This window comes from Mesorhizobium sp. B2-1-3A (genome assembly GCF_006442655.1).
Taxonomy (GTDB): domain Bacteria; phylum Pseudomonadota; class Alphaproteobacteria; order Rhizobiales; family Rhizobiaceae; genus Mesorhizobium.
Window position 1 is genome coordinate 1 of the sequence record NZ_VFWK01000012.1, and the last position, 53,514, is coordinate 53,514.

Annotated in this window: 66 protein-coding genes and 1 pseudogene (1 of these 67 only partly in view); 35 read left to right on the forward strand and 32 right to left on the reverse strand. The window is 63.1% G+C overall.

Annotation, left to right across the window (positions count from 1 at the left end; translation table 11 throughout):
- From FJ977_RS34070 to FJ977_RS34080, 3 genes are all read left to right on the forward strand, one after another.
- Window positions 1-470, forward strand: a 470-nt coding sequence (locus FJ977_RS34070; RefSeq protein WP_140776958.1) for a class I fructose-bisphosphate aldolase, incomplete at its 5' end; no start/stop codon positions are given.
- A gap of 249 nt (window positions 471-719) precedes the next feature.
- Complete coding sequence (locus FJ977_RS34075) at window positions 720-1,460, forward strand: thioredoxin family protein (RefSeq protein ID WP_140776960.1); 741 nt, start codon at window positions 720-722, stop codon at window positions 1,458-1,460.
- Between the two features lie 61 nt (window positions 1,461-1,521).
- Complete coding sequence (locus tag FJ977_RS34080; RefSeq protein WP_140776962.1) at window positions 1,522-2,235, forward strand: SGNH/GDSL hydrolase family protein; 714 nt, start codon at window positions 1,522-1,524, stop codon at window positions 2,233-2,235.
- Between the two features lie 32 nt (window positions 2,236-2,267).
- Here FJ977_RS34080 and FJ977_RS34085 read toward each other — a convergent pair whose 3' ends face one another.
- From FJ977_RS34085 to FJ977_RS34095, 3 genes are all read right to left on the reverse strand, one after another.
- A complete protein-coding gene (locus tag FJ977_RS34085; protein ID WP_140776964.1) occupies window positions 2,268-2,429 on the reverse strand; it encodes a hypothetical protein in 162 nt (53 codons plus the stop codon).
- Window positions 2,430-2,512: 83 nt separating this feature from the next.
- Entirely contained in the window at window positions 2,513-4,069 is a 1,557-nt protein-coding gene (locus FJ977_RS34090) for a glycosyltransferase family 39 protein (protein WP_140776966.1), read from the reverse strand.
- A gap of 28 nt (window positions 4,070-4,097) precedes the next feature.
- Complete coding sequence (locus FJ977_RS34095; RefSeq protein WP_140776968.1) at window positions 4,098-5,051, reverse strand: ring-cleaving dioxygenase; 954 nt, start codon at window positions 5,049-5,051, stop codon at window positions 4,098-4,100.
- Between the two features lie 298 nt (window positions 5,052-5,349).
- Here FJ977_RS34095 and FJ977_RS34100 point away from each other — a divergent pair, with 298 nt between their 5' ends.
- The 4 genes from FJ977_RS34100 (at window position 5,350) to FJ977_RS34115 (ending at window position 7,515) form a co-directional block, all read left to right on the forward strand.
- On the forward strand, window positions 5,350-5,517 hold the full coding sequence (locus FJ977_RS34100; protein ID WP_019861634.1) for a hypothetical protein: 168 nt from the start codon (window positions 5,350-5,352) through the stop codon (window positions 5,515-5,517).
- A gap of 141 nt (window positions 5,518-5,658) precedes the next feature.
- Complete coding sequence (locus FJ977_RS34105; RefSeq protein ID WP_140776970.1) at window positions 5,659-6,249, forward strand: DJ-1/PfpI family protein; 591 nt, start codon at window positions 5,659-5,661, stop codon at window positions 6,247-6,249.
- A 66-nt stretch (window positions 6,250-6,315) separates the two neighbouring features.
- A complete protein-coding gene (locus FJ977_RS34110) occupies window positions 6,316-6,723 on the forward strand; it encodes a hypothetical protein (RefSeq protein ID WP_140776972.1) in 408 nt (135 codons plus the stop codon).
- Window positions 6,724-6,795: 72 nt separating this feature from the next.
- Window positions 6,796-7,515 carry a YafY family protein gene (locus FJ977_RS34115; RefSeq protein ID WP_027031515.1) on the forward strand — a complete coding sequence of 240 codons (720 nt, stop codon included), beginning with the start codon at window positions 6,796-6,798 and terminating at the stop codon, window positions 7,513-7,515.
- Between the two features lie 131 nt (window positions 7,516-7,646).
- Here the strand turns inward: FJ977_RS34115 and FJ977_RS34120 are convergent, their stop codons facing one another.
- The 3 genes from FJ977_RS34120 to FJ977_RS34130 form a co-directional block, all read right to left on the reverse strand.
- Window positions 7,647-8,339 (reverse strand): DUF1013 domain-containing protein, encoded by a 693-nt coding sequence (locus FJ977_RS34120; protein WP_044548374.1) that lies wholly within the window; start codon window positions 8,337-8,339, stop codon window positions 7,647-7,649.
- A 138-nt stretch (window positions 8,340-8,477) separates the two neighbouring features.
- Window positions 8,478-9,023, reverse strand: coding sequence for a hypothetical protein (locus FJ977_RS34125; protein WP_246683415.1), 546 nt, complete (start codon window positions 9,021-9,023; stop codon window positions 8,478-8,480).
- A 119-nt stretch (window positions 9,024-9,142) separates the two neighbouring features.
- Window positions 9,143-10,360 (reverse strand): YadA-like family protein, encoded by a 1,218-nt coding sequence (locus FJ977_RS34130; protein WP_246683412.1) that lies wholly within the window; start codon window positions 10,358-10,360, stop codon window positions 9,143-9,145.
- Window positions 10,361-10,738: 378 nt separating this feature from the next.
- On the opposite strand from FJ977_RS34130, the gene FJ977_RS34135 reads away from it, so the two are divergent.
- Window positions 10,739-11,872, forward strand: coding sequence for a helix-turn-helix transcriptional regulator (locus tag FJ977_RS34135; RefSeq protein WP_140776976.1), 1,134 nt, complete (start codon window positions 10,739-10,741; stop codon window positions 11,870-11,872).
- A 17-nt stretch (window positions 11,873-11,889) separates the two neighbouring features.
- Here the strand turns inward: FJ977_RS34135 and FJ977_RS34140 are convergent, their stop codons facing one another.
- The 4 genes from FJ977_RS34140 to FJ977_RS34155 all read right to left on the reverse strand — a co-directional run bounded on the left by FJ977_RS34140 (window position 11,890) and on the right by FJ977_RS34155 (window position 15,810).
- The gene (locus FJ977_RS34140; protein ID WP_140776978.1) at window positions 11,890-12,984 is read right to left on the reverse strand and encodes a helix-turn-helix transcriptional regulator; all 1,095 of its coding nucleotides are present in this window, start codon (window positions 12,982-12,984) and stop codon (window positions 11,890-11,892) included.
- A complete protein-coding gene (locus FJ977_RS34145; protein WP_140776980.1) occupies window positions 12,981-14,084 on the reverse strand; it encodes a helix-turn-helix transcriptional regulator in 1,104 nt (367 codons plus the stop codon). The genes FJ977_RS34140 and FJ977_RS34145 overlap by 4 nt, the downstream gene beginning before the upstream one ends.
- A 274-nt stretch (window positions 14,085-14,358) precedes the next feature.
- Window positions 14,359-14,499: a DUF1127 domain-containing protein gene (locus FJ977_RS34150; protein ID WP_064987068.1), complete on the reverse strand. Its 141-nt coding sequence runs from the start codon at window positions 14,497-14,499 to the stop codon at window positions 14,359-14,361.
- Window positions 14,500-14,799: 300 nt separating this feature from the next.
- Window positions 14,800-15,810 (reverse strand): NAD(P)H-quinone oxidoreductase, encoded by a 1,011-nt coding sequence (locus FJ977_RS34155; RefSeq protein WP_140776982.1) that lies wholly within the window; start codon window positions 15,808-15,810, stop codon window positions 14,800-14,802.
- A 122-nt stretch (window positions 15,811-15,932) separates the two neighbouring features.
- On the opposite strand from FJ977_RS34155, the gene FJ977_RS34160 reads away from it, so the two are divergent.
- The 3 genes and pseudogenes from FJ977_RS34160 (at window position 15,933) to FJ977_RS34170 (ending at window position 17,759) form a co-directional block, all read left to right on the forward strand.
- A complete protein-coding gene (locus tag FJ977_RS34160) occupies window positions 15,933-16,127 on the forward strand; it encodes a DUF1192 domain-containing protein (protein ID WP_027047479.1) in 195 nt (64 codons plus the stop codon).
- Between the two features lie 65 nt (window positions 16,128-16,192).
- Window positions 16,193-17,464 (forward strand): annotated as a pseudogene (locus FJ977_RS34165) (MFS transporter); the annotation flags it as partial.
- Between the two features lie 31 nt (window positions 17,465-17,495).
- Complete coding sequence (locus FJ977_RS34170; RefSeq protein ID WP_027031521.1) at window positions 17,496-17,759, forward strand: metalloregulator ArsR/SmtB family transcription factor; 264 nt, start codon at window positions 17,496-17,498, stop codon at window positions 17,757-17,759.
- Window positions 17,760-17,795: 36 nt separating this feature from the next.
- Here FJ977_RS34170 and FJ977_RS34175 read toward each other — a convergent pair whose 3' ends face one another.
- From FJ977_RS34175 to FJ977_RS34190, 4 genes are all read right to left on the reverse strand, one after another.
- Window positions 17,796-18,260, reverse strand: coding sequence for an SRPBCC family protein (locus FJ977_RS34175; RefSeq protein ID WP_140776986.1), 465 nt, complete (start codon window positions 18,258-18,260; stop codon window positions 17,796-17,798).
- Between the two features lie 11 nt (window positions 18,261-18,271).
- Entirely contained in the window at window positions 18,272-18,607 is a 336-nt protein-coding gene (locus tag FJ977_RS34180) for a metalloregulator ArsR/SmtB family transcription factor (protein ID WP_140776988.1), read from the reverse strand.
- Between the two features lie 5 nt (window positions 18,608-18,612).
- Entirely contained in the window at window positions 18,613-19,269 is a 657-nt protein-coding gene (locus tag FJ977_RS34185) for a glutathione S-transferase family protein (RefSeq protein WP_140776990.1), read from the reverse strand.
- A gap of 115 nt (window positions 19,270-19,384) precedes the next feature.
- The gene (locus tag FJ977_RS34190) at window positions 19,385-20,230 is read right to left on the reverse strand and encodes an alpha/beta hydrolase (RefSeq protein WP_140776992.1); all 846 of its coding nucleotides are present in this window, start codon (window positions 20,228-20,230) and stop codon (window positions 19,385-19,387) included.
- Between the two features lie 92 nt (window positions 20,231-20,322).
- Here FJ977_RS34190 and FJ977_RS34195 point away from each other — a divergent pair, with 92 nt between their 5' ends.
- From FJ977_RS34195 to FJ977_RS34205, 3 genes are all read left to right on the forward strand, one after another.
- On the forward strand, window positions 20,323-20,844 hold the full coding sequence (locus FJ977_RS34195; protein WP_140776994.1) for a helix-turn-helix domain-containing protein: 522 nt from the start codon (window positions 20,323-20,325) through the stop codon (window positions 20,842-20,844).
- A gap of 76 nt (window positions 20,845-20,920) precedes the next feature.
- Window positions 20,921-21,154 (forward strand): hypothetical protein, encoded by a 234-nt coding sequence (locus tag FJ977_RS34200; RefSeq protein WP_056576497.1) that lies wholly within the window; start codon window positions 20,921-20,923, stop codon window positions 21,152-21,154.
- A 170-nt stretch (window positions 21,155-21,324) separates the two neighbouring features.
- Window positions 21,325-21,756 (forward strand): heme-binding protein, encoded by a 432-nt coding sequence (locus FJ977_RS34205; protein ID WP_140776996.1) that lies wholly within the window; start codon window positions 21,325-21,327, stop codon window positions 21,754-21,756.
- Window positions 21,757-21,829: 73 nt separating this feature from the next.
- Here FJ977_RS34205 and FJ977_RS34210 read toward each other — a convergent pair whose 3' ends face one another.
- The 8 genes from FJ977_RS34210 to FJ977_RS34245 form a co-directional block, all read right to left on the reverse strand.
- Complete coding sequence (locus FJ977_RS34210) at window positions 21,830-22,231, reverse strand: hypothetical protein (RefSeq protein WP_140776998.1); 402 nt, start codon at window positions 22,229-22,231, stop codon at window positions 21,830-21,832.
- Between the two features lie 154 nt (window positions 22,232-22,385).
- The gene (locus FJ977_RS34215) at window positions 22,386-23,336 is read right to left on the reverse strand and encodes an agmatinase (protein ID WP_140777000.1); all 951 of its coding nucleotides are present in this window, start codon (window positions 23,334-23,336) and stop codon (window positions 22,386-22,388) included.
- 32 nt (window positions 23,337-23,368) lie between these two features.
- Window positions 23,369-24,043 (reverse strand): amino acid ABC transporter permease, encoded by a 675-nt coding sequence (locus FJ977_RS34220; protein WP_140777002.1) that lies wholly within the window; start codon window positions 24,041-24,043, stop codon window positions 23,369-23,371.
- Window positions 24,040-24,699: an amino acid ABC transporter permease gene (locus FJ977_RS34225; RefSeq protein WP_140777004.1), complete on the reverse strand. Its 660-nt coding sequence runs from the start codon at window positions 24,697-24,699 to the stop codon at window positions 24,040-24,042. Before FJ977_RS34225 ends, FJ977_RS34220 begins: the two co-directional genes overlap by 4 nt.
- A gap of 100 nt (window positions 24,700-24,799) precedes the next feature.
- Window positions 24,800-25,657, reverse strand: coding sequence for a transporter substrate-binding domain-containing protein (locus FJ977_RS34230; RefSeq protein ID WP_140777006.1), 858 nt, complete (start codon window positions 25,655-25,657; stop codon window positions 24,800-24,802).
- 2 nt (window positions 25,658-25,659) lie between these two features.
- Window positions 25,660-26,364 (reverse strand): Lrp/AsnC family transcriptional regulator, encoded by a 705-nt coding sequence (locus FJ977_RS34235; protein ID WP_140777008.1) that lies wholly within the window; start codon window positions 26,362-26,364, stop codon window positions 25,660-25,662.
- Between the two features lie 158 nt (window positions 26,365-26,522).
- Complete coding sequence (rpmF, locus tag FJ977_RS34240; RefSeq protein ID WP_008834724.1) at window positions 26,523-26,705, reverse strand: 50S ribosomal protein L32; 183 nt, start codon at window positions 26,703-26,705, stop codon at window positions 26,523-26,525.
- 289 nt (window positions 26,706-26,994) lie between these two features.
- Window positions 26,995-27,756, reverse strand: a complete 762-nt coding sequence (locus tag FJ977_RS34245) for a transglycosylase domain-containing protein (RefSeq protein ID WP_140777010.1) — start codon at window positions 27,754-27,756, stop codon at window positions 26,995-26,997.
- Window positions 27,757-27,995: 239 nt separating this feature from the next.
- Here FJ977_RS34245 and FJ977_RS34250 point away from each other — a divergent pair, with 239 nt between their 5' ends.
- The 3 genes from FJ977_RS34250 (at window position 27,996) to FJ977_RS34260 (ending at window position 32,156) form a co-directional block, all read left to right on the forward strand.
- On the forward strand, window positions 27,996-28,895 hold the full coding sequence (locus FJ977_RS34250; RefSeq protein WP_246683416.1) for a polyprenyl synthetase family protein: 900 nt from the start codon (window positions 27,996-27,998) through the stop codon (window positions 28,893-28,895).
- Window positions 28,896-28,950: 55 nt separating this feature from the next.
- Window positions 28,951-29,706, forward strand: a complete 756-nt coding sequence (locus FJ977_RS34255) for an SDR family oxidoreductase (RefSeq protein ID WP_140777014.1) — start codon at window positions 28,951-28,953, stop codon at window positions 29,704-29,706.
- Between the two features lie 113 nt (window positions 29,707-29,819).
- Complete coding sequence (locus tag FJ977_RS34260) at window positions 29,820-32,156, forward strand: response regulator (protein ID WP_140777016.1); 2,337 nt, start codon at window positions 29,820-29,822, stop codon at window positions 32,154-32,156.
- A gap of 6 nt (window positions 32,157-32,162) precedes the next feature.
- On the opposite strand, the gene FJ977_RS34265 is transcribed toward FJ977_RS34260, so the two are convergent.
- The 5 genes from FJ977_RS34265 to FJ977_RS34285 form a co-directional block, all read right to left on the reverse strand.
- Complete coding sequence (locus FJ977_RS34265) at window positions 32,163-32,924, reverse strand: Stf0 family sulfotransferase (protein WP_140777018.1); 762 nt, start codon at window positions 32,922-32,924, stop codon at window positions 32,163-32,165.
- 56 nt (window positions 32,925-32,980) lie between these two features.
- Complete coding sequence (locus tag FJ977_RS34270; RefSeq protein ID WP_246683413.1) at window positions 32,981-33,553, reverse strand: chloramphenicol phosphotransferase; 573 nt, start codon at window positions 33,551-33,553, stop codon at window positions 32,981-32,983.
- Between the two features lie 18 nt (window positions 33,554-33,571).
- Complete coding sequence (locus FJ977_RS34275; RefSeq protein ID WP_140777019.1) at window positions 33,572-34,426, reverse strand: lytic transglycosylase domain-containing protein; 855 nt, start codon at window positions 34,424-34,426, stop codon at window positions 33,572-33,574.
- Window positions 34,427-34,431: 5 nt separating this feature from the next.
- Window positions 34,432-35,685 carry a flavodoxin-dependent (E)-4-hydroxy-3-methylbut-2-enyl-diphosphate synthase gene (gene ispG, locus FJ977_RS34280; RefSeq protein ID WP_140777021.1) on the reverse strand — a complete coding sequence of 418 codons (1,254 nt, stop codon included), beginning with the start codon at window positions 35,683-35,685 and terminating at the stop codon, window positions 34,432-34,434.
- A gap of 575 nt (window positions 35,686-36,260) precedes the next feature.
- The gene (locus FJ977_RS34285; RefSeq protein ID WP_010911953.1) at window positions 36,261-36,440 is read right to left on the reverse strand and encodes a YdcH family protein; all 180 of its coding nucleotides are present in this window, start codon (window positions 36,438-36,440) and stop codon (window positions 36,261-36,263) included.
- A 238-nt stretch (window positions 36,441-36,678) separates the two neighbouring features.
- Between FJ977_RS34285 and FJ977_RS34290 the strand changes: the two genes are divergently transcribed.
- A complete protein-coding gene (locus tag FJ977_RS34290) occupies window positions 36,679-36,882 on the forward strand; it encodes a YdcH family protein (RefSeq protein ID WP_010911954.1) in 204 nt (67 codons plus the stop codon).
- A gap of 33 nt (window positions 36,883-36,915) precedes the next feature.
- On the opposite strand, the gene FJ977_RS34295 is transcribed toward FJ977_RS34290, so the two are convergent.
- Complete coding sequence (locus tag FJ977_RS34295; protein ID WP_140777023.1) at window positions 36,916-37,704, reverse strand: IclR family transcriptional regulator; 789 nt, start codon at window positions 37,702-37,704, stop codon at window positions 36,916-36,918.
- A 171-nt stretch (window positions 37,705-37,875) separates the two neighbouring features.
- Here FJ977_RS34295 and FJ977_RS34300 point away from each other — a divergent pair, with 171 nt between their 5' ends.
- The 11 genes from FJ977_RS34300 to FJ977_RS34350 all read left to right on the forward strand — a co-directional run bounded on the left by FJ977_RS34300 (window position 37,876) and on the right by FJ977_RS34350 (window position 46,164).
- Window positions 37,876-38,706: a transporter substrate-binding domain-containing protein gene (locus FJ977_RS34300; protein WP_171883346.1), complete on the forward strand. Its 831-nt coding sequence runs from the start codon at window positions 37,876-37,878 to the stop codon at window positions 38,704-38,706.
- Window positions 38,707-38,779: 73 nt separating this feature from the next.
- Window positions 38,780-39,445, forward strand: coding sequence for an amino acid ABC transporter permease (locus FJ977_RS34305; RefSeq protein WP_056575612.1), 666 nt, complete (start codon window positions 38,780-38,782; stop codon window positions 39,443-39,445).
- Window position 39,446: 1 nt separating this feature from the next.
- Window positions 39,447-40,097, forward strand: coding sequence for an amino acid ABC transporter permease (locus FJ977_RS34310; protein WP_140777025.1), 651 nt, complete (start codon window positions 39,447-39,449; stop codon window positions 40,095-40,097).
- A 4-nt stretch (window positions 40,098-40,101) separates the two neighbouring features.
- Window positions 40,102-40,896, forward strand: a complete 795-nt coding sequence (locus FJ977_RS34315) for an amino acid ABC transporter ATP-binding protein (RefSeq protein ID WP_140777027.1) — start codon at window positions 40,102-40,104, stop codon at window positions 40,894-40,896.
- Window positions 40,897-40,966: 70 nt separating this feature from the next.
- A complete protein-coding gene (locus FJ977_RS34320; protein ID WP_010911960.1) occupies window positions 40,967-41,428 on the forward strand; it encodes a RidA family protein in 462 nt (153 codons plus the stop codon).
- A gap of 25 nt (window positions 41,429-41,453) precedes the next feature.
- Window positions 41,454-42,659 carry an aminotransferase class V-fold PLP-dependent enzyme gene (locus FJ977_RS34325; protein ID WP_140777029.1) on the forward strand — a complete coding sequence of 402 codons (1,206 nt, stop codon included), beginning with the start codon at window positions 41,454-41,456 and terminating at the stop codon, window positions 42,657-42,659.
- A gap of 140 nt (window positions 42,660-42,799) precedes the next feature.
- Window positions 42,800-43,003: a hypothetical protein gene (locus tag FJ977_RS34330; RefSeq protein WP_140777031.1), complete on the forward strand. Its 204-nt coding sequence runs from the start codon at window positions 42,800-42,802 to the stop codon at window positions 43,001-43,003.
- Window positions 43,004-43,049: 46 nt separating this feature from the next.
- Window positions 43,050-43,589 carry a sigma-70 family RNA polymerase sigma factor gene (locus FJ977_RS34335; protein WP_140777033.1) on the forward strand — a complete coding sequence of 180 codons (540 nt, stop codon included), beginning with the start codon at window positions 43,050-43,052 and terminating at the stop codon, window positions 43,587-43,589.
- Window positions 43,586-44,494, forward strand: a complete 909-nt coding sequence (locus tag FJ977_RS34340) for an anti-sigma factor (RefSeq protein ID WP_140777035.1) — start codon at window positions 43,586-43,588, stop codon at window positions 44,492-44,494. Before FJ977_RS34335 ends, FJ977_RS34340 begins: the two co-directional genes overlap by 4 nt.
- A 99-nt stretch (window positions 44,495-44,593) precedes the next feature.
- Window positions 44,594-45,091, forward strand: coding sequence for a 5-(carboxyamino)imidazole ribonucleotide mutase (gene purE / locus FJ977_RS34345; protein ID WP_027141852.1), 498 nt, complete (start codon window positions 44,594-44,596; stop codon window positions 45,089-45,091).
- The gene (locus FJ977_RS34350; RefSeq protein ID WP_140777037.1) at window positions 45,088-46,164 is read left to right on the forward strand and encodes a 5-(carboxyamino)imidazole ribonucleotide synthase; all 1,077 of its coding nucleotides are present in this window, start codon (window positions 45,088-45,090) and stop codon (window positions 46,162-46,164) included. The genes purE and FJ977_RS34350 overlap by 4 nt, the downstream gene beginning before the upstream one ends.
- 69 nt (window positions 46,165-46,233) lie before the next feature.
- Here FJ977_RS34350 and FJ977_RS34355 read toward each other — a convergent pair whose 3' ends face one another.
- A complete protein-coding gene (locus FJ977_RS34355) occupies window positions 46,234-46,656 on the reverse strand; it encodes a lysozyme inhibitor LprI family protein (protein WP_140777039.1) in 423 nt (140 codons plus the stop codon).
- Between the two features lie 231 nt (window positions 46,657-46,887).
- Between FJ977_RS34355 and ykgO the strand changes: the two genes are divergently transcribed.
- The 3 genes from ykgO (at window position 46,888) to FJ977_RS34370 (ending at window position 48,919) form a co-directional block, all read left to right on the forward strand.
- Complete coding sequence (gene ykgO, locus FJ977_RS34360; RefSeq protein ID WP_006327841.1) at window positions 46,888-47,013, forward strand: type B 50S ribosomal protein L36; 126 nt, start codon at window positions 46,888-46,890, stop codon at window positions 47,011-47,013.
- Between the two features lie 108 nt (window positions 47,014-47,121).
- Window positions 47,122-47,730 carry a hypothetical protein gene (locus FJ977_RS34365; RefSeq protein WP_140777041.1) on the forward strand — a complete coding sequence of 203 codons (609 nt, stop codon included), beginning with the start codon at window positions 47,122-47,124 and terminating at the stop codon, window positions 47,728-47,730.
- Between the two features lie 121 nt (window positions 47,731-47,851).
- Entirely contained in the window at window positions 47,852-48,919 is a 1,068-nt protein-coding gene (locus FJ977_RS34370; RefSeq protein ID WP_140777043.1) for an alpha/beta hydrolase, read from the forward strand.
- Window positions 48,920-48,954: 35 nt separating this feature from the next.
- On the opposite strand, the gene FJ977_RS34375 is transcribed toward FJ977_RS34370, so the two are convergent.
- The 3 genes from FJ977_RS34375 to FJ977_RS34385 all read right to left on the reverse strand — a co-directional run bounded on the left by FJ977_RS34375 (window position 48,955) and on the right by FJ977_RS34385 (window position 51,769).
- A complete protein-coding gene (locus tag FJ977_RS34375) occupies window positions 48,955-49,689 on the reverse strand; it encodes a L,D-transpeptidase (RefSeq protein WP_140777045.1) in 735 nt (244 codons plus the stop codon).
- A 200-nt stretch (window positions 49,690-49,889) separates the two neighbouring features.
- On the reverse strand, window positions 49,890-51,326 hold the full coding sequence (gene pyk / locus FJ977_RS34380) for a pyruvate kinase (RefSeq protein ID WP_056575575.1): 1,437 nt from the start codon (window positions 51,324-51,326) through the stop codon (window positions 49,890-49,892).
- Complete coding sequence (locus FJ977_RS34385) at window positions 51,323-51,769, reverse strand: DUF1036 domain-containing protein (RefSeq protein WP_244735517.1); 447 nt, start codon at window positions 51,767-51,769, stop codon at window positions 51,323-51,325. Before FJ977_RS34385 ends, pyk begins: the two co-directional genes overlap by 4 nt.
- A gap of 288 nt (window positions 51,770-52,057) precedes the next feature.
- Between FJ977_RS34385 and FJ977_RS34390 the strand changes: the two genes are divergently transcribed.
- The 3 genes from FJ977_RS34390 to FJ977_RS34400 form a co-directional block, all read left to right on the forward strand.
- Window positions 52,058-52,855, forward strand: a complete 798-nt coding sequence (locus FJ977_RS34390; RefSeq protein ID WP_140777049.1) for an N-formylglutamate amidohydrolase — start codon at window positions 52,058-52,060, stop codon at window positions 52,853-52,855.
- Window positions 52,856-52,866: 11 nt separating this feature from the next.
- Entirely contained in the window at window positions 52,867-53,175 is a 309-nt protein-coding gene (locus tag FJ977_RS34395) for a DUF1244 domain-containing protein (RefSeq protein ID WP_140777051.1), read from the forward strand.
- A 291-nt stretch (window positions 53,176-53,466) separates the two neighbouring features.
- Window positions 53,467-53,514: the beginning of an MFS transporter gene (locus FJ977_RS34400; protein WP_140777053.1), read on the forward strand. Its footprint extends 1,134 nt past the window's final position; the window shows 48 of its 1,182 coding nt (coding positions 1-48); its start codon is at window positions 53,467-53,469; the stop codon falls past the right edge of the window.

The following is a 53,514-nucleotide window of genomic DNA, read 5'->3' on the forward strand; positions in this document are numbered from 1 at the left end:
GCTCCCATTCGATCGACACGTGCTACGAGATCAGCAAGATGACTTTGCTCAAGCTCTATAACGAGCTCTATGCGGCACGCGTCGTGCTCGAAGGCACGATCCTGAAGCCCAACATGGTGCTGTCGGGCAAGAAGTCGGGCACGGTGGACAGCCCCGAAAAGGTCGCCGAGATGACCATAAAACTGTTCCGCGAGACGGTGCCGGCTGCGGTCCCGGGCATCGCCTTCCTTTCCGGCGGCCAGGAGGACGAGGAGGCGACCGCCAACCTCAACGCCATCAACGCCATCGGCCCGCATCCGTGGAAGCTGACCTTCTCCTACGGCCGCGCGCTACAGGCCGCCCCGCAGAAGGCCTGGAGCGGCAAGGCATCGAATGTCGCCGCCGGTCAGGCCGCCTTCACCCATCGCGCTCATATGAACTATCTGGCCGCGCTCGGAAAATGGAAGGCGAGCCTCGAACAGGCCGCCTGAACACAGTTCTCTCGTCTTCTTCGAACCCGGGCCAAGGCGCCCGGGTTTTTGTTTGCGGCAGGCCCGGGCTTGGGATGGAGCCTGTCCATCCTTATCTCCCTCTCGGCGCTGGAGCATGATCCGAAAAGTGGAAGCCGGTCCTTCCCGGACAAATGGGAGCCGGCTTGTCCAGAGATCATGCTCAACCAACGAGCGATGTCGGTTTGCGCTCATCCCGAACGTCCTTGGGGTGCAGACAGGGAGAGATTCATGCATCGCAACAAGATCGTTTCACGCGAAGACTGGTTCCAGGCGCACAAGGCACATCTGGCCCGCGAGAAGGAACTGACCCGGCTTCGCGAGCGCATCGCGGCCGAGCGGCGTGAATTACCCTGGCTGAAGATCAGGAAGGATTATGTCTTCGAGACTGAACAGGGGCCGAAGAAACTGGCCGACCTGTTTGGCGCCAACAGCCAGCTGATCGTCTACCACTTCATGTTCGGGCCGGGTTGCAGGCATCATTGCGAGGGCTGCTCCTTCCTTGCCGATCATATAGACGGCGCCAACCAGCATCTGAGGCATCACGATGTATCCCTGGTGGTGATCTCGCGCGCGTCGCTGGCCGAGCTTCTGCCCTACAAGCGGCGCATGGGCTGGAAATTCGACTGGGTGTCGTCCTATGCCTCGGACTTCAACTTCGACATGCAGGTTTCCTTCACCGACAAGCAGATTGCGGCCGGCGACACCACCTACAATTTCGAGACCCGTCCGCGGACATCGAAGGAGCTTCCCGGCACCAGTGTTTTCTACCGGGACGAGAACGGCGACATCTTCCTCACCTTCCTGTCGCGTGCGCGCGGCGGCGAGGCGCAGATCGGCGCCTATGATTATCTCGATATGACGCCGAAAGGCCGCAATGAAAATGGCCCTTATCACGGCCTGATGGACTGGGTGCGGCTGCACGACGAATATCAGGACAAGCAGGCGGGCCAGCCGAACTGCTGCGACTGAAGGCGTTCACCTCCGCCGAAACATGCGCTAAGCCTGCCGCAAATCATTCCACGGTATCGCCATGCGTTTTCCCGCCCTTCTCACCTGGCTCGCCTTCCCCATCTATGTCTGGCAGGGATTGGGTGTGCGCCGCCGCACCTCGCGGATGCTGCCGGCGCAGGGACCGGTCATGCATGAGATATCAGGCAAGCCACCGGCGATCTCGCTGCTGGTGCTGGGCGATTCCTCCGCCGCCTCGGTCGGCATAGGCAATTCCGAGGACGGGCTTGCCGCGCAGCTCGCCGTTCTGGTCTCGCAGCGTACCGGCCAGGCCGTGCGCTGGCGCGCCGCCGGCTTCAATTCGGCGACGTCGGGCCAGATCCGCGACCACGTCCTGCCCAATCTGTCCGCCGATCCGTGGACGCATATCGTGCTTGCCATCGGCACCAACGACACCAAGAATTTTCATTCTGTGCCGCGCTTCAAGAAGGAGTTCGGCGGCCTGCTCTACGCGCTGCGCGCCAAATGGCCGGAGGCGCGCGTGGTGTGGTCGCCGGTGCTGGAGTTCACCCGCGCTCCCGCCATGCCGACGCTGCTGGGCAAAATCCTCGAAATCCGCGCCACCGCGATGAACAGGATGGGCGAGCGGCTTTGCCTGGAGCGCGGCGCATTGCCCGCACCCCGCCTGCCGATCACCAATCCCGAGGCCGGTTTTGCCTCGGACGGCTTTCATGCATCGGAGGCGGGTTACCGGGCCTGGGCGGAACATCTCGTCGGCATGGTTCTCGCCAGCTGACAGCCAAGAAGCCTATCTTGTCTTGGGAAGGCCTATGTCAAATGCCCGAGCACGGCCGCCAGCGAGATCGCGGCCATCGCCAGAAGCGCCAGCTTCCAGAAATCGGCGCGGCGCTTGAGCCCGGGCCAGCCGATTGGCTTGATCAGCTGGATGACCATGAAGCCGACGATGACAAGGGCGAGAAGTTTCGTCATGCCGCCTTTGACCAGCAACGCGACCGGCTGTCAAAACCTGCTTATACATCATCGGCCGAAGCCAGATGTTTCAGCGCATGCCATCAGCGGACCATGCTGGCGGGGATGCAGGATCGCGCGTTGCGCAGATCGTAGATCCTTACCGTCGGCGCGACATAGCCATAGTCCCCATATGGCTTCGAAAATTGCGCCACGACATGGCCGTCGAGGCAATGGAACATGCCGGCAAGCTCATAAATCAGCGGATCCTGCGCTCTCAATCCTCCGCCGCGCAGATATCGCTGAAACTTCAACGACACGAGGTAGTCGACCGACGAGAGATTGCGGTAGTCCTTGGTTTCCGGTGCCGGCTCTCCCATTGGAAAATCCACCACGAAACGCGTGACGCCTTGCTTTTCAAGGAAGCGCATCGCCGCAAAGCGTGTATCCGTTTCCCGGTCCAGGTTCGCGACATAGGTCATGCCGGCGTGCGCGCTGGCAACCATCGCGACAAGTCCAAGTCCGATCGCCACCGGCCTGCCTCGCGACCCGATCGACCTGGAACAGGCAATACCCGCGGCCAACAGCAGATAGACAACCACCGGCAGGATGTAACGCATGGAGCCGACGATTTTGAGCGGCGAGAGTTCGAGCAGGAAAAGCCAGATGAAGGCCCCGCCCGCGTAGGCGGCAACATATTTGTTGCGGTCGGCGATGATGGCAAAAGCGATCGCCCCAAGCGCGATCGCCACGGTCGGGCCGGTGAGGCTGGGGATCAGATGGTAACGGAAATGCGTGAGCCCGTAGCCCTCCCAGAACCATTCCCTGAGGTCGTGGCCTATTTCAGCGTGTATCAGTTCCGAGCCAAGGCCTTTGATCACCGTTGAAAGGCCACTTCCGGCCTCGGTCAGCAGCGACACGCCAAAGATCGCCAATATGGTAAGCGCGTCAGCGGCGACGATAATGGCGATCTGCCTGAGACCGAGCCGGCAGTAGACGATCGCCACGATGAAAAGAACGAGGCTGTTGCCGGCGCCCACATATTTCGCCGAGACGGCGAGGCCGAGCGCAAATCCGAAATAAACGAGATTGACTGAGTTAACCTGCTCCTTCAGCCGAACGAGCGCATGCAGCCCGACACACAGGGCGAAGACCAGGACAGCGTCTTCCTTGAAGTAATGCGCGTGAACCGCGATGGCTGGCGAGACCGCGAAAACGCAGGCCCAGAGGAAGGCATTGATATCATCCGCGTACCGCCGCAACACGATATAGAAGAGGATGCTTGCCGCAACACAGGCCAACGCGCTGACACTTCGGCCAGCCAGCAAATAGTCATGTTCGTTCGACGCGCCGGAAAACCATCCCGCGAAGCGGGCCAATACGATCAACAATGGAGGGTGTGCGTAATTGTGGTGCTGCCCCGCGGCAAACGCCACCTTGATCGACTCGTCCGGCTGGATCCCAAAAGGGAAGTCGAGGTTGTAAAAGGCGAGCGACGCCGAGACCGCGGCCAGCACCAACATGGCCAACGCCTGAGAATCACTTCGTGTCAGGCCGGCGGCGGTGGCTGGCATGAGCGGCTGGCCGACAGTCATGGTCTCACAACGAACGAGAGGAATTTCGACAGCCGCTTTTTGCCCTGCATGGCGGCCGGCTGTCAAAGTGCTCCTCTCGCCCGTCTGTCTTGAGTTACCTCAGCGGCTTGAGGCCGGCTTCGATCGAGGCGCGCTTCGGTTCTAGGAACGGCGGCAGGGCCAGGCTTTCGCCCAGCGTCTCCAGCGGCTCATCCGCGGTGAAGCCCGGCCCGTCCGTGGCGATCTCGAACAGGATGCCGTTCGGCTCGCGGAAATAGAGCGAACGGAAATAGTAGCGCTCGACCTCGCCGCTGGACGGCAGGCGGAATTCGCCTAGACGGGCGGTCCATTGATGCAGCGTCTCCTGGTCCGGCGCCCTGAAGGCGACGTGGTGAACAGCGCCGGCGCCTTGCCTTGCCGGCGCCAGCCCGGGCTGCACGGCGACATGGAGCTCCGCCGCCGGCCCGCCCGCGCCCATTTCGAAGACGTGGACCTGGCCCTCGCCGTCCGGCGAGGCATAGTCACGGACCTTGCGCATGTGCATCACCCTGGTCAGCACCGCCTCGGTATTGGTGATGTCGGGGACGCTGATGACGATTGGCCCGAGCCCGCGAATCTGATGCTCGGGCGGCACCGGGCTTTGCGCCCAGGGGTGGCTGCCGCCCTTCCCGCCATCGCTGATCAGCCGCAGACGCTGGCCTTCAGGATCCTCGAAATCGAGGCCGGGGTAGCCGCCGATGTCGGCAATCTCTCCTGTCACGATGTTTTCAGCGGCCAGGTGCTGCTTCCACCAGGCAAGGCTCTCCTGGCTGCCGACCCTGAGGCTGGTCCGCGCGATGCTATGGGTGCCGCGTCGTTCGCGGCCAACCGGCCAGTCGAAGAAGGTGAGGTCGGTGCCCGGTGTTGCCTCACCGTCGGCATAGAAGAGGTGGTAGGCCGACGTATCGTCCTGGTTCACCGTCTTCTTGACCAGCCGCAGGCCCAGCACCTTCGTATAGAAGTGAAGATTGCCGGGTGCATTGGCGGTGATGGCGGTCAGATGGTGGATTCCTGTCAGTTGCAGGCTCATGGTCGTCTCCCTGTTTTTGGGGAAGAATTTTCTCCTGTCATATCAGAACTGCGGCCCCATCGCTGAAGGCCTTGTATCCCGACAGTCCGTCGCCGCGGATTGAACAATGACCCATCGATAAGCACTCATACGGTGAACAATCCTCCTCCTGCTCGCTGGCCCGAGTTTGCGGTTCGAGGATGGCCTTCCCGGATCTGTATCAGGCGGAGCTATCGCCGCGAAACCTGCCATCCTCCTGACAGACTGCTGTCAGGAGGGGTGTGCGATACTGCATTCAGTCAGAGAGAGGAGAATAGCCATGAACGGTTTCACCATTCTGCGCGGCATGCAGCACTATGTCGGCAAGGTTCGCACCATGCGCAACGAAATCCGCACGCAGCGTTTCATGAACGCACTGCCCGCGGACATCCGCAAGGATATCGGCTGGCCGGATATGTATGCGGAACGTCGCTCCCGCGGCAATTGAGGCGAATTTTTCGACGTCGATATTGGACATGGATGCGCCAATGCCCAGATATCGATGCATGTAGCCCGAAAATCGCCCCCGGCTTGGGGGCACGACATGCATGAAAATGAAGCTATGGCGCGCCGGGGATGGAGCGAGCTTATGCCCGAACAGAAGACAATCGGCTTCCTCTTCATCGAAGGTTTTGCCGACTGGGAGTATGGCTTGCTGGCGGCCTCGGCGGTTGAATGGTTCGGCGCCCGCGCCGTGTCGCTGACCCCCGAAGGCAGGCCGGTGACCGGAATCAGCGGTTTTCGGCTGACGCCTGACCGCTCGGCCGGCGTTCAAGAGAATGCCGATCTCGATGCTGTCGCCGTCATCGGTTCCGACCAGTGGGCGGGCAAGGCACCGCCGGATGTCGCCGAATTGCTGAACTCCGTTGCAACGCGCGGCGGTGTCGTCGGCGGGATCTGCGCCGGCACGCTGGCTCTGGCTCGGGCCGGCATGTTCGGACATGCCAAACATACCAGCAATGGCCGCGACTGGATCAACGGTCATGAAGCCGGCTATGCGGGCGACAACAACTACCAGGACGTGCCGCACGCGGTCGCGGACGGCAGGATCGTGTCCGCGCCGGGTTCGGCGCCGGGCACCTTTGCCCTCGCCTTTCTGAAGACGCTCTATCCGGAAAGAAGCAGCGATCTCGCGCAAATGCGGACGCTGTTCGCCGGGGAATATGCTGAAGCCTCCTGACAGTATGCTGTCAGGAGGCGCGTGCGATGGTGGGACAATGCGCAAGGCCGGCCGAGAGGACGATCGATGAAAAGCTGGAACGACAGGCTGAACACGCCTGGCATCAACGGCGTGAAACCAACGCCACGCACGGTGGGAGATGTCATCGAAGGCCAGCCGATGCTGGTGCCGACAGCACGGCAGGTCGATGACTTCATCCGCTCCATTCCAGAAGGCGTCGAGATGGACGTGCGTGCGTTGCGCACGGCGCTTGCCGTCGAACAGGGTGCCGAAGTGACATGCCCGGTCACCATCGGCTATCATCTTCGCACGGTTGCCGAAGCCGCCAGGGAAGACCTCGAGCGCGGCATGACGCTGAGCGACATCGCTCCCTTCTGGCGCGTGCTCGATGCCAAGACGCCGACAACGAAGAAACTGTCCTTTGGCGCGGAGTTCGTTGCCGCGCAGCGCAAGCGCGAAGGACTGAAGCCGTAATGCATGTCATTCGCAAGTGGACCCGGTCCGGGAGCCACGGCATGCACGGGAAAACCACTGGGGAAGCAAACGATGCGCCGCGCCGACAGGCTCTTTCAGATCGTGCAGCATCTGCGGGGTGGCCGTCTGGTCACCGCCCAGAAGCTCGGCACGTGGCTCGAGGTTTCCGAGCGAACGATCTACCGCGACATAGCCGACCTGCAGTCGACCGGGGTGCCGATCGACGGCGAGGCCGGTGTTGGCTACATGATGAGGGAGGGTTTCGACCTTCCGCCACTGATGTTCACGCGTGACGAGATCGTGGCGCTGGTTGCGGGCGCGCGCATGGTGCGCGCCTTTGGCGGCGCCGCCATGGCACGCGCCGCCGACGAGGCGCTGGTCAAGATCGGCGCCGTGCTGCCCGACGCGGAGAAAGACCGCATCGCCCGCACCGAGATCCATACGCCGATGTGGGTGGTGAGCGACGCCGCCCGCGAGGCGATCGACCTGATCGAGCGCGCCGTCGAGAAGCGCCAGGTGCTGACCGTTGACTACTCGGACGAAGCCGGCCGTAGCACCGCGCGAGACATCCGGCCGCTCGGCCTGTGGTTCTGGGGCAAGGTGTGGACACTGGTCGCCTGGTGCGAAATGCGCGACGATTTTCGAGCCTTCCGCATCGACCGCATCGCCTCGGTGGTGATCGCCGGCCGCATCTTCAAGCCGGAGCGCGGCAAGCAGCTTGCCGACTTCTACCGGGCGGTGGAGCGCAGCGAGGATTACGGCATGGCGCCGGACCGCGTGGCGCGAAGCTGAGATCGTCCAATAAAAAAAGCCCGCTCGAAGCGGGCTTTTTTGAGTTCGGTCTGCCCTTCGCTATGGCTTCGGGCGTTCGTCGTTTCAATCGACAAATCGTTGTCGATTGATCGGCCAAAGCCGACCTCTCCTCACTCGTCGTCAGCGTCCTCGTTCTTCGACTTCAGTGCCGAGAGCTTGGCGAACACGGCGTTGGCGTCGAGTTCGGCATCTTCGTCCTTCGGCTTTTCGGGAGCCGGCACCAGCCGCTCGGTCAGGGCGGCGGGCAGCAGCGTGTCGCCGACCGGCTGCGCTTGCTCGCGGCCGCGCGAGGCACGGTTGACTTCCATGTCGAGGTCGATCTGCGAGGCAAGACCCAGCGTCACCGGGTCCATCGGCTGCAGATTGGCCGAGTTCCAGTGCTTGCGTTCGCGGATCTGCTCGATCGTCGACTTGGTGGTGCCGACGAGACGCGAAATCTGGGCGTCCTTTAATTCGGGATGGTTGCGCACCAGCCACAGGATGGCGTTCGGCCGGTCCTGGCGCTTCGACAGCGGCGTGTAGCGCGGTCCCTTGCGCTTGGATTCCGGCACCCGCACCTTGGGGTCGGAAAGCTTCAGGCGCTGGTTCGGATCCTTCTCGGCGCGCGCGATCTCGTCGCGGGTCAGCTGGCCGGTCATGATCGGGTCCATGCCCTTGATGCCTTGCGCCGATTCGCCGTCGGCGATCGCCTTGACCTCGAGCGGATGCAGCCCGCAGAACTGCGCGATCTGCTCAAAGGAGAGCGCGGTGTTGTCGACCAGCCAGACGGCGGTCGCCTTGGGCATCAGCAGCGTATTGGCCATTTTAAAAATCCTTCTCGTTCGCCCGCGTTCCCGCGCGGGCGGTGGTTTAAAGCCACCAAAATGGGAAATTCGCGGCCTGTATAACCGTTCCCTTGCTGTTTCGCAATGTTTTTGGAGGCGCGGCGGACTAAGAGATGGCTACGATCTTGCAGGCTTTGCGCCGGCCTTCGGTTGCACGGCAATGGATGGTGCGTCGGGTGGAGGGCCTGAAACGCTCGGCTTGGGCTGACCGGCGGCGGGTGCATCCGGCGCCTCCGGGCCGCTCGGCTTCAAATTGACCGAAACGCCGAAGATTTTCCATTCCCGGTTCACAGGCTCAAACAGAAGCTCGAAATTGACTTGTAACGGTGCTGACGGGAAAAACCCGGCCATGTGAAGCATGCCGTTGGGCTCGATCTGCGGCAGCAATGTCAATTGCGGTTCGAGCACCGCCACCGCGCTGAAGTCCAAGCCCTGGTTGCGCTGGCTTGCAAAGATATCGCCGAGCCTGGCGGCACTGTTTGTTTGGAAGTTGGGGGAGCCAAGATCGCGCAGCACTGTATAATTGCCGGTCTTGTTGGCTTGGTCGAGTGCCAGGAGCGCGCTCCTCGTTAGGATCAGGACGCCATTGCGGTCGAGATCGGCGGCATGCGCAATCTTCTGCCCGATACGCTTTTCCTTTGCCTGTGCATGAGCCGTCGGCAGCGGCCCGGCGATCGTTGACAGCGCCAGCAAAGCGCCGGCAACGATCGCACTCCGCCCAAGACAGCACGTCCGCACGCCGGTCCGCCATATGCGTGCGATCGCCGCTGCCCAAGCCAAGATCAGTTGAGGGTCCACGAAGCGCCGAGGCTGACGCCGACATCGCCATGGTTGGTAGTGGCCGAGATGGCCCCGTTCAGTCGGAAATCGAGGCTGGGGTTATAGCCGAGACCGAGTGCCAGGCCAGATTGACCTTTGAAGTTGCCGAACCCGCCCGCAAGTGAAAGTTTGCCAGGGCGATCGTCGTAACGCAGCCCTGCCGTTGCGAGCGCGAGCGCCGTCCCCGCGCGTGCTTCGGTCCGGTTCTCGCTGATCTGGTTGCCGATATCCTGGAAGCTGGATTCGAGGGCACCAACCCGGCCATTCAGTTCCGTGATGTTGGTTGTGTTGCTGGTGACGCGCGAATCGAGATCAGCGATTTGAACGGTATGCACCGCGATGGCATTGGTGTTGTTGGTGATGCGCGTTTCGTGATCGGCAAGCTCGGCCGTGTTGGCGCTGATCTGCGTCGTATTCGCATTGATCTGCGTGGTGTGGTTGTTCACGGTCGTGTTCAGGTTGCTGATTGCGGTGCTGTTTTGGGCAACCTGGCCCGGCAGATTCTCAAGCGTGTCGAGGTCGAATGTCGAAGTCGCCAGATTGCCTGCGCTATCGCTGGTCATGAGATAGGTCGTGCCGGCCTGCGCCTCCTTGTTTGCCGCAGAATTGATGCCTTGCATCGTATAGGTGGACGTGTTGTTGCCAATGGCGATCTGGTTCTCACGCGAAGCGGTGGCATTGATGGCGGTGGAATTTGCGAAATCGGCAGAAGCCCCTGTGCCGATCGCCGTTGCGGAATTGGCATTGGCGTGGGCATTGAAGCCAAGCGCGGTCGCATAGTTCGTGCCGGGAGCGGTTGCCCCGGCCTGAGCGTTGGATCCGACTGCCGTGTTGCCAATACTGGTCGTTGTGCTGTCGAACTGCAGCCCAACGCCAGAACGCGCATTGGCCCCGACGGCCACGCCGTCGATCGTCGAAATGGCTCGCGAGCCCACCGCTGTCGAGTTGTTACCCTCGGAACCTGCCGCTGGACCAACAGCCGTGGAATGGGCACCTGCAGTCAACGAAGCACCGGCTTCAGAGCTGTTGCCACATGCCAGACTGGTGTCATTTCCGTTGTCCTGGCCGCCGGCGCATTCAGCGGCGAACGCATTCTGAGCACAGGTCAGAGCGGAAAGCCCTATGAGGCCGATCATGACTGGTTTAGCAACGCGGACGAGGGCAAACGACAGCGGCGACACACTCACCCTACCTGATGGTTTAGCGCTGTCGAAAGAACCCGCTGACTGCCGAATAGCCATCATTGCCCCCCGCCTATCTCCAAGCTTAATGCGGGGGTCGACGAACCAACCAACCCGTGAACGCGTCGCCAAACACTGCGATCGCTTTGTGGGTGGACACTGCCGACAGGATAAGTGTTCGAACAGTCGGCATATGACGACTACTCTTCTGTTTTTGCGACACTATTTTCCACTTGAGGCGATGTGTTGCCGCGGCGTCACATCTTCATGCAAGTCGCCAATCACACGGGTCGCTCGGACTCCTGAGCGCGCGGCTTGTCCACCTGCCAGACTGTCCTACGTTTCAGATGACACAGGAATTCAGCCATCGGGGGGCCAGTGGCAAGCATCGCCATCGACGACGTATCCGCCATCGTGGGGAGTATTTACGAAGCAGCTTACGATCAGGAGCAATGGCTTCCTGTCGTGAAAGCCCTCAGAGAAATATTAGGGGGCTCGCGGTGCTGCATAGCCCGCATCGGCCCACAAGCAGGCGGTTCCATATCGACCGTCGACGACCCGGAACTGAACGAGCCTCACGCTACCGAGATCTACCTGCGTGATCCAATCGGGGTAAAAGCGGTCGCATTACCCATCGGCGGAATTCACGATTACGCTCGGATCGAAGGCGAGGCTGCCTGGCATGCCACCGAAGTCTGGCGGAATCTGTTCCGGCCGCGCGACATGCACCACGGCTTGCTTTGCAATCTGTTTTCCTCCGGCGAGGCCTACTGGATGATCGACGTCCATCGCAGTGCCTGGCAGGAGCCTTTTTCCACCGATCAGATCGACTTCTTCCAGAAACTCGCTCCGCACCTCCTGCGCGCTGGCCACATTAGTCGCAAGCTGGAAAATGTCTCGGCGCTGGCTTCGGCATTCTCGCACCTGCCTTTTGGCATGTTCGTCGTCAACGGCCACTGTCGTGTCCTGCACATGAACGACGTAGCCGAGACAATGCTGACCCTGCTAGGCAACCCATTTGAGTTGAAAGAGAGAGAAATAGTGTTGTCGGATGCTCAGGACACGATGTCCCTGCGTAGGCTCGTCGTTGATGCCTGTTCATCAGCTGACGGTGTAATGCCCGGAACGGGTGGCTCGATGCTGGTGCCCTCCGAGCAAATGCTTTCCGACCGCCCTCGCCTCGTCCTTTCCGTCGCGCCCTATGTCAATACGCAGGCCTATGGGCTGACAGGCGAACGTCGTGCGGTGATCATGGTCAACGAGGTCACGCCACAAGCACGAGAGGGTCTTGATCTCCATGTTCGCGGTCTCTTCGACCTGACACCGTCTGAGGCGCGCCTTGCCGCCGCCCTGGTCTCCGGCCGGTCACTCAAGGAAATTGCCGCCAACTCCAATATCACCGTGAAGACTGGACGCACCTATCTTGAACGCATATTCGCCAAGACCGGTACACGTCAGCAGAGCGAACTGGTTGCCTTGCTTAAGAACACGGAGCCGCTTCGCCGGCGGTAGGTCGTCGGTCGGCGGCCTCACAAGACCGGAAAACGATCTGCGCCCTTGAGCAGCGCAACGAGTTGACTTTGTTGACGAGTGCCAGTCTTGGCAAATATCCGCTCAAGATAGGTCCGCGCTGTTTTCACGGTGATGTTGGAGTTGGCGGCCGCATCTTTAAGCGTACTTCCTTGCGAAAGCGACGAGGCAAGGCGCGCCTCGGCTGGCGTCAGATCGAAGAGGCTGGTGAGCAAGGTCGGCGAGGGGACCATTGAACTGGCGCTCAGCGCCGTCACAGCCATTAGGATATCGCCGCCCGAAAAGATATCGTGAGCGGAGCGATGCAGCGGCAACAGGTGAATGATGAGCGGTGGCCGTCCCTCTTGCGCCTGTAACGGGATTGATCGGACGGAAAACTCCCCATGGCCAACCATCGCCTCGACGCATTTCTGGAACAGAAGATCAGCATCCGAGTCGCCGATCGTCATGCGGCCAAGAGCAGCAGGACGGAAAATGGCCGGCATCGCTTCCAGGAGCGGATTGGCTACCAGAACCCTGCCCGCCGAGGACAGGACGGCAGCCGGCAATCCCATTGTCTCCATGGCCGAGACGGTACCACGGGCACGTTCCAGCCCAAGCCTTGATGCTACCAGACCGGCGCGAGCAAGATGCGGCCGCAAGGCATTCAAGCGCGCCATGTCCTCCCCGGAAGGACGATCATTGTGACGCCATCGTTCGGTCGAAAACAGCGCCATCTCGCCTGTCGGCATGAAGACGAAAGAGCCGACCTGCCCGCCGATCCCCAGCGGTCGGGTTCGTTCGAGACGCAGATGGTTGCTCTCCAGTGCTTCCGGAGGAAAGTAATCGGCGTCGTAGATAAAGGCCGAAGGCGGCGTCATCGAAAACATGAGTTGCACCTCCTCGCTCTTCTGCCAGCCATTGGCAGCGTCGAAGGCCTCAAGCACTGGCGCAATCAGATCGGTCGCAATGAACTTCGGTGGCGCGCGATCGCGGAACAGGACGAGCGAGGCGGCGGCCGAATTGGAGACCGTGCTCAGTTGGTCCAGCACGCCGGGCCATAGCTCGGGTACAAAGGCGGCTTCGTAGATACGATCGGTCAGTTCGACGATCATCCCTGCTCGCGCATGTTTATCTGGGGTAATTCCGCGCTCTTGAGCAGCGCGACAAGCTGGCTTTGCTGGCCGGTCCCGGTCTTGGCGAAGATCCGCTCGAGATACGTCCGGGCGGTCTTCACCGTGATGTTCGAATTGGCGGCGGCGTCAACCAGGATTTTCCCTTGCGAGAGGGATGCGGCGAGTCGCGCTTCGGCTGGCGTCAGATCGAAAAGCCCGGCAAGCAAGCTTGGCGAGGGGATCGTGGAACTGGCGCTCAACGCCGTTGCCGCGACCAGAATGTCCGCGCCGGAGAAAACCTCGTGCGCGGCGCGGCGCAACGGCAAGAGGTGGAGGATCAGAGGCTGCCGGCCGGCGGCGGCTGGGATCGGGATCGATCGGACCGGCGGTTCGACTTCGCTGCGTGCCGCGACGATGGCCTGCTGAAACAGCCGGTTGGCATCGGCATGCCCGATAGCCATGCCACCAAAGGCCACTGGAAGAAAGACGGACGACATCGCTTCCAGCAACGGATTGGCGGTAAGCACCCGCCCACTCGAGGAGAGGACCGCCGCCGGCAAGCCGATGGCGGTCATGGCCGCGACAGTCCCCCTAGCTTTTTCGAGGCCGAGCCGCGCGGCGACCAGGCTTGCTCTTGCCATGGCCGGCCTGAGATTGTCGAGCACATCGAAGCCGCTGCGGTCGTAATTGCCTTCGCCCAGCCTACGCTGAAACACGAAGATCGCCAGTTCGCCACTTGGCATCGGAATGGCGGTACACGTATGGGCGCCGATACCGAGCGCACGCAGGCGTTTACGGACCGGATCATTCTCGATTTCCTCGGCCGTCAGGAAGCTTTCGACATCGACGAAGCTCGCCGGTTGAACCGCGCACATGCGCGAAACCGCTGTCGAAAACTGCAGAGTGTCTCCGACGAGAAACTCGCTTAGCAGGTCTTGCAACAACGGGACCGTTCTTCCGCGCACCGGCTGCTCGTCGGCGAAAAGGAAAACGGCGCCCCCCACCGACGTGGAAGCAGCATTTATGCCCTCCAGCACGTCCGGCCACAGATCCGGCACGAAAGCAGCTTCGTAGATCTTGTCGGTAAGATCATCCAACATCGAGCGTGGAAGCCTTCTTCGGCGTTGTGGCTTGCCGGCCGGACCACCACGCCCTCACGCGGCAACCGATCCCCCTCTGTCAAGATGGCATGCTGAAAACTGAGGTCAAGCCTGCCGGCGCCTGATAGAGGTCTAACGGCGGCTTACACACTTGCCCCAAAAGACAAAACCCGCTGGACTGGGTCCAGCGGGTTCGGAACCGGAGACGGGAAGCGTCTGCGACGGCTCTGCTTCTCGGCACGAGCACGGCCTTGCGGCCGGGTCGTGCTTGAAATCAGATCGCTTGGCGGGCGATCCGTTCGATGTCGGCGCGGTTGATGCCGAGATCGCTGAGCTGACGCGCGTTGAGACGGTTCAGTTCGCGCACGGTCTCGTTGTACATGCGCCAGTTACGGAAAGCGCGGATCGGGTTCATGATGGTCCTCCTGATGGGGTGTTCGTTTCGATGCTGCACAGATAGTGATCATCGACGAGGACTTGAACGGCCGATTTTGCATAGCAATGATGCAAATGCTGCATTGCACCATTAAGCTTCTGTTCATCTCGTAGGCAGTGGGACGAAGGGCGCTGGCCCAGGACGTGTCGAGATTCAGGTCAGGCCGCGTCGAAAATGATGGTTTCCGAGAACCGGAGCAGAGCGTACTCAGGTACGTGAGCACCGGAAGCGCAGGAAGCCATCATTTGCAGGCCGGCCTCACCTGAATATCGGCACGTCCTAGCCGACGTCGAGCACGATCTTGCCGATATGTTCGCCCTCTTCCATCCGCTCATGCGCGCGCCAGGCATCCGTGAGCGGGTAGATCATGTCCATGACCGGCGCGACCTTGCGCGTGCCGAGCAGCGGCCAGACCTGCGCTTCCAGCGCCGCCGCGATCGCCGCCTTGAACTCCACGGTGCGCGGCCGCAGTGTCGAACCCGTATGAGTCAGCCGCTTGACCATGATCTTGGAAAAGTCGGCACTGGCGACGGCGCCCGCCTGCACCGCGATCTGGACGATCCGGCCCTCGACGGCGGCGGCCTCGTAGTTGCGCTGGACATAGTCGCCGCCGACCATGTCGAGGATGACATTGGCGCCCTTGCCGCCCGTCGCCTCCTTCACCGCCTTGACGAAGTCCTCCTCGCGATAGTTGATCGCCCGGTCGGCGCCAAGCTTCAGGCAGGCATCGCATTTCTCCTTGGATCCGGCGGTGGTGATGACATGCGCGCCGAAGGCCGAGGCAAGCTGGATCGCCGTTGTGCCGATGCCGGACGAGCCCCCATGCACGAGCAGCGTCTCGCCTTTCTTCAAGCCGCCGCGTTCGAAGACATTGTGCCAGACCGTGAAATAGTTTTCGGGCACCGCCGCCGCTTCCGTATGGGTGAAGCCCGCGGGCAGCGGCAACACGCTGCCGGTATGAACCTTGACATATTCGGCATAACCGCCGCCGGGGGTGAGCGCACAGACCCGTTCGCCGATGCGCCAGCGCGATACCTCGTCGCCAAGCGCGGCCACTTCCCCCGAGACCTCGAGGCCCGGCAGGTCCGATGCTCCAGGCGGTGGCGGATAGGCCCCCTTGCGCTGTTGCACGTCGGGCCGGTTGACGCCGGCGGCATGCACCTTGATCAGGATCTCGCCTGGACCAGGCTGGGGCACGTCGCGGGTTTCCGGTTTCAGCACCCGTGGGCCGCCCGGCTCCGAGATCGCGATCGCTGTCATCCTTGCCGGAATTTTCTGTCCGCTCGCCATGAACTTTCCCGTCTTTCCTCGCCGCGTTCTTACCGGCTGTTTGCATCGACGCCCTTGCCCTATGTATGCTCATTGCCAAATCAGGCAAATGGCCAATCTGGTCTGGCGGAGGAGGAGCAACCATGGCGATCTTCGACGACGAACCCAAGAAGAAGGCGCGTCCGCACGAGATCGGGCAGGACCTGTCGCTGCTCTCCGTCGGCGAACTGTCGGAGCGCATCGGCATCCTGCGCGACGAAATCGCCCGGCTGGAGGCCGAACTCAAGGCCAAGGACAACACCAAATCGGCCGCCGAGGCGCTGTTCCGCCGCGGATAGGCGACGGGCGCAACGGCCCGCCGCCGAAAAGCCCGAATGCGACTGTCTTCAGACCTTCCGTCCCTCCCAGAGTCCAGCCGGATCAAAAAATGCTCGCATCCTACAGGCCGATCCTCTCCCTGCTTCGCGGCACTGCCTTCCTGCTGGCGGCATCGGGCCTGCATGGGCTGCTGTTGCCCTTGCGCGGCCAGGTGGAAGGGTTTTCGACAGCCTCGCTTGGCCTGATGGGCACGGCCTGGGCCGGCGGCTTCGTTACCGGCTGCTTTTTTGCGCCGCGCATCGTGCGCCGCGCCGGACATGTGCGCGCTTTCGGCGCCTTTGCCGCGTCCGGTGCCATTGTGGCGCTGCTCACCGGCCTGGTCATCGACGAATATGTCTGGATCCTGCTGCGCGCCTTCACCGGCTTCACCATGGCCGGCGCCTTCATGGTCATCGAAAGCTGGTTGAACGAGAAGGCCACAAACGAAAACCGCGGCACCGTCTTCGGCCTCTATATGATGGTCACCTATGCCTCGATCATGGGGGGCCAGATGATCGTCGCCGGCGGCGATGTGAAATCGGCATCGCTGTTCATGATCACCGGCATCCTGTTCTGCCTGTCGCTGATCCCGACCGCGGTTTCGACGGCCTCGCACCCCAAACCGCTGCAGGACGTCAAACTCGACGTGAAGGGACTTTACGCCAACTCGCCGGTGTCGGCGATCGCCTGCCTGCTGATCGGCATCGCCAACGGCGCCTGGGGAACGCTTGGTGCGGTCTACGGCGCCCGCATTGGTATTTCCACCGCCGAGATCGCCTTGATGATGAGCCTTGTGGTCGTCGCCGGCGCCGCCATGCAACTGCCGGCCGGGCGCCTGTCCGACAAGACCGACCGGCGTTTCGTGCTGGCCGGTGCCGCTTTCGGCGCGGCGCTGTTTGCGCTCATGATCTTCCTGTTCGAACCGCGCTCCGGCATCTTCGTCATCGTCTTCACCGCTGCCTATGGCGCTTTCGCCTACACGCTCTATTCGATCGCCGTGGCGCACGCCAACGACCATGCCCGTGCCGAGGATTTCGTCAAGGTATCGGGCGGATTGCTGCTGCTTTACGGCTTTGGCACCATGATCGGCCCTTTGCTGGCGGCGGCGCTGATGGGCTGGATGCGTCCGGAAGGCCTGTTCCTGGCGACCGCCTTCGCGCATCTGTCGCTGGCTGGCTATACGCTGCTGCGCATCAGCCGCCGCGCTCCGGTGCCGATCGGAGATCGCGACGCCTTCAAGACGCAGCCGGCCGACCGCTCGGTGACGCCGGAAGCATTGCGGCTTGATCCAAGAAGAAAAGAAGAAACAGACAGTTGAGATTTGAAAAACTTTGCCTCACAAATGACGCATGATGTTTTCCGACGCCTTCATGGCGATCGCCGACCCCAATCGGCGCCATCTTCTGGAAGAACTTCGACGCGGTCCGAAGACCGTCAACGAATTGGCGGCCGGATTGCCAGTGTCACGCCCAGCCGTTTCACAGCACCTGAAAGTTTTGCTCGACGCCGGACTGGTGAATGCCAAGGCCGAAGGCACGCGGCGTGTCTATACGGTAAGCAACGCGGGCTTCCTGAAACTCAACATCTGGCTTGATCAATTCTGGGAGGCCTGATCCAGGCGCCCTCAACCTCCGACAGCGCCCCGATGATCAGGTCTGTACATGCAGGAAGGCGCCAAGCGCGTCGAGCAGTTCGCCCGTTCCATGCTCACGCGTGGCCGGCGTGTCGTGGCCATCGAGGAAGGCCCCCTGCTCCGTCATCACAAGCCGCGTGCCACCGTTTTCCGCCATGATCGCGATCGTCGCCAGTGACACCGAGACGCGGGTTTCGCCGAACAGCAGCTCATAGCTGTAGACGATGCGGCTGTCCGGCACGATGTCCTGGTAGACCGCGTTGAAGAAATGCATCTGCCCGTCGCTCGGGCAGCCGGCATTGGTCTCCCTGCCGCCGACGCGGAAGTCCATTTCGTGCCGGCTGGGCATCGGGTCGTGGGGATCGACGAACCATCGCCGCTTGGCATCAGGATCGCTGAGCGCGAAGAAGACTCTTGCAGGTGCCGCCGGATAGAAGCGCTCGACGACAAAGGTGGAATGGACGACGGATCGTTGGCTCAATGAAGCCTCCTTCATGTTTCGTCACTGGTCTCGGCGAGAAAATCGCCGAGCCGGTCCAGCCGGCGTTCCCAGGCGTTGCGCCGCTCGTTGATCCAGTGCTCGGCCGCTCTCAACGCCTTCGGCTCGATCTGGCAGGTGCGCACGCGCCCCAGTTTTTCCGAGCGCACCAGGCCGCTCGCCTCCAGCACGTTGAGATGCTGGACGACGGCCGACAGCGACATTGCCAGCGGCTCGGCCAGTTGGCTGACCGAGGCGGGGCCACGCGACAGCCGGTCGACCATCTGCCGTCGCGCCGGATCGGCAAGCGCCTGGAACATCAGGTCGAGCTGGGCGGGATCGTGCAGCATCCCGATCAGCTGTTATTATAGGGGAAGAACTTGAAGTAGGGCTGCGCCTCCTCGATCACCCTGGCGAAGGCAGGGCGCTGCAGCAGCCGGTCGTGATAGCGCTTCACGGCCGGATATTTGTCGCCGAACGGCTCGACCTTGTTGGCATAGAAAAGTGCTGGAGATGCCGCGCAATCGGCCAGGCTGAAGGCATCGCCCACCGCCCAGCTCCGCGACTGCATCTCCTGTTCGATGATGGCGTAGGAGGTTCGCAGCTGGCCGCGCGCCTGCTCGACACCAAACGGATCGGTCTTGTCCTGCGGACGCAACCGGTCGCCGACGATCTTCTGCATCGGCTCCTGCACATAGAAATCATAGAAGCGGTCAGCCTGGCGGACGGCCAGCGCCAGGTCGACGTCGGCGGGAACGAGTTCGACCGGCCCCGGATAATGCGCAGCCAGATATTCGACGACGATGGTCGATTCCAGCACCGTGCGGTCGCGCGCATCGTCGCGCAGCGCCGGCATCTTGCCGGTCGGTGATATCTTGAGGAAGGCCGCGCGCGATTGCTCGTCGCCGAGATCCACGATGACCGGGTTGAAGGCGGTGCCGTTCTCGTAAAGCGCGATCAGCGGCTTCCAGCAGAAGGAGGCCAGGGGATGGAAATGCAGCGTCAGGGACATTCTTTGCTCGCCTGTTTCTGGTTCGTCGGCGGGCGGGAGCCGGATGTCCCGTCAAGCCAACACTGAAGCATTTACTTCACTATTGTGCCAAGCCTTGCCCGTCAAGGCCGACATATCAGGTCCGCCGGTTGGACCTGATATGCATGATGATGGCGGCTGATATCGCCGGCCAGTCCTGAGGATGCAGTTCATGGCCGCCGCCGTCGACGCGAAGGAACTTCGCACCGGCGACCGCCCGGGCCAGCGCCTCGCCATGTTCGACGGGAAAAATGGGATCGGCGGTGCCATGGATGACCAGCAGCGGGGCTTGCATCTCGTGCAGGCGGCCCTTCCACTTGGAGCCGCCCTTGAGCGAGAAATGATTGGTCGCGCTCAGGAACCCGCCGGATCGGTCGTAATCCTGTTCGATGAAGGCTCTCATCCCGGCCTCGTCGAATGGATGGGCGATGCTGGCGATCGCCCTGGTATCCCTGACCATGAAGTCGATCACCTGGCGGCGGTCCGTCCAGTCGAGGTCGGCGCCCTCGGCCGAATGCTCGATATAGGCATCGCTCATCCTTGGCAGATGCGAGGTGTCCATCCCCATCGGCGAGCTGCTGATCACGGTCAGCGATGCAACACGGGAGGGGTGCCTGAGCGTCACGAGTTGCGCGATCATGCCGCCCATCGACATGCCGGCGACGTGGGCCTTGCCGATGCCATGACTGTCGAGCACACCAATCGCATCGTCCGCCATGTCGTCGAATGTGTAGGGCGGCTCGCCAGGCGGATATTTGGTCGAGCGGCCGGTATCGCGATTGTCGTAGCGGATCACGTACAACCCGGCATCCGCCAACTCCCGGCAAAATGCCACCGGCCACCACAGCATCGAAGCCATCGCGCCCATGATCAGCAGCAGCGGAGGATTTTCCGGGTCGCCGAAGGTTTCGGACAGGATCACGGGACGGTCGATCGTCGTCATTGTGTAGCCTCCCAAACTGATTGCGTTTTGCAATCAGTTGCACCATAGTAAGACTGATACGATAATGCAACTGGTTTTATGGAGAGAATCGAATGAGCCTCGATCGCCGGTCCGGCTGCCCGATCAACCTGTCGCTGGAAGTGTTCGGCGACCGCTGGAGCCTGATCATCCTGCGCGACATGATTTTCGGCGGCAGGCGCCATTTTCGCGAGCTGCTCAACGGATCGATGGAACGCATTGCCTCAAACATCCTCGCCGACCGGTTGAAGCGGCTGATGGAGCTCGGCATGCTGACCAAGGCCGACGACCCCTCGCACAAGCAGAAGGCGATCTACAGCCTGACCGAGATGGCCATCACGCTGGTGCCGATCCTGGCCCATCTTGGCGCTTGGGGTCGGGTCTGGCTGCCGACCAGCGAGGAACTCTCGATCCGCGCCGAGCTCCTGGAAAAGGGTGGACCGCCATTGTGGGAGAAATTCATGGACGAGTTGCGCCACGAGCACCTCGGCACGCCGCTCGATACGGCGACTGGCCCTTCTGTCCGCGCGACCCTGCAGGCCGCCTATGAAGCCGTGGTCGCGGGCAAGGCTCTCGGCACCAGCCCGGCCGCGTGACCAACTATTTTCCCCGCTAAGAGGCCGGCTCTGCTAGAAGAAGCGGAAACCACAATTCACGGGATTGGATAAGGTCTTGGTTGAGAACTCTCGGGATGCCGCCCGCGCGCGCGCCGATCTGCGCTTCAAGAAGCAGGAAGAGGCAGCAACCGTCCGCCAGAAAGCGATGGCGGAATACGCCGCGGAGAGTGATGCCCGCAAAGCCAAGACCGACAAGCTGCGGGCGCTGCGGCTCGCCAAGGAAGCCGAAGACCTCGCCAACGCGCCGGCAGTTCCTGCCAAGAAGCCTGCGCGCGCCAAGAAGAAATAGCGCGCCGCTCTCCAGCGAACCGACACTGCTCGGATACATCAGCTCGACGGCACCATCCAGACAGCCCCGGCCTTCATTCCATCGCTTCGCAAGAAGCAATTTCAAGCGAAACCGGGATTGCTTCGTGCGGCCGGTCGCCGATCATTGCCCTTTTCAAACAGGAGATTGCCGTGACCGCACTGCCGCTCGAAAAAGCCCGTCAAATCATCGATGCCGCCTTCGCCAAGGGTGCCGATCTCAAGCTCAAGCCGCTGGGTGTCTCGGTGCTCGACGCCGGCGGCCATCTGGTCGCCTTCCAGCGCCAGGACGGCGCCTCGTTCCTGCGCCCGCAAATGTCGGCGGGCAAGGCCTATGGCGCACTGGCCATAGGCATGGGCTCGCGCAAGGTCGAGGCCTTCGCCAAGGAACGCCCCCATCTGGTCGCCGGCATTTCCGATGTGTCTGGCGGACGCGTACTGCCTGTGGTCGGCGGCGTGCTGATCCGCGACAAGGCCGGCATCATCATCGGCGCCGTCGGCATTTCCGGCGACACCTCGGACAATGACGAGGCAGCGGCCATCGCCGGCATCGAGGCCGCCGGCTTTACCGCCGACCCAGGCTGAGGGCCGGGGACCCGACGGACGTTTCCGCCAACGGTCGGCACAAGCGCCCGCCAAAGCTTCCGCGCGGAAGGACCTAGTTCAGGTTGATGTCCCGGCTTGCCGACCGCATCGACACCGCGAACCCGGCCAGCACATCGAACAGCGCGATGATCATCAGTGTGAAGAAGATGGAGTGCGCCGCGCCCTTGACCAGCAGGAACTCGACCAGGAAGGCGACGAAGACCAGCGTCGACAGAAGATGGTCCATGATCGAAGCGCCGGTCGTGCGCGCCGCCTTCACCATTTCGAGGAACAGGAAGATCAGCCCGAGCAGCACCATCAGGTCGCCAAGCGTCATCGAGAAAACCCCGCCCGACATCATGCGGAACGAAAAGAGCTCGCTCGCCCATGGATCGTCGCCGCCGCCGAATATACCCAGCAGGCCGAGATTGTAGAGAATGAAAGGCACGATCAAAAGCGGGACGGCACCGAACATCTGGCGTCTCCATAGGGGGCACCTTCTGTAGAATGCCCCACAGGCACGCCGTCAAGATTTTTCGTGCGCAGCCGCAAACACGGTCGAAGACCGGATGCAACAACCATGTCAGCCGGCTGCCCGGCTGACATGGAGCAAACGAGAGATAAAAGGCTCAGCGCTTGAAGTAGCCGGCACGCACGGCGGCACCGATGACGTTGAGGATGATATGGCCGGCCGTCATCGAGGTGATCTCGTTGACATCGCGCGCCGGCGCGATCTCGACGATATCCATGCCGACGAGACGACCCTTGCCGACCAGCCCCTTGATCAGATCAATCGTCTGTCGGTAGCTGATGCCGCCCGGCTGCGGGCCTTCCACCGCCGGCATGACCGCAGGGTCAAGTCCGTCGGCGTCGATGGTAAGATAATAGCGGCCGCCATCCGGAATGCGCTTGAGCAGCGCGGCGGTGCCGATATCCTGCCATTCGTTGGTGGTGATGATGTTGGCGCCGTAGGCGCGGGCCGCCTCCACCTCCTCGGTGCGCGCACTGCCCTGGCCACGAATGCCGACCTGGAAGATATCCTTGATATGTGCCATCTCCGAGGCCCGCCGGATGGTGCTGGAATAGCCTTCCTTGACGCCGTTGACATTGTCGCGCCAGTCAAGATGGGCGTCGAGCTGCACCAGCGTGATCGGGCCTTCGCCATCGAGCGCCCGGAAGATCGGGATCGGAATGCCGTGGTCGCCGCCGATGGTGATCGGCAGTGCGCCGGCGGCGAGGATCTTGCGGATCGCCGCCTCGGCTCTGCCGTAGTGCCCGACATGATCGGCGGCATTGCCCGGCACGTCGCCGACATCGACCACCTTGATGTCCTGGCCGGCGAAGACCGGCCCGCCAATATCGAAATCATAGCGGTCGAGCGCCTGGCTGATCCGCTGCGAGGCGCGCCGCACCGCCGTCGGCGCGTTGGTCTGGTCGTTGATCAGTTCGTCGATCGTGTAGGGATCGCCATAGGGCATGCCGATGATGGCGACATCGGCCTTCAGCGTGTCGAGATCCTCGAGCGGGAAGTTCAGGAATGTCTGGAAGACATCGCGCGGCGCGGTGGTGAGTTTGGACATGGGGTCTCCTCTGTGTTGATAGGCTTTTTGGATCAGGCGCCACGGCGGGCTGCGAGATGGGGCTGCAGCCTGTGCTCCAGGCTGCGCGAGATTGCCGCGACAAGGGCGGTCAGCCCCCAGTACAGCAATGCGATGGCGGTGAAGATCTCCACCGGCGAGAAGGTGCGGCCGATGATGTTCTGGGCCATGTAGGTGAGTTCTGGCACGGTGATCGCCGACAGGATCGCCGATTCCTTGATCAATGTGATGGTGAGGTTGGTGGCCGCCGGCAGGATGTAGCCGAGCACCTGCGGCACCAGGATCTTGCGGAAGATGGTGAGGTAGCGCAGGCCCAGCGCATAGCCGGCCTCGACCTGGCCATACGAGATGGACTGGATCGCGCCTCTGATGATCTCGGCGGAATAGGCGCTGGCATAGGCCGACAGCGCACCGATCGAAACCACCACCGGCGAGAGCCGGATGCCAAACATCGGCAAGGCGTAGAACAAGAGGAAAATCTGGATCAGGAACGGGATGTTGCGGAAGATCTCGACATAGGCCGACACGATTGCCGCCGGCAGCCGTCCGCCCCTCAGCCTCACCAGCGCCAGCAAGATGCCGAGTGCGAAGCCGAATGGCAGTGACACGGCGCACATCAGCACTGTATTGCCAAAACCCTTGGCCAGGATCTGCCAGTTGTCCGCGATGACGGCGAAATCGAACGTCATGCGCGCGCGCCTTCCGCCTTGCGCTCCAGATGCCGGGTCAAGAGGCTGCAGGAAAACAGCACGATGAAATACAGCACCGCCGCGATGCAGAACGCCTCGACCGGCCGGTAGGTAACGTTCATGATGTTCTGCGAGGTGCGGGTCAGCTCGACCACGGCGATCACGGACAGGATGGACGAGGCCTTCACCAGCATGGTGAACTCGTTGACCATCGGCGGGATGATGGCCCTGAACAGCTGCGGCATGATGATCTTGAACCAGGTCACCACGGGTTTCAGGCCGAGCGCCTTGGCCGCTTCATACTGGCCGGAGGGAATGCGTGTCAGCCCGGCGCGCAGGATCTCGGCGACGAAGGCCGCGCTGTTGAAGCTGAGCGCCAGCACGCCCGCCAGGAGCGGCGGCAGATCGATACCGACCAGCCCCGGCAGCACGTAATAGACGACGAAGATCTGCACGATCAGCGGCGTGCCGCGGATGAAGCTGGTGTAGAGCGCGCCGATCCAGCGAACCAGGCGCCAGCGCGACCGGCCGCAGGCCAGCAGGCCGAACCCGATCAGCGTGCCGGCCAGGAACCCCAGCGCTGAGACGCCGAGCGTGATGCCGGCGCCGGTCAGGAATTGCGGCAGGAAGGTCAGCGTTTTTGAAAAATGGAACATTTTTCAGCTCGAACGGAGAAGCACCGTCCGGCGTCGGCGCGGGCGATAGCCGCGGCAGCGCATCGCCTGCACCACGCCAGACAAGTTCAGAGGAAACGATTCAGAGCGCGCCGGGCGGCAGATAGCCCTGGTCTGGCGTCTTCATCTCGAAGCCGAACCATTTCAGCTGCAGCTCCTTCAGCTTGCCGCTGTCCTTCAGCTCGCCGATCTTGGTGTTGCTGAATTCGCGCAGGTCCTTGTCCTCCGGCCGCACGACCCAGGACAAGTAGGAGAATTCGCCGATCGAGCCGACGACCTTGTAGGTGTCGGGGACGTTCTTCATCAGCACCGCCGCCGAAGGCGAGGCAATGACAATCGCATCGACCTGGCCGGAAGCGAGAGCGACATGGGTCTCGGGGAAGGAGGTGAACAGCTTCAGTTCGCCGACACCCTTGCCTCCCTTGTCCTTGAGTTCCTTGTCATAAGCTTCGATGATCGGCTGCACGGACGAGGCAAGCTGCGTTGCCACCACCATGCCGCTGATGTCTTCCGGCTTCTTGATGCGCTCCTCATCGGCGCGCACCACGATGACGTTCTCGAACGAGCCCGTCGGCCTCGTATAGGCATATTTCGCCGCCCGCTCGGCATTGATGCCGGTCGAGGTGGCCATCAGATCGAACTTCTTCGCCAGCAGGCCCGGCAGCAGCCCCTGGAACGGCAGGTTGAGCTGGTCGAGCTTCACGCCGAGCTGGCTCACCACATAGTCGAGAATGTCCTTGTTGTAGCCGACGATCTGGCCGTCGCGGACGAACTCGAACGGCTCGAAGGCGGCCTCGGTACCGACGACGATGGTGCCGCGCTGCTTGATCTGGTCGACAAGCCCGTCGGCATGAGCGGCGGATGCTAACGACAGGAAGAGCGGCGCGGCGGCAAGCAGAGACAGGACGCGGCGGCGCGATGCGGAAAGGAACTCACCCATTGTTACCCTCTTTTTTCTTCGGTTTTGCTGCGCTGGTAGGCCCGGCCCGAGTGCTTGAACACGCGGCCGATCATGTAGCTCTCGGAATCCTTGATCCCGGGAACGTTCGCCAGTTCGCTGACCAGGAAGTCATGCAAGCTGGTCGTTGATGGCAAAGTGAGTTGGATGATGATGTCGAACGGCCCGGTCATGGCGTAGACGCTGTCGACGAACGAATATTCCGACAGTTTCCGGGCGACGCTGATGATGTGCTCGCGATCGACATCGAACCCGACAATGGCGGCGATGCCGACATCGCTGCGCAGGGGGCGCACGACCGCCTGGATGCAGATATCCGGATCCTCGAGCACGCGCGCCATTTTCCGCCGCACCGTCGCTTCGGTGACGCCGATGCGCTTGGCGATATCGACGCTCGACATCCGCCCGTCGACCTTGAGTTGGGAAAGCACCGCCTGTTCGGTGTCGTCGAGATCACTCGTGCTGACGAAATCCCACATGCAATTCCCCATTGGTGTCGATTTCCGACTATTATTTTGAAAATTACATAAGAAATCGTCAAACACAATCCCACCCATGCCGAAAACCATCGAAGGAAGGCCTGTCGATGGTCGGATGAGATCTGGAAGCTGGGCTTGATGTTGAGGGAAGTCGCGTCGATGGACGTCAGCCAGGGAGGGTCGCGCGGCGCGCGGGCATCCGACGCGCATGGAAACAGCCCCCGTTGGAGGCAGCCTCAAGAGCTTGTCGGTGTCCTGGACTGGGCGGTGGCCCGAGCCTTCGGCTCCGGTCGTCAAAATTCCGCCAAACGCAAAAAGACCGGCCAGAGGCCGGTCCTTTGCAACTCAAACCTTCAAAAAAGCTGGTTTCAGCTTTCCTTGGGGGTCAGCACCTGGCGACCGCGATACATGCCGGTCTTCAGGTCGATATGGTGCGGGCGGCGCATTTCGCCGGAATTCTTGTCCTCGACATAGGTCGGGGCCTTGAGGGCGTCGGCCGAGCGGCGCATGCCGCGCTTGGACGGAGAGGTTTTGCGTTTCGGAACGGCCATGGATATGCTCCACTACATGGTCAAAAGCCCCGCCCGCCCTCGTGAAAGGGCCATGTCGGGGCCTAAATCTGAGAAAGTCGGGTGCCTATACACGCCTGACACTGTTTTGGCCAGCACTACAGTGAATTTTTTTGAGTCGGCCAGGCTAGGGTGTATTGAGGTTCAGGTCAGGCCGAGCCGAAAACGATGGATACCGAGAACCGGAGCGGAGCGTACTTGAAGTACGTGAGCACCGGAAGCGCAGGTCTCCGCCGTTTGCAGGCCGGCATCACCTGAACATCGATATAGCCTATTCCAGACAGCCGACATAGGCGCCTGAACGGCCGGCACGCCGCTCGATCAGATTGGCGAGCCGTCTCAAGCCCGGCCCGGGTTTTGCCGGATTGCGGGCGATCGGATTGGGCAGCGTGACGGCCAGAAGCGCCGCCTGCCGTCTGGACAGTTGTTTTGCCGGAATGCCGAAATGATGCTGCGCCGCCGCCTCGATGCCGTAGATGCCGGGGCCCCATTCGGCGATGTTGAGGTAGATCTCCATGATCCGCCGTTTCGACATCACCGCGTCGAAATAGACGGCAAGCGGCAGTTCGACGACCTTGCGCACCGAGCCCAGCGGCCTCGACCACAGGAACAGGTTCTTCACCGTCTGCATGGTGATGGTCGAGGCGCCGCGCGTCGCCTCGCCGGCCAGCGCATCGTCGACGACCCCCCTGAGTTCGCCGAGATCGACGCCGCGGTGGAAGCAGAACTGACCGTCCTCCGACATGATGACGGAATGGGCCAGCACCGGCGCGACATCGTCGATCGACACCCAGCGCCGGTCATAGCCGGAGAAGGTCGCCAGATCCTTCAGCATCAGCGTCGACACCGGATGCACGAAGGACGGCAGGTAAAGAAAAGTCAGCACTGTCGGGATCAGCGCCAGCACGGCGGCCGCGATGAGGCCGCGCCGGACCCAGCGCCTGAGACCGCGGCGGTTCACGCCGCGCGATCTCGTCGCCATGTCCAGCTTTTCGGTTTCATGATCGACGATCGGTTCCGCCAAGCCGCCCAACCCGTGCCAGAGAGATCCTTTTGAAACTCCCTCCTGTTCATCATATGACGGTGTTTTCGAGACCCGGAGCGAGCGTACATTCGAGTACGCAAGCACCGGAAGCGCGGAAAACGCCTTCAGATGACCGCAGGAGGAGAGTTTCCAAACGGGCTCTTACCGCTCCGGCATAATGGCGCTTGCCTTCTTGCGCAACGTCTGAGTGTCGGCTACCGCTCCCGGCCATGACGAATGACGACGAAATGGCGTTCGAAATGGCGCTTATCCGGCGGGCAGCCGCCATCGAGGTGCTGCTGCGGCGGTTGCTCGATGATCGCCCGCTTTCGGGCGAGATCGCGCGGCCCGATCGTCTGATGGCGGCGATGCGCCATGGCGTGCTGAACGGCGGCAAGCGCCTGCGGCCGTTTCTGGTCATGGAAAGTGCCGCCCTGTTTTCGGCCGATGGCGAAGCGGCGCTGCGCGTCGCGGCGGCGCTCGAATGCGTGCACTGCTATTCGCTGATCCATGACGACCTGCCGGCGATGGACGACGATGATCTGCGCCGCGGCCAGCCGACCGTGCACAGGGCCTTCGACGAGGCGACAGCCATCCTGGCCGGCGACGCCTTACTGACCCTGGCCTTCGACATCATCGCCAGCGAGGCGACCGTGTTGCCGGCCGAGCGGCGGGCCGCCCTGGTGCTGGCGCTTGCCCGCGCCGCCGGTGCCGGCGGCATGGTCGGCGGCCAGAAACTCGACCTCGAGGCCGAACAGGCAGCGCCCGACGAGGCCGGCATCATCCGGCTGCAGGCGATGAAAACCGGCGCGCTGATCCGCTTCGCCTGCGAGGCGGGTGCCATCATCGCCGGCGCGCCGGCTGAGGATCGCGAACGGCTCGCCGAATTCGGCTCGGCGATCGGCCTCGCCTTCCAGCTTGCCGACGACCTGCTCGATTTGACGGCCGACGCCAGCCAGATGGGCAAGGCGACCGGCAAGGACGCCGCCGCCGGCAAGGCAACCCTGGTGGCGCTGCATGGTGTGAACTGGGCGCGCAGCCAGTTGCATGGCCTTGTCGGCCAAGCGCACGCGCTGCTCGACCCCTATGGCGACAAGGCGGCGCTGCTGAAGGAAGCCGCGACCTTCGTCGCGACGCGCAATAGCTGACGGCAGGCCCGATATCGGCGGTGCGTGGCGAGAGGCAAATGGGAGATCAGCTTCGATGTCGTCCAATCTGTTCGGTCTCAGCGGGCGCCGGGCGCTCGTAACCGGCTCGTCGCAAGGCATCGGGCTCGCTCTGGCCAAGGGCCTGGCGCAAGCCGGCGCAAGCGTGATCCTCAACGGCCGTGACGCCGCGAAACTCGGCGCGGCGGCGGCGCAGATCCCTGCGGCGGAAACGCTCGCCTTCGACGCGACCGATCATGACGCGGTCCGCTCAGCGATCGACAATTTCGAGCTGTCCGGCGGGCCGATCGACATATTGGTCAACAATGCCGGGATGCAGTTCCGCACGCCGCTTGAAGATTTCCCCGCCGATGCGTTCGAGCGCATGCTGCAGACCAATGTCGCCAGCGTCTTCCATGTCGGTCAGGCGGTCGCACGCCACATGATCAGGCGAGGCCGCGGCAAGATCATCAACATCGCCAGCGTGCAGACAGCCCTCGCCCGCCCCGGCATCGCGCCCTACACCGCGACGAAAGGCGCGGTCGGCAACCTGACCAAGGGCATGGCGACCGACTGGGCCAGACACGGCCTGCAATGCAACGCCATCGCGCCCGGCTATTTCGATACGCCGCTCAATGCGGCCCTTGTCGCCGATCCTGCCTTCAGCGCCTGGCTTGAGAAGCGCACGCCGGCCGGCCGCTGGGGCAAGGTAGAGGAACTGGTCGGGGCCTGCGTGTTCCTGGCCTCCGATGCCTCGTCCTTTGTCAACGGTCATATCCTTTATGTCGACGGCGGCATCACCGCATCGATCTGATCCGCCGCGACGCCCTGTGCAAGAGCAACCGCGCCTTCCGCGCGAACGAAATCTTAATGTAAATGAAGCGTAATCCCGATCGTTAAAATAATGCGTATGTGTTGGGGTTGCGCATGCCGGAATATTCTTCCTTCATCCGGTTTGTCCGGATCCGCTACCTTTCAGGACTGCTGATTTTCGCGCTGGCTTCCATGGCCATCATGATTGCGCTCGACCGTGTCAATTCCTTCCGCCATGACATCGATGCGCTGAGCAGCAACCTCGTCGTCTTCACCCGCGACCTGCGCAACGCGACCAGCTTCGCCGAGACGACGGGGTCCGCCTGGCGCAACGAAACGCGCGATGCGCTGAGCGCTTCGGCGCGTGACCATTCCGAACGCCTGACCCGCGAGATCGACACACTGACCGCTCAGCTCGACGCGATACGTCCGCGCCTGTCGGCCAAGACCATCAACGAACTCGAAGCCTCTTCCGTCAACGGCGATCTGTTCTGGTCGCCGCGCGACATGGTGCGCAATCTCAACCTGATGTCGGTGGCGCAAAAAGCCGATGAATGGAGCTACCGGGAAATCCGCAACCAGAACGACCTGTTTGTCCAGCCGATGCTGGTGCGTGTCCGCACCGCGATGGATGACGAGCGCCATCTGGCCGACGCTTCCAGCGACCGGCTGCTGCTGTGGGCGAGCGGCCTGTTGTTCGGCGTCCTGGCCATCGTCGCCTTCTGGATCTTCCGGCCGATGGAGCAGGCGATCCGCCGCGCCTTTGCCCAATCGGCCGAATCTCTGTTCAAGGCCGAGGCCGCCGACCGTGCCAAGTCCGAATTCCTGGCCAATATGAGCCACGAGATCCGCACGCCGATGAACGGCGTGCTCGGCATGGCCGAATTGCTGGCCAAGACCGAATTGACCGCGCGCCAGAAGACCTTCACCGACGTCATCGTCAAATCGGGCAATGCGCTGCTCACCATCATCAACGACATCCTCGATTTCTCCAAGATCAATGCCGGGCAGCTCACCCTGGACCCTGCCCCGTTCCGTCTCTCCGAAGCGGTCGAGGATGTTGCGACGCTGGTTTCGGCACGTGTCGCCGAAAAGAACCTAGAACTCATCGTGCGCGTCGATCCGCGCCTGCCGGCCCATGTCGTCGGCGACGCCGGGCGGTTCCGGCAGATCGTCACCAATCTGGTCGGCAATGCGGTGAAGTTCACCGAGAAGGGCCATGTGTTGATCGATGTCGGCGGGGAAACCGTCAACGATGTTGTCCACCTCAAGCTGCGCGTCGAGGATACCGGCATCGGCATCCCGGCCGAGAAATTGCAGAGCGTGTTCGAGAAATTTGCCCAGGTCGACGGGTCCTCGACCCGCCGTCACGAAGGCACTGGCCTGGGACTTGCCATCGCCGCGCGCCTCGTCGACCTGATGGCCGGCAAGATCGGCGTCGAGAGCGAGATCGGGCGCGGTTCCGTCTTCTGGTTCGCGGTGCCGCTGCCCGTGCATCATGCCGAAGCGCGCGACGCGGTCGTGCCGGTCGACGTCACCGGCGCGCGCGTCCTGGTCATCGACGACAATCCGGTCAACCGCGAGATCCTGCTCGAGCAGCTCAGAAGCTGGAGCTTCGACTGCGCGGCGGCAGAAAGCGGCGCCGTGGGGCTCGCCTTCCTCGATCGCGCCTGCCAATTGGGTGCCAGCGTCGACTGCATCATCCTCGACTACCAGATGCCTGGCATGAACGGCGCCGATGTCGCCCGCGCCATCGCCGCCGACAGCCGGCTGTCCGCCATCCCGATCGTTATCCTGACCTCGGTCGACCAGGTCGATTTCGGCAAGATGATCATCGACTTCGGCATATCGGCGCATCTGACCAAGCCGGCGCGCTCGGCGATCCTGCTCGGCACGGTTATCTCGGTTATCCAGAAGGCCCGCTCTCAGGCCGGCAAGGCGCATTTCGTTCGCGAGCCGGTCCAGATGCCGCAGGCGGCTCCGCCTGCCTTCACGGTCATCCGTGGCCCAGCCGTGCCGGCCGTGGCAGTACCGGAATCGACGGCCACGTCGAACGGCCCGATCGACATCCTCATCGCAGAGGACAATGAGGTGAACCAGTTGGTGTTCGGCCAGATCCTCAACGGGCTTGGCCTCAGCTACCGCATCGCCGGCAACGGCCGCACGGCGGTCGAGATGTACCGGTCGCTGCATCCGAAACTGATCCTGATGGACGTCTCGATGCCCGAGATGAATGGCTACGAGGCAACCCGCGCCATCCGCGCGATCGAGGCCTCGTCGGGCGGCCACATCCCGATCGTCGGCGTCACCGCGCACGCGCTGAAGGGCGATCGCGACAAATGCATCGAGGCCGGCATGGACGACTATCTGCCGAAGCCGGTCTCGCCCGATCGCCTCGGCGCCAAGATCGGCACATGGCTCAGCGAAACGGTGGTGGCCAAGACGGCCTGATCCAGGTCACGACGCCAAGCGGGCCGCGTCAAGACGATAGCGGCGCATCCAGTCGAGGCTTGTCTCGTCGGCGAGCTTTGCGACGCCGGGCCGGATGTCATCGGCATTCGGAAGCTGAACGCCGAGGGCCTCGCAGATGCCCAGCAACGCCGCCGCCGGATCGGCGGACAGATGCTCATAGCCAACGCGCAGCGGCGTTATGCCTTGCGCCGTGAACCAGATGTTCCAGGCCGCGTCATAGGATTCAAGTTCGGCAAGCTCCCCCTTGATCCGCTCGAAATCATATTGGGGCTCTTGCGCCGGTGCGACCCTTTCGATTTCGGTGCCGTCAGGCGCGATGTGCCAAAGACCGGTCTGCTGTGCCTTGATCAGCGAGATCGCCTGCGCGAGCTTGTTCTCCCGCGACAGATGTATGTAGAGAATGCGGCCAAAAGCTCTTTCGAAACGCGCCGTGTTCGAGGCCAACCCTGGGAAAATCCGGTCGAGGATCGCCGAAAGTTCATCCAGGTTTTCGCGCATCAGGCGCAGGCCGAAGATCTCGGTGCCGCCCTTGCCTGCGGTGATTGCCGCATCGAGATAGGCGACATCGAATTCAAGCTCGCCCATCGTGTCGCGGGCTAGCAGTTTCCACTCCTCGGCCCACTCCGACACATCCTGCCGCCGATAGAATGAGTGCGGATCGCCTGATGTCCCGGTGGATGCCAGGAGCTTGCACAGCAAAGTGCTGCCGGTTCTCGGCGTGCCGCAGATAATGTAGGCGTCGAACATCCCGTTGCCCTTGTCGTTTCACAGGCAGGGCAAACCCCCGGCCGATCCATCGCCGCCTATAGTCGAAATTGTTGCTGGATGCGACGGGCGCATTCCAGCGGGGTGAGATGGCTGGTGTCGACCTCGATATCGTAGACTATGCCCGCGTGCACGCGCCCATATTGCCAGCGCGCCAGGCCCGGCCGCCTGTCGGCCCTCTGGGCTTCACGGGCTTCCAGGACCTCCAGCGGCGCCATGACGCCAACCCGATGGAGATCGAAGGCCGACAGCAGTTCGACATATTCAGGCATTTCGCCATTGCACAGCACATCGTCGACGATCAGGCTGTTGCCTTGCCCGGCCATGGCGGCGACGGCGTGGCGCATGCCGCGCAGGGCACGCACTCCCGTCGGTCCGGTCCTGATCACGACCGAGGGCCGGCCGCCTTGCCGGATGGTCTCGTAGGAGAAGCCATAAGCATGGTCCTGCAAGGCATCGGGCAGCATCTCGATAAAGGTGTCCATCTGGACATGCAGGAACGGTTCGGCGGTTATTGTCTGCAACGCCCTGGCGATCGAGCTTTTGCCGGCACTGCCGACGCCATTGAGCAGGACGATCCTGGCTTTCACGTTCGATTCTCTTTCAAGCATCGAGCCGGCTTCAGGCCTTTAACGGTTGCGCACCACCACGCAGGCCCCGCCGACGCTCTGCAGTTTCTGGCAAATGACATTGGCGGCGGCGCGGTCGTCGATTCCGATCCTGACCGCGTAGATGCCGCGCCGCCCAATCGGCGTGCGCACCCGGCTCACCACCGGATCATGACCGGCAAGCAGGGCCGGAAACCGGCTCCTCACCCGCAGCCACTGGCTAATTGCGGCACTGCGGCGGAAATTGCCGGCCACCTGGACGCCCCATGGTTTGACGTTGATCGAGGCCATCGCCACGGTCTGGGACATGATCACCGGCAGCTTGCGGCAGGCAACGGCAAAATCCGTCTTGGCGTCGAGCGGCGCGACCTGTCCGGCATAGGCGGGGTCGGTGAACTTGTCGACCGGCTCGCCCATGATGTCGAAGACATAGCTCTCGGTCTCCATCGGCAGGAAACCGCCCGAACCCAGCCAGCGCGACACCCGGCTTTCGCCGGCATTGTAGGCGGCGGCCGCCAGGCCAAGATTGCCGTAGCTGGTCTTCATTTCGGCGAGATACTTCGCCGAGGCCGGGATCGCCTGGTTGATGTCGAAGGAGTTTTCGAGCCCTCGCATCTTGGCGGTGCCCGGCATGAACTGAGCGATGCCCTCGGCGCCGACGGGGCTGACTGCGTTGGGATCGAAACGGCTTTCCTTCCAGATCAGCCGGGCGAAGAAATCCCGGGGCAGGCCGTTCTGGTCGGCATGGGCCTGGATCAAATTGCAGACCTTGTCGATCAGCCGCTGCTTGGCCGATTGCGGCGGATCGGCCTGGGCAAGCGTCGACCAGGCCACACTGCACAGGACAATCAGCGCCGCCCTGGGGAAACGCCGCATCTGGCCTACTCTGCCGCGGCCTTGCCGCTGCGACCGAACCGTTGCTCGATGTAGTCGGCGACCATTTTCTCGAAATCCGCCGCGATCGCTGGCCCCCGGAGCGTCGCCGCCTTCTTGCCGTCGACGAAGACAGGCGCCGTCGGCGTCTCGCCGGTGCCGGGCAGCGAAATGCCGATATCGGCATGCTTGGATTCGCCAGGGCCGTTGACGATGCAACCCATCACCGCGACCTTGAGGTTCTCGACACCCGGATATTTTTCGCGCCACACCGGCATGTTCTTGCGCAGATCCGCCTGGATGTTCTGGGCGAGTTCCTGGAACACGGTGGATGTCGTGCGGCCGCAGCCAGGGCAAGCGGCGACGATCGGCACGAACTGCCGGAAGCCCATCGTCTGCAGCAATTCCTGCGACACCTGCACCTCGCGCGTGCGGTCGCCATTCGGCTCGGGCGTCAGCGAGATGCGGATGGTGTCGCCAATGCCTTGCTGCAGAAGGATGCCCATCGCCGCCGACGAGGCGACGATGCCTTTCGAACCCATGCCGGCCTCGGTGAGGCCGAGATGCAGCGCATGGTTGGAGCGGGTGGCGAGTTCGGTATAGACGGCGATCAGGTCCTGTACGCCGCTGACCTTGGCGGACAGGATGATCTTGTCGCGGCCGAGGCCGATCTCTTCGGCCATCTCGGCCGACAGGATCGCCGACTGCACGATCGCCTCACGCGTCACCTCCTGCGCCGTCAGCGGGAAACCCTTGTCCTGGTTGTCATCCATCAGCCGGGTCAGGAGCTCCTGGTCGAGAGAGCCCCAATTGACGCCGATGCGCACCGGCTTGTCGTGCTTGATCGCCATCTCGACAATATCGGTGAACTGCCGGTCCTTCTTGTCCTTGAAGCCGACATTGCCCGGATTGATGCGGTATTTGGCCAGTGCCTCGGCGCAGGCCGGGTGATCGGCGAGCAATTTGTGGCCGATATAGTGGAAGTCGCCGACCAGCGGCACATTGACGCCGAGCCGCAAGAGCCGCTCATGAATGCGCGGCACGGCAGCGGCGCTCTCATCGCGGTCGACGGTGATGCGCACGATCTCGGAGCCGGCGCGGTGCAGTGCGGCAACCTGCGCGACCGTCTGGTCGATATCGGCGGTGTCGGTGTTGGTCATCGACTGCACGACAACCGGGGCACCGCCGCCGACGACCACGCCGCCGACATCGACGCCGACCGAGGTGCGGCGAGGGAAGGGAAAGGAAAAATATCCGGTCATGCCGGCAGCCTTTTGTCTCTGGAGCGCCAAGCGTCCACGTCGACGCACAAGCACACCCCGGGGCCGAAGCGCAAGAGTCCGGCATGAGGTGGAGGAGCAAAGATGGCTTGTCAATGGCGACAGGTCGCCACTGGCCCCGAAATGACCCGCAAGCAGTTCCCCGGTGCCGAAGTTTTGACCCTGTCGCTCGCGTTGACGGACCGCATACCTTCGCGATTGGCGGAGATGTTCCACACTTCGTCATCCACGAGCGGAGCAAAGAGCGTAGCGACGCGGCGCAGATCCCTGGGGCTGCCCCGCAGCCCAAGGGATCCATGCAGCGACTTCCGAGCGTTGCTGCGGTGAGAATTCCGCTCCGCTGCACCCTTCGGCCGAGGAAACGGAATGGATCCCAGGGTCCCCGCGACGGAGCTTCGCTCCTGCTTCGCCCTGGGATGACGAAGTTGAGAAGGCTCTTCGGCCCAATATGATTTTTACGATGGCCCGCCCAGAGCGGAAAATTAAAATCCACCAGCACCGGCGGCGGTTGCCGCCGGCAAGGAAGACCGCATAGTGGCGGCTATGTCAGTCGGGCATCAATGCGTGGTCGGTTGCGCTTTCAATTTCTCAATCGCATCCTTGAGTGCCAGCTTGCGTCGCTTGAGATTCACGATTTCGAGGTCGTCCACCGACGGGTGGTTCATCGCGTCATCGATCTCGCGTTCGATGTCGCCGTGTTTCCGCTGCAACTCGTCAAGATGGGAAGCAAGAGACATGATTGGTTCTCCCTTTCATGGTTTCCTCGATTGCTGCCGCCAAAAGGCGCGTCCACCGCAGGTCGCTTCTGTGACGGCACAATGACACTTTGCCACCTTCCGACTGCGATGTCGAATGCTGCGTGGTAGCATTCCACGGCAATGTGAAATGTGATATGGGCTGCGCGCCGGTGGCAGAAATCGCCGCCCCCGCCCAATCAGGCCCAGTTTTTGGGCGCCGCAGTGCAGACGGTAGAGAATGTCCGATCAGGAACAGGCCGATATTCGCCTCGAATTTTCCCGGCTGAAGCAGGAACACGCCGATTTCGACGCGGCGATCAACGCGATGATCGCCACCAATTGCGACCCGCTGCAGATCCAGCGCATGAAAAAGAAGAAGCTGGCGCTGAAAGACCGGCTGATGAAGCTGGAAGACAAGATCATTCCCGACATCATCGCTTGAGCCGCGGGCCGCGCGATCCTCGTCACGTTTCGCCTATCCGGCGATGGAGAGCCTGCCGGCCCGCTCGCGCAGCAGGCCGATGAGACTGCCGGTCCGCTCCTCGGTGGTATCGATCGGAACCACCAGGCACATCGTCGCCTCGACCTTGCCAGGCGCTGAAAAGACCGGCACGGCAAGACATTTGGTGTAGGCGTCGACGAGCCCCGAGGTGACGCAGTAGCCGGTGACCCGCGCCTTGGCGATGTCGGCGATGAAATCATCGAGCCGCAGCTTGCGGCCATCGGGCAGCACGAGATCGTCCTGCGACACCATGTCCTCGATCGCGGCCCGCTCCAGCCCCGCCAGCAGCAGCCGGCCCGAAGCGGTCCAGGGCAGCGGTATCTGCAGGCCGGTGGCGGAACTGATGCGGAACGGCCTGGTGCCGGGGCTGGAGTGGACGATGGTGTAGCGGCCGCTCTGCAGCATGCACAGTTCCGAAGTCTCCCCGGTCTCGCGCGACAGATGGTCGACCTCCTGGCGCCCCCGCCGCAGCAGGTCGTTGCCGCGCACATAGTCCATTCCATAGAGATAGAGCTTCTTGCCGAAATAGACGCGGTTGCCGTCGCCGGCCATTTCCAGCAGGCCTGCGTCGACCAGCGAGCGCACCAGCGTATAGGTCGTCGAGCGCGGCGCATTCACCCCCTTGGCAAGGTCGCCGATGCCGATTGCGCGCTGCGTCGTATGCAGGAAGTCCAGGATTTCGAGCACCCGGTTGAGGCCCTTTTCGCGGGAAGCCGTCGTCTTTTCATCGGCCGAAACGGCCAAGGCATTGCCATCTTGCATTGTCGATTCCTGGTGCTAGTATCTGTCTTGTACAGGATACATGCGTCTCTTGTAAGAGACAATATTCTCATGATCACTGTCGCGTGTATTGCCTGTGCATAGGGGAACACAACACGAAAGGAGGTCGCCGTGAACGACACATCCGGAAGACGTGATTTTCTGAAATTGGGAATGGCTGGACTGGCCACCGCCGGCGTGCTTGCAACCGTCGATGCCCAGAAGGCTGCCGCCCAGGCCGCATCCGACAGCCTGCTGCGCACCGTGCTCGACCGCGGCAAGCTGATCGTCGGCACCGGCAGCACCAACGCGCCCTGGCATTTCGAGAATGATGCCGGCGAACTGGTCGGCATGGACATCACCATGGGCCGCATCCTGGCCAAGGGCCTTTTCGACGATCCGACCAAGGTCGAGTTCGTCATGCAGGATCCGGCGCAGCGCATCCCCAACGTCACCACCAACAAGGTCGACATCACCATCCAGTTCATGACGATGACGGCGCAGCGTTCGCAGCTGATCAACTTCACCCGGCCGTACTATGTCGAAGGCGTTGCCCTGCTGACGCTTCCCACCGCCGAGAACAAGACCTTCGACAAGCTGCTTGCCGGCGGTTCGGCGACGCGCATCTCCATCCTGCAGAATGTCGACGCCGAAAGCTCCGTCCACTATGCCCTGCCGCAGGCACAGGTGCTGCAGATCGACACCCAGGCCAACGTTCTGCAGGCGCTGGAATCCAAGCGCGCCGACGCTGCCGCCGTCGATCTGTCCACCGTGCGCTGGCTCGCCTCACGCAATCCGGACAAATATTTCGACGCCGGCAAGAGCTGGTATTCGATGCTCTACGGCGCCGCGCTTCGGCAAGGCGACCTCGACTGGCTGACCTTCGTCAACCAGACCTTCACCATTGCAATGTTCGGCCATGAATCGGCGCTCTATGACGCCGCCTTCAAGGACTATTTCGGCCAGGAGCCGCCGGCGCGCCACCCCGGCTTCCCGGTCATCTGATCCCGGATTGCGGAAGGGCCGCGTTCCAGCCCTTCCGCAACCTATCCGACGCCCTTCACACCAAGGCGGACGCATGGGCTACGCCCTCAATTTCAATCTGATCTGGCGGCATTTCGACAAGCTGTGGGGCGGTCTGCTGCTCAGCCTCGAGCTTGCCGTCATCTCGATCGCCATCGGCGTCGTCATCGGGCTGGTACTGGCGGTCTGGTACGTCTCGGCCGGGCGCGTGGTGCGGGCGATCATCGCCGCCTATGTCGAATTCATCCGCAACGTGCCGCTGATCCTGCTGGTCTACCTTGTCTTCTACGGCCTGCCGACCGTGGTCGACCTGGCCTACAGCGCGCCGACCTCGTTTGTCCTGACACTCTCGGTCTATAGCGGCGCCTATCTGGTCGAGGTGTTTCGCTCGGGCCTGGAGGCTGTCCCGCGCGGCCAGCTCGATGCCGGCAAGGCGATCGGCCTGACACCATGGCAAAGGCTCATCCATGTGCGCCTGCCGACCATGCTGCGCATCACGCTGCCGGCGCTGTCCAACACCTTCATCTCGCTGTTCAAGGACACGTCGATCGCCTCGGTCATCTCGGTGCCCGAGCTCACCTTCGGCGCCCAGTGGATCAACTTCAACACCTTCCGCATCGTCGAGGTCTATCTGGTGACGACGGCGATGTATCTGGTGACGGGCTACGCCTTGCTTTTTGCGCTCAGGCTCGTCGAGCGCCGGTTCAGGGCGGCGCGCTGACATGCTGAGCCAGATCCTATACGCCCTCCCTTTCCTCGCCAAAGGCTTCGCGCTGACCCTTTGGGTATCGCTTCTGGTCGTGGTCCTGTCGCTCATCGCCGGCGTCCTGCTGGGTGTAGCCCTGGTCTATGGTCCCGTCCCGCTGCGCTGGGCGGTGCGCATCTTCTCGGACACCATCCGTGGCATTCCGATCCTGGTGCTGATGTTCTTCGTCTATTACGGTCTGCCTGCCATCGGACTTCATCTGCCGTCGTTCTGGGCGGCGGTGCTGGCGCTGACCCTGTTCAAGACGGCGCAGGTCATCGAATATCTCAGGGGCGCGGTCGCCTCGATTCCCAAGGGACAGTCCGAGGCCGCAATGGCGATCGGGCTGACCTTCCGCCAGCGGCTGACCTACGTCATCTTCCCGCAGGCCTTCAGGCGCTTCCTGCCGCCATGGATCAACGGCGTCACCGACGCGGTCAAGGGCAGCGCGCTGGTCTCGCTGCTCGGCATCACCGATTTGATGCAGGCCATCAACCAGGTTATCGGCCGCACCTATGAGGCGATGCCGCTCTATATCCTCGGCGCGCTCATCTACTTCTCCGTCAACTATGCGCTTTCGCTCGCCAGCCGGCGGCTCGAGCGGCGCTTTGCCTTCATTCGGGAATAGCACGATGTCCGACACCACAAGCGCCAATCCGGCACTGCTCGAAGTGCGCGATGTGTCAAAGGCTTTCGGCGCCGTCGAGGTGCTGCGTTCCGTCAGCCTTCAGGTGAAGCGTGGCGAGGTTGTCACCGTCATCGGACCTTCCGGCAGCGGCAAGACCACGCTGCTGCGCTGCGTCAATTTCCTCGAAAGCTACGATAGCGGCTCGATCCGCATCGACGGCAAGGAGGTCGGCTATCTCTCAGCCGGAACGCGCCAGCGCCGCAGCGAGCGCGACTTGGCCGCCATGCGTGCCGAGACCGGCATGGTCTTCCAGAGCTTCAACCTGTTTCCGCACCTGACGGCCGCCGGCAACATCATGCTGGGCTTGACCAAGGTGCGGGGGAAGAGCCAGGCCGAAGCGCGCCAGGCCGCCGAACACTGGCTCGGCCGCGTCGGCCTCGCCCACAAGGCCGACAGCCTGCCGGCGGAGCTTTCCGGCGGCCAGCAGCAGCGCGTCGGCATCGCGCGCGCCGTGGCGATGGAGCCGAAGATCCTTTTGCTCGACGAGATCACCTCGGCGCTCGATCCCGAACTGGTTGGCGAGGTGTTGGCCGTAGTGCGCAGCCTTGCCGAGGACGGCATGACCATGCTGATGGTGACGCACGAAATGGCCTTTGCCCGCGACGCCTCGAGCCGCATCGTCTTCATGGCCGATGGCGGCGTCAGCGCCGTCGGCCCGCCCAAGGAGATCCTCGCGGCGGAGACCACCAACGAGCGCCTCCGCACCTTCCTGGCGCGTTTCCGCGCCTCGCATTTCTGACATCGGACGGCTGATGCCGTCTCATTTTTGAATATCGGATGGCTGAAGCCAACCAAGGGAGCCTTCTTCCATGACGCCTTACATCCGGCTCGCCGAACTTGGCCTGACGCTGCCCGAGCCGCCAACCCCGATCGCCAACTTCGTCACCCATGCCGAGAGCGGGCGGCTGATCTTCCTGTCCGGCCAAGGGCCGCTGCGTGCCGACGGCACGCTCTGCACCGGCAAGGTCGGCGAGGATGTGACCGTCGAGCAGGCCTATGAGCATGCGCGCCTGACCGGGCTCAATCTGCTCGCCGTCATGCACGCCGCCGCCGGCGATCTCGGCCGCATCGTGCGCGTCGTCAAGCTGCTCGGCTTCGTCAACGCGACGCCGACCTTCAGCGACCACCCCAAGGTGGTGAATGGCTGTTCCGACCTGTTCGCCGATGTCTTCGACAAGATCGGCGGGCATGCGCGATCGGCCATCGGCGTCGGCTCGCTGCCCGGAAACATCACTGTCGAAATCGAAGCGGTCGTCGAGATCGCCGCCTGATCTGCCACCCACAGGATCCGCTCACATGAAAACCACTTCCTCCACCGGCTCCAACACCACCATCCGCGAACGGCTGGGCTTGAGGCCAATCATCAATGTCTCGGGCACCATGACCGCGCTCGGCGCATCGATCATCGTCCCGGAAGCGATCAGCGCCATGGCCGAAATGGCCTCGCAATGGGTGGAGATGGACGATCTGCAGCGTGCCGCGAGCACCGTCGTCGCGCGCCTCACCGGCGGCGAGGCAGGCTTCATCACCGCCTGCTGTGCCAGCGGCATCACCATGGCGATCGCCGGCGCGATGACCGGAACCAGCCTGCTCGCCATCGAGCGCCTGCCCGATGATACCGGCGACCTCAAGTCGGAGGTCGTCATCCAGCTTGGCCACATCGTCAACTACGGCGCGCCGATCGACCAGTCGGTCCGCGTCGCCGGCGCCAGGGTGGTACCCGCCGGCACGGTCAGCGTGACGCAGGACTATCATGTGCGCGAAGCAATCAACGAGCGCACGGCGGCGGGCCTCTATGTCGTCGCCCACCACACCGTGCAGTACGGCATGCTGTCGCTGGAGGAATTCTGCGAGATCTGCCACGCCAAGGGCGTGCCGGTGATCGTCGATGCCGCGTCCGAATACGATCTGCGCGGCTTTCTGGCGCGCGGCGCCGACATCGTCATCTACAGCGGCCACAAATTCCTGAGCGGGCCGACCAGCGGCATCGTCACCGGCCGCAAGGATCTGGTGCGGGCGGCCTATCTGCAGAACCGCGGCGTGGCGCGGGCCATGAAGGTCGGCAAGGAAAGCATCGCCGGCACCATGGCCGCGCTGGAAGCCTGGGAGACGCGCGATCACCACGGCATCCGCCGGCGCGAGGAGGCCGCTCTCAATCTCTGGAAGGACGCTTTGCAGGGGATACCAGGCATCTTTGCCAAGATCATTCCGGACCCGACAGCCAATCCGCTGGACCGGCTGCAGATCTTCGTATCGCCCGAGAGCCGCTTTACCGCCGCCGGGCTCACCTCGGCGCTTGCCTCGGGCTCGCCGCCGATCATTGTGCGCAACCACGAGATCGAGCGCGGCCATTTCTTCCTCGACCCCTGCAATCTGCATCCCGGCGAGGCCGAGGTCGTCGGAGACCGCCTGCGCGCCATATTGACCGCGAAGGACCGTCCCGCCGATGCGATGAAGACTGCCCGCAAGGATTCGTCCGGCGTCCTGCGCTGGCCGGATTGAACGACAAGCCGACCAGCAATCGCGAAATGCACCGGCCGATCACGCGACTGTGATCAGCCGGATTTGCACGCGGCGGGAATAAACCGGCGCCGCGACAAGTCTCCTCGGTATACGCCACTGCTGGCGTTGAGGAGATCGGCATGCCGCATCATTGCCAGGACAGCGAATATGGTTGCGGCGTCAGCTGTCACCATGTGCTGGCGAGCAAGATCGTCACCAGTCCCTCCTTCAGGACGCTTGACACTGGTGACACAGATGAATTCACTTTCACCACAGCAGGCGGCGTTGCCTGCTTCCGCGGGTTTCGCCCGCGCAGGCAGGGCAAGATTGCCGTCGCTCTCTGAAAGCGCACGGCCTGTTCCTCCCGGAGTATCGGATCATGGTGCTGCTTTGAGCGAGAGGGCGCAGGCACAACGCTTCAACGAGGTGGTGCTGCCACATCTCGGCGATGCGCTGGCGCTCGCCCGCTGGCTGACCGGCAATGCCGCCGACGCCGAGGATGTCGTGCAGGACGCCTGCATAAAGGCGCATGCCGGCATATCAGGCTATGCTGGCGGCAACGCCCGCGCCTGGCTGCTGACCATCGTGCGCAACACCTCCTACACCTGGATGTCGCGCAACCGGCCGCGCGCCATGATGGCCGTCGGCGATCTCGGCGATCTCGACGACATGGCCGCGGCACACGGCAGCAGCCTGCCGGACGAGGATGGCCCGGAGGCGAGCCTGATCGCCAGGGCCGATACGGCGGCACTCGAGGCTGCGATCGCCGCCTTGCCGCAGCCATTTCTCGAAACGCTGGTGCTGCGCGATATCAACGGCCTCAGCTACCGCGAAATATCGGCCATGCTTGCCGTGCCGATCGGCACGGTCATGTCCAGGCTGGCGCGTGCCCGCGGTCTGCTGGCGTCTGAACTGGGGAGAGCGTCATGACGCACGACGACGGACTGCCCAACGATCCCGAAGGCATCAGGCTGATGATCCACGCTCTGGTAGATGGCGAACTCGATGCGGCCGCGGCACTGGCCGTGGAACGGCGCATCGCTGCCGACCCCACGCTTGCCGCCGAGCATGCCCGCATTGTCGCCTTGCAGGGCGCCGTCAGCCGCTTGCCGCGTCCCGATGTCAGCGACGCCTTTCGCGCCCGCATCGCGGCGATCGGCATGGCCGGCACCGAGCAACAGGCGCCGGCCGAGGTGGCGCAGCCGCAGCGGGGCGCGCCGTCGGCATTGCCGGGATTGATTGCAGGCGCCGGCGGCGGCCAGAGACGGGAAGCTGGGACACGTCCTTCCCTGGCGCGCCCATCGCCAAGAGCGCGCCGCTTCGGTTCGTTCGACTGGCGCGCCATGGCGGCGTCGATCATGATCAGCGCGGTGCTCGCCAGCGGGGCGACGCAATGGGTGATGCAGAGTGGCGTCGATGACGGCTTTGCCGCCGCGGTCGCCAGCGGCCATCGCCGCAGCCTGCTTGCGGCGAGCCCGATCGACATCGTTTCGTCCGATCGCCATACGGTCAAGCCGTGGCTCGACGCCCGCATCGGCGTCTCGCCGCCGGCGCCGGACCTTGCCCAGGACGGCTATGCGCTGATCGGCGGCCGTGTCGAGGTGATATCGGGCAGGCCGGTGCCGGCCCTGGTCTACCGCCACCGCGAACACCTGATCACGCTGGTCGCCGAACCGCAGCAGGGCGGCAAGGCCACTCAGCCCGACGACCTTTCTTCGGGCGGCTTCTCAATGGTGCAATGGAGCGACGGCGCCTTCTCCTATTGGGCGATCTCCGACATGGAAAGGCCCGAGCTCGACGACTTCGTCGCTCGCTTCCGCAAGGCGGCGGTTTGACCCGGATTGTGGCCGTCGGCATCTGGCCGATGGCCTGAAATCCTTGCGGCCCCGCGCGAATTCCGCTAAGGCGCGCCTTTGTCGCCGGGGAGCAATAGCTTGAACGACCAACGCGCCGACGTCGCCATCATCATGGGCAGCCAGTCCGACTGGGCGACGATGCGCCAGGCAGCCGAAACGCTGGAGGCGCTGGGCGTTCCGCACAAACGGCTGATCATATCAGCCCATCGCACGCCCGACCGGCTCTATGAATTCGCCAAGGGCGCCAAGGCCGCCGGCTACAAGGTCATCATCGCCGGCGCCGGGGGTGCGGCGCACCTCCCCGGCATGACGGCGGCGATGACGCCGCTACCGGTATTCGGCGTGCCGGTGGAATCGAAGGCGCTGTCGGGACAGGATTCACTGCTCTCGATCGTCCAGATGCCGGCCGGCATTCCGGTGGGGACGCTGGCCATCGGCAAGGCCGGTGCGGCCAATGCGGCCCTCCTGGCCGCCGCAGTGCTGGCCCTGAACGACGACAAGCTCGCCCAGCGGCTCGACGCCTGGCGCGCCTCGCAGACCGCCAAGGTCGCCGCTGAACCGACGGATACGCCGTGAGCCTGCCCGCGGGATGGACCATCGGCATCATCGGCGGCGGCCAGCTTGGCCGCATGCTGGCAATGGCCGCCGCCCGCCTCGGCTACCGCACCATCGTGCTGGAGCCGCAGCCGGATTGCCCGGCCGCCCAGGTCGCCAACCGGCAGATAACAGCCGCCTATGACGATCCGGCCGCCCTTGCCGAACTGGCGGCCGCGAGTGCCGTCATTACCTACGAGTTCGAGAACGTGCCGGTCGCCGCGGCAGAAGCGCTTGCCGCCAAGGTGCCTGTCCATCCGCCGGCGCGCGCGCTTGACGTGGCGCAGGATCGGGTGAACGAAAAGACATTCCTCAACGGCATCGGCATCGCCACCGCCGATTTTCGTCCGGTCGACACCGACGACGAGCTGACGGCGGCGCTGAAGACATTCGGCGGCAGCGGCATCCTGAAGACGCGGCGCATGGGCTACGACGGCAAGGGCCAGCGCGTCTTCCGCAACATGGAAACAGGCGGCTTCGCCGGCACCTGCGAGGCGATGGGCAACGTGCCGCTGATCCTGGAAAGCTTCGTGCCGTTCGAGCGCGAAATCTCCGTGATCGCGGCACGGGGGCTGGACGGAGCGGTCGTCGCTTATGACCCGGCCGAGAATGTGCATCGCAACGGCATTCTCCACACCTCGACCTTGCCCGCCGCCATCACACCACAGACGGCGGCAGCGGCGCGTGCGGCTGCATCGAAGATATTGTCCGCGCTCGACTATGTCGGCGTCATCGGCGTCGAGTTCTTCGTGCTGGCCGACGGTTCGCTGCTGGCCAACGAGATTGCGCCGCGCGTCCACAATTCCGGCCACTGGACAGAGGCCGCCTGCGTCGTTTCGCAGTTCGAGCAGCACATCCGTGCCGTTGCAGGACTGCCGCTCGGCAGCCCGGACCGCCATTCCGATTGCGTGATGGAAAACCTGATCGGCGACGACGTGCTGCGCGTGCCCGCCCTGCTCGCCGAGCCCGACCTGATGCTGCATCTCTACGGCAAGGCCGAGGCGCGGCCCGGCCGCAAGATGGGCCACTTCACCCGCATCAGCCGGCACGGCTAGAGCAAACAATGAGGTAAAAGCGGTTCGGCGTTTCCGTGAAACGGTGAACCGTTCTATCGCGGACGCAGGTTACTGCACCTCGTCGCCTTCAACCTCGTCGGAACTGGCGCAGCCCGCATCGCCTTCCTCGCAATTGGCCGAGGCGGCGAGCTGCTTGACGCGGTCGTTGGTCAGCCTGGTCAGGCATTGCGAAACCTCCATCGCGTGGACGGAACCGCCCGTTCTGGCGGCGGTGGTATGCGCGCATTCGGCGTCGCGGAAGGCGATCCAGGCGCGCTGCGCCGCCTGCAGCAACCTCTTGCCATCGGCATCATCCGAGCCGATCAGGTTCTGGTAGGCCGCGTTGAGCTTGGCGTCGGCCGCCTGGTAATCCGCTCCGGCACAGATGTTCATCATCTGCTGGCTGTCGTCGGAGCGGTCGCATTCCTGTGCGCGAGCACCCGACGCTCCCGCCAACAAGACAAGGCAGGCGGACAGGAATGTTCGGCGCATGATGGTCCCCAAATCACTTGCGATACAGCGCATCATCCCAGTGCGCCCGGAGCCGTGCAATGCCGCCGGGACGACATGGCGGATATTTGATGATATCAGGACGCGGCGCACGCTTGCGGTTGACACGGACAAGGGTCCTCGTTTATGAGCCACCCACCGTTCAAAAGGCGCGTCTTCTGGCGCGCCTTAAAATTTCGACCCGGCACCGGGTCCACACCGACAGGCAAGACCATGAAGATCAAGAATTCGCTCAAGGCGCTGAAGGCGCGTCACCGCGACAACCAGTTGGTTCGCCGCAAGGGCCGCGTTTACATCATCAACAAGACCGCCCCGCGCTACAAGGCGCGCCAGGGTTGAGTTTTCGGCCGGAGGCTTTTGCCTCCGCCCCTTGATGCTTGTCGGCCCGCCGACCTTCTCACGCTAAAATCACTTTGATGTTCCGCCGCCCGGGACTAGGATCGGGCGATGCGGATTCTTTTTGCATTTTTGACAGCTCTGCTTGTTTCCGGCGCCATGAGCTTGCCGGCCAGAGCCGCCGACGATCAGCCGGCAGTGCCAGCCACCCCGGATGCTCCGGCCCCGCCGATGACCAAACAGGCCCGGCTGGACAAGCTGTTCTCCGACCTCAAGCGCGAACGCAACGAAAAGGCGGCCGAACGCATCGCCGGCAACATCTGGAACGAATGGTCCCAGTCCGGCAGCGCCTCGATCGACCTGATGATGCTGTGGTCGCAAAAAGCGATGGACAACCAGAAATTCGACGTCGCGCTCGATTTTCTCGACCAGGTTGTAACCATGCAGCCGACCTATGCCGAGGGCTGGAACCGGCGCGCCACGGTGCATTTCATGATGAAGAACTACGGCAAGTCGATGTCGGACATCGACCGCACGCTGCAGCTCGAGCCGCGCCATTTCGGCGCGCTGTCGGGTCTGGCGCAGATCATGGCGCTGACCGGCCACAAGCAGTCGGCGCTCGAGGCCTGGCAGAAGGTGCTGGCCATCTATCCGATGATGCGCAGCGCCCAGGACCAGGTCGCCACCCTTTCGGAAGAGCTTGCCGGCGAAGGAATTTGACCCCTCAAGGGAGTAAGGCAATAGGGCAGTAAGCAGTAGGGGATAGATTCCACTGCGGAACACACGACCCTACTGCCCGTTCCCCCAGAACTTATCCCCCTCCACCTCCGTATCTCCCCGCATGAACCTGATCTACGCCGCGGTCGCCTTTCTCCTCGCACTCGTCCTTGCCTTGGTCAGCGTTACCCGCGTCGGCTCATGGCTGATCGAGCGCCGCAACCAGCCGGTCGGCGAATTTGCCGACATCAACGGCGCCCGCATCCATTATGTCCACATCCCCGCCCCCTCCAAGGCGGACCTGCCGCCAATCGTCTTCATCCACGGTGCCAGCGCCAATCTGAGGGATCAGATGCTGCCGCTGAGGCCTGGGCTCGAAGGCCGCGCCGAGATGCTGTTCTTCGACCGGCCGGGTCATGGCTGGTCCGGGCGCGGCCCCGGCAACAATGAAAATCCGTCCGCGCAGGCCGCCACCATTGCCGCGCTGATGGACCGTCTCGGCATCAGGAAGGCAATCATCGTCGGCCATTCCTTCGGCGGCGTGGTCACGGCCGCTTTCGGCCGCGAGCATGCCGACAAGACGCTTGGCCTCGTCTTCCTGGCGCCGGCGACGCATCCCTGGCCGGGCGGCGCGACGTCCTGGTACTACGACCTGACCACCATTCCGGTGATCGGCCGGTTGTTCTCCGAGACGCTGACCTACCCGGCCGGAACACTGCAGATGGCTGACGCCACGACCTGCGTGTTCGCGCCCAACAAGGTGCCGGACAATTATCTGGGCATGGCCGCGATCCCGCTGGTGTTGCGGCCATCGGCCTTTCGCGCCAATGCCACCGACGTTGCCGGCCTCTACAGCTACGCGCTTGGTGCCGCGCCGCACTATGACGAGATCACGGCGCCGACCGTGGTCATTTCGGGCGACCACGACAAGGTCGTCTACGCCCACATCCATTCCGTCGGCCTGGTACGCGACATAGCTGGCGCCGAACTCGTCTGGGTGCACAATCTCGGCCACAAGCCGGACTGGATCACCCCCGACCTCGTCGTCGGTGCCATCGAGAAGGTCGCCGGCAAGGATATCGATCTGGAGGCGATAGCCAGGACAGCGGAAGCGCGGATTGCCGGCGACGCCTATGGCGCCGGCAAATGTGCCGACCTCAAGGAGCCTCAGGCCGAACTCGCTCCGACCTGATGTTTAGCCGACAGGGAGGTGCGTTGCGCCCTACGCTAGATGACCAGCAGCGGTGTCTTGCCCGGAACGCGCTCGTAAAGATCCATGACATCCTGGTTGAACATGCGCACGCAGCCTGATGACGCTGACTTGCCGATGGACTTCCAGTCCGGCGATCCATGAATCCGATAGAGCGTGTCGACGCCGTCCTTGAAGATGTACAGCGCGCGTGACCCCAATGGGTTGCTGATACCGGGCTGCATGCCCTGGCGCCATTTTTCCAACTTCGGATCCCTGCGGATCATTGCCGATGGCGGCGTCCAGGTCGGCCATTTGCGTTTCCACTGGACGATCGCGCGGCCTTTCCAGGAATAACCCTGGCGCCCCAAGCCCACGCCATAGCGCATGGCCTTGCCGTCCTCGAGCACCCAGTAGAGGTGCTTGTCTGTCGTGTTGACCACGATCGTGCCGGGTTTTTCTCCAGTCGGATCGTCGACGATCTGCCGCAGGAAGCGGCCGTCGACCTTGCTGAAGGGAATCGCCGGCAGCGAATGGCCGCCATCTTCGACCGCGCTGTACATGCTGGCGTAATCGGGCGACGCCGGGGCAGCGGCTTCAGGCGCCGCATCTTCAATCGGCGCCTTTTCTGGTGCCGGCCCGAGCGGCGGCGGATTGAGAGGAGCTGCCATGCCGATCGACTGTCTGGGCATTTGGGCACAGGCCGAGATGGCCGAAACGCCAACAAGCGACAGCCCGGTCAGAAGCGACCGGCGCGAAACAAGAGATGACATTCACTATACTTTCAAAACGATGGGAGGGCCGACGGCGAGGGGCGACCATTGATGCCGCCTCACCCGTGCCTTGTAGAGGCGATCGCGGCGACCCTGTGTCGAGACAAAGGCCGGGATCATTGTCCGTGCCCTCGTTGCATTATGGCCACAGCGACCTCAGCACAAAATCGCGCGGGATGCTGCGTCGGGAAATCAGCAAATTACCGGCTGCTTTGCACGTCCGAGCCGACATAGGCGATGCGCAGCATGTTGGTCGAGCCGGGCGTCCTCAGCGGCACACCGGCCGTGATGATGACGCGGTCGCCGGGCTTGCCGAACTCTTCTTCCAGCGCAATGCGGCAGGCGCGGTTGACCATGTCGTCGAGATCGGTGGCGTCGGGAGAGACCACGCAATGCGTGCCCCACAAAAGCGACAGCCGCCGCGCGGTGTTGAGGATCGGCGACAGCGCGATGATCGGCACCTGCGGCCGCTCACGGGCTGCACGCAGGCCGGTGGTGCCGGACGCGGTGTAGGTGATGATGGCCGACAGTTTCAGCGTTTCAGCGATTTCACGGGCGGCCAGCGAAATGGCGTCGGCGCCGGTCGCTTCCGGCTCGGAGCGCTGCGCGTTGATGATGCCGGCATAGGTCGGATCGGTTTCGACCTTGGTGGCGATGCGATTCATCATCGCCACAGCCTCGACCGGATAGGCACCCGCCGCCGATTCCGCCGACAGCATGATGGCGTCGGCACCCTCGAACACGGCGATCGAAACATCCGACACTTCGGCGCGGGTCGGCACCGGTGCGGTGATCATCGATTCCAGCATCTGCGTGGCGACCACCACCGGCTTTCCGGCGCGGCGCGCGGCGCGCGTGATCTGCTTCTGGATGCCGGGCACGGCTTCGAGCGGCATCTCGACGCCGAGATCGCCGCGGGCGACCATCAGCGCATCGGACAATTCGATGATCTCGGCCAACCGGGCAACGGCCTGCGGCTTTTCGATCTTGGCCATGATCAGCGCCCGGCCGCGCGCGATCTTGCGCGCTTCGGCCAGATCCTCGGGACGCTGCACGAAGGACAGCGCGATCCAGTCGACGCCCGTGGCGAGCACCGCGTCGAGGTCCTTGCGATCCTTCTCGGTCAGCGCGCCGACCGGCAGGTCGGTGTCGGGCAGGCTGACGCCCTTCTTGTCGGAAATCGTGGTGCCGGCGACGACGGTGCAGACGATCGACTTGCCGTCGCTTTTCACCGCCTTCAGCTCGAGCTTGCCGTCATCGATCAAAAGACGGTGACCGGCCTCGACCGAACTCAGGATTTCCGGATGCGGCAGATAGACCCTGGTCGACGTGCCGGGCTCGGGATTGTCGTCGAGCGTGAAGGTCTGGCCCGGTGTCAGCACTTCCTTGCCATTGGCGAACTTGCCGACGCGCAGCTTGGGGCCTTGCAGGTCGGCGAGGATACCGATCGGCCGGCCCACCTGCTCCTCGACGGCCCGGATGCGTCCGACCAGCGTGCGCATCAGCTCGTGATCTGTATGGCTCATATTGATGCGGAACACATCGGCGCCCGCTTCGAACAGCTTCTTCAGCATCTCCTCGGAGGAGGAGGCCGGACCGATTGTGGCTAGGATCTTGACCTTGCGGCTGCGTCTCATTGACTATTGGTTCCCGGGGCGGCTGGAGCGCCTCCCGTTGCGGGCTCATCGGTCAGCTGGACCATCCAGCTTGCCTGTTCGCCCGTGTCATATTCCTGAAATCCGGCGCGCTGGAAGCCCCGGGCGACGCAGTCGTTTACGCCGGCGATCTTGAACTCTTTTTCAGCCACGCACATGTTGATCGGGCCGTCCCAGCGTCCACCGCGCTCGGCGTCTTCTGCATAAAGATAGTAAAACCTTGATGACAGCGGCCCTTCGATCAACGTCTTGCAGCTCGATCCTTCAATGTGCCACCAGCCTTCGGTGATCCAGCCGGCCTTGGCGCGATAGCCGATGCCGACACCGACCAGGTTCTGCGTGGCGTTGCAGACGCGGAAATCGGCGCGCGCCGGCGAGGCCATGACCATCGCCGACACCCCAACGGTCAGGATCAGGAGCGGCATGGCAAAGGCAGAGCGCATGCGCTGCCTGCCGGCGGAACCCATCCCAATACCCCTCAAGAACCACATCAGCATCTCTCTGCGCCCCTTTTCGGAAAAGTCCGGGCGCATGTCAACGCGCCGTTTTGACCAATTCCAATCGATTTAGGAAGGCTCCCGGCGCACTATCCGTCGCCCCTTGCCAGATTTCAGCGGAAACCTTGGCCAAACAACGGCATTGCGCACGCGTCGTCTTCGTGGAATGACGATAGCACCCTCCCCGGAAGCCAGCGAACAGACCATTTCCCGCCAATGACCCGATCCACAGTTTTCGCGCCTTTCGATATCGTCGAGGGCGACCGCAAGCGAGGCATCGTGCTTTTGGCCGATCATGCCCGCCGCGACCTGCCCGAGGACTATGGCAGCCTTGGCCTGCCGGCGGCGGAATTCGACCGCCACATCGCCTACGATATCGGCGTCGAGGCGGTGACGCGCGAACTTGCCGCCTTGCTCGGCGTGCCTGCCCTGATCGCCAATTTTTCACGGCTCTTGATCGACCCCAATCGTGGCGAGGACGATCCGACGCTCATTCGCCAACTCTATGACGGCACTGTCGTGCCGGGAAACTATCCGCTCGCGCCCGAGGAGCGCGAAAGGCGGCTCGACCGCTTCTATAGGCCCTACCACGACGCCGTCGGCGCCATGATCGCTTCGGTCGCGCAGGCTTCCGGCCAGGCGCCCTTCATCTTCTCGGTGCATTCCTTCACCCCGGTCATGCAGGGCAGGCAGAGGCCGTGGCATGTCGGCATCCTCTGGGATCGGGACGACCGGGTGGCGCGGCCGCTGATCGACATGCTTGCCGAAGACAAGAACCTCGTCGTCGGTGACAATGAGCCCTATGACGGCGCGCTGCGTGGCGACACCATGTTCAAGCATGCCATCGTTAATGGCTATGCCCACGCATTGATCGAGATCCGCCAGGACCTGATTTCAGACCAGAAGGGCGCGATCGCGTGGGCCAGGCGTCTGGCGCCGATCGTTGACGCCATCGACCGCCGTCCCGATATACATGTCGTGAAAATGTTCGGCTCGCGCACCGGGCCGCTTTGACGGAGGTTTCGATGACCAAACTCAGCGACGAGCAGAGGCGCGACTTCGAGGCCGCTGCCTTTCGCCGGCTGGTCGAGCATCTCAGAGAACGCAGCGACGTGCAGAATATCGACCTGATGAACCTCGCCGGCTTCTGCCGCAACTGCCTCTCGAACTGGTATCGCGACGCCGCCAATGCCGACGGCGTCGATCTCACCAAGGACCAGTCGCGCGAGATCGTCTACGGCATGCCTTATGCCGAGTGGCAGGCGCTCAACCAGATCGAAGCGTCGGACGCCAAGAAAGCCGAATTCGAGGCCAGGCGGCCGAAGGATCATTAGCGGGCCCGATACGGCGAGCGGCCTCCGGCCACTCGCTTCCGGCGCCTGTGTAGACCAAACCTCCGCGGCTTCGTCATCCTAGGGTGGAGCAAGGAGCGAAGCGACGCGGCGCAGACCCTAGGATGACGAAGGGAAGAGCGTTTCGGCTCATCTCCGAGGTGTCAGCCCGCCATCAGCGATGCCTGTCCCATTTCGCCCTTTGGTCCAAGCATTCCCTGCGGACGGCGCTTGACTGCGAATTGAATCGATCTAATTTGCCGTGCAAAGCCATTTTCTGACCGGATTCGCCCTATGAACGCGTCGAACGCCATGCAGACTGCCATTCGCGGGCGATGGGCC

Coding starts and splice junctions, on each gene's coding strand:
- pyk (WP_056575575.1), bottom strand. CDS start 51,326: ATGAGACGCAGCCGCAAGGTCAAGATCCTAGCCACAATCGGTCCGGCC.
- FJ977_RS34320 (WP_010911960.1), top strand. CDS start 40,967: ATGACGCCTTACATCCGGCTCGCCGAACTTGGCCTGACGCTGCCCGAG.
- FJ977_RS34325 (WP_140777029.1), top strand. CDS start 41,454: ATGAAAACCACTTCCTCCACCGGCTCCAACACCACCATCCGCGAACGG.
- FJ977_RS34310 (WP_140777025.1), top strand. CDS start 39,447: ATGCTGAGCCAGATCCTATACGCCCTCCCTTTCCTCGCCAAAGGCTTC.
- FJ977_RS34270 (WP_246683413.1), bottom strand. CDS start 33,553: ATGCTTGAAAGAGAATCGAACGTGAAAGCCAGGATCGTCCTGCTCAAT.
- FJ977_RS34180 (WP_140776988.1), bottom strand. CDS start 18,607: ATGCTGCACGATCCCGCCCAGCTCGACCTGATGTTCCAGGCGCTTGCC.
- ykgO (WP_006327841.1), top strand. CDS start 46,888: ATGAAGATCAAGAATTCGCTCAAGGCGCTGAAGGCGCGTCACCGCGAC.
- FJ977_RS34080 (WP_140776962.1), top strand. CDS start 1,522: ATGCGTTTTCCCGCCCTTCTCACCTGGCTCGCCTTCCCCATCTATGTC.
- FJ977_RS34075 (WP_140776960.1), top strand. CDS start 720: ATGCATCGCAACAAGATCGTTTCACGCGAAGACTGGTTCCAGGCGCAC.
- FJ977_RS34160 (WP_027047479.1), top strand. CDS start 15,933: ATGGCGATCTTCGACGACGAACCCAAGAAGAAGGCGCGTCCGCACGAG.
- FJ977_RS34115 (WP_027031515.1), top strand. CDS start 6,796: ATGCGCCGCGCCGACAGGCTCTTTCAGATCGTGCAGCATCTGCGGGGT.
- FJ977_RS34230 (WP_140777006.1), bottom strand. CDS start 25,657: ATGGGTGAGTTCCTTTCCGCATCGCGCCGCCGCGTCCTGTCTCTGCTT.
- FJ977_RS34315 (WP_140777027.1), top strand. CDS start 40,102: ATGTCCGACACCACAAGCGCCAATCCGGCACTGCTCGAAGTGCGCGAT.
- FJ977_RS34305 (WP_056575612.1), top strand. CDS start 38,780: ATGGGCTACGCCCTCAATTTCAATCTGATCTGGCGGCATTTCGACAAG.
- FJ977_RS34300 (WP_171883346.1), top strand. CDS start 37,876: ATGGCTGGACTGGCCACCGCCGGCGTGCTTGCAACCGTCGATGCCCAG.
- FJ977_RS34265 (WP_140777018.1), bottom strand. CDS start 32,924: ATGTTCGACGCCTACATTATCTGCGGCACGCCGAGAACCGGCAGCACT.
- FJ977_RS34185 (WP_140776990.1), bottom strand. CDS start 19,269: ATGTCCCTGACGCTGCATTTCCATCCCCTGGCCTCCTTCTGCTGGAAG.
- FJ977_RS34365 (WP_140777041.1), top strand. CDS start 47,122: ATGCGGATTCTTTTTGCATTTTTGACAGCTCTGCTTGTTTCCGGCGCC.
- FJ977_RS34215 (WP_140777000.1), bottom strand. CDS start 23,336: ATGTCCAAACTCACCACCGCGCCGCGCGATGTCTTCCAGACATTCCTG.
- FJ977_RS34375 (WP_140777045.1), bottom strand. CDS start 49,689: ATGTCATCTCTTGTTTCGCGCCGGTCGCTTCTGACCGGGCTGTCGCTT.
- FJ977_RS34395 (WP_140777051.1), top strand. CDS start 52,867: ATGACCAAACTCAGCGACGAGCAGAGGCGCGACTTCGAGGCCGCTGCC.
- FJ977_RS34095 (WP_140776968.1), bottom strand. CDS start 5,051: ATGAGCCTGCAACTGACAGGAATCCACCATCTGACCGCCATCACCGCC.
- FJ977_RS34100 (WP_019861634.1), top strand. CDS start 5,350: ATGAACGGTTTCACCATTCTGCGCGGCATGCAGCACTATGTCGGCAAG.
- FJ977_RS34110 (WP_140776972.1), top strand. CDS start 6,316: ATGAAAAGCTGGAACGACAGGCTGAACACGCCTGGCATCAACGGCGTG.
- FJ977_RS34235 (WP_140777008.1), bottom strand. CDS start 26,364: ATGCGCGTCGGATGCCCGCGCGCCGCGCGACCCTCCCTGGCTGACGTC.
- FJ977_RS34140 (WP_140776978.1), bottom strand. CDS start 12,984: ATGATCGTCGAACTGACCGATCGTATCTACGAAGCCGCCTTTGTACCC.
- FJ977_RS34250 (WP_246683416.1), top strand. CDS start 27,996: ATGGCGTTCGAAATGGCGCTTATCCGGCGGGCAGCCGCCATCGAGGTG.
- FJ977_RS34105 (WP_140776970.1), top strand. CDS start 5,659: ATGCCCGAACAGAAGACAATCGGCTTCCTCTTCATCGAAGGTTTTGCC.
- FJ977_RS34370 (WP_140777043.1), top strand. CDS start 47,852: ATGAACCTGATCTACGCCGCGGTCGCCTTTCTCCTCGCACTCGTCCTT.
- FJ977_RS34355 (WP_140777039.1), bottom strand. CDS start 46,656: ATGCGCCGAACATTCCTGTCCGCCTGCCTTGTCTTGTTGGCGGGAGCG.
- FJ977_RS34170 (WP_027031521.1), top strand. CDS start 17,496: ATGATGTTTTCCGACGCCTTCATGGCGATCGCCGACCCCAATCGGCGC.
- FJ977_RS34210 (WP_140776998.1), bottom strand. CDS start 22,231: ATGTTCGGTGCCGTCCCGCTTTTGATCGTGCCTTTCATTCTCTACAAT.
- FJ977_RS34190 (WP_140776992.1), bottom strand. CDS start 20,230: ATGACGACGATCGACCGTCCCGTGATCCTGTCCGAAACCTTCGGCGAC.
- FJ977_RS34330 (WP_140777031.1), top strand. CDS start 42,800: ATGCCGCATCATTGCCAGGACAGCGAATATGGTTGCGGCGTCAGCTGT.
- FJ977_RS34275 (WP_140777019.1), bottom strand. CDS start 34,426: ATGCGGCGTTTCCCCAGGGCGGCGCTGATTGTCCTGTGCAGTGTGGCC.
- FJ977_RS34255 (WP_140777014.1), top strand. CDS start 28,951: ATGTCGTCCAATCTGTTCGGTCTCAGCGGGCGCCGGGCGCTCGTAACC.
- FJ977_RS34155 (WP_140776982.1), bottom strand. CDS start 15,810: ATGGCGAGCGGACAGAAAATTCCGGCAAGGATGACAGCGATCGCGATC.
- FJ977_RS34340 (WP_140777035.1), top strand. CDS start 43,586: ATGACGCACGACGACGGACTGCCCAACGATCCCGAAGGCATCAGGCTG.
- FJ977_RS34225 (WP_140777004.1), bottom strand. CDS start 24,699: ATGTTCCATTTTTCAAAAACGCTGACCTTCCTGCCGCAATTCCTGACC.
- FJ977_RS34150 (WP_064987068.1), bottom strand. CDS start 14,499: ATGAACCCGATCCGCGCTTTCCGTAACTGGCGCATGTACAACGAGACC.
- ispG (WP_140777021.1), bottom strand. CDS start 35,685: ATGACCGGATATTTTTCCTTTCCCTTCCCTCGCCGCACCTCGGTCGGC.
- rpmF (WP_008834724.1), bottom strand. CDS start 26,705: ATGGCCGTTCCGAAACGCAAAACCTCTCCGTCCAAGCGCGGCATGCGC.
- FJ977_RS34285 (WP_010911953.1), bottom strand. CDS start 36,440: ATGTCTCTTGCTTCCCATCTTGACGAGTTGCAGCGGAAACACGGCGAC.
- FJ977_RS34260 (WP_140777016.1), top strand. CDS start 29,820: ATGCCGGAATATTCTTCCTTCATCCGGTTTGTCCGGATCCGCTACCTT.
- FJ977_RS34120 (WP_044548374.1), bottom strand. CDS start 8,339: ATGGCCAATACGCTGCTGATGCCCAAGGCGACCGCCGTCTGGCTGGTC.
- FJ977_RS34390 (WP_140777049.1), top strand. CDS start 52,058: ATGACCCGATCCACAGTTTTCGCGCCTTTCGATATCGTCGAGGGCGAC.
- FJ977_RS34195 (WP_140776994.1), top strand. CDS start 20,323: ATGAGCCTCGATCGCCGGTCCGGCTGCCCGATCAACCTGTCGCTGGAA.
- FJ977_RS34295 (WP_140777023.1), bottom strand. CDS start 37,704: ATGCAAGATGGCAATGCCTTGGCCGTTTCGGCCGATGAAAAGACGACG.
- FJ977_RS34290 (WP_010911954.1), top strand. CDS start 36,679: ATGTCCGATCAGGAACAGGCCGATATTCGCCTCGAATTTTCCCGGCTG.
- FJ977_RS34145 (WP_140776980.1), bottom strand. CDS start 14,084: ATGTTGGATGATCTTACCGACAAGATCTACGAAGCTGCTTTCGTGCCG.
- FJ977_RS34220 (WP_140777002.1), bottom strand. CDS start 24,043: ATGACGTTCGATTTCGCCGTCATCGCGGACAACTGGCAGATCCTGGCC.
- FJ977_RS34385 (WP_244735517.1), bottom strand. CDS start 51,769: ATGCCGCTCCTGATCCTGACCGTTGGGGTGTCGGCGATGGTCATGGCC.
- FJ977_RS34085 (WP_140776964.1), bottom strand. CDS start 2,429: ATGACGAAACTTCTCGCCCTTGTCATCGTCGGCTTCATGGTCATCCAG.